General features: G+C 73.9%; 51 protein-coding genes and 1 riboswitch. Of the genes, 15 read left to right on the top strand and 36 right to left on the bottom strand.

Translation table 11 applies throughout. The annotated features are described in order from the left end of the window. Positions 1-356, bottom strand: a 356-nt coding sequence (locus tag L6E12_RS02555) for a Trp biosynthesis-associated membrane protein (RefSeq protein ID WP_236226238.1), incomplete at its 3' end; no start/stop codon positions are given. Further along, positions 353-1,903, bottom strand: coding sequence for an anthranilate synthase component I (locus tag L6E12_RS02550; RefSeq protein WP_236226237.1), 1,551 nt, complete (start codon positions 1,901-1,903; stop codon positions 353-355). The genes L6E12_RS02550 and L6E12_RS02555, both read right to left, overlap by 4 nt. Positions 1,904-1,998: 95 nt before the next feature. Here L6E12_RS02550 and L6E12_RS02545 point away from each other — a divergent pair, with 95 nt between their 5' ends. Next, the gene (locus L6E12_RS02545; protein WP_236226236.1) at positions 1,999-2,634 is read left to right on the top strand and encodes a TetR family transcriptional regulator; all 636 of its coding nucleotides are present in this window, start codon (positions 1,999-2,001) and stop codon (positions 2,632-2,634) included. Positions 2,635-3,078: 444 nt separating this feature from the next. Here L6E12_RS02545 and hisI read toward each other — a convergent pair whose 3' ends face one another. The 4 genes from hisI to L6E12_RS02525 form a co-directional block, all read right to left on the bottom strand. After that, complete coding sequence (gene hisI, locus L6E12_RS02540; RefSeq protein ID WP_236226235.1) at positions 3,079-3,435, bottom strand: phosphoribosyl-AMP cyclohydrolase; 357 nt, start codon at positions 3,433-3,435, stop codon at positions 3,079-3,081. Beyond that, positions 3,432-3,797 carry a hypothetical protein gene (locus L6E12_RS02535; protein ID WP_236226234.1) on the bottom strand — a complete coding sequence of 122 codons (366 nt, stop codon included), beginning with the start codon at positions 3,795-3,797 and terminating at the stop codon, positions 3,432-3,434. Before L6E12_RS02535 ends, hisI begins: the two co-directional genes overlap by 4 nt. Further along, positions 3,794-4,567: an imidazole glycerol phosphate synthase subunit HisF gene (gene hisF, locus L6E12_RS02530; RefSeq protein WP_236226233.1), complete on the bottom strand. Its 774-nt coding sequence runs from the start codon at positions 4,565-4,567 to the stop codon at positions 3,794-3,796. Before hisF ends, L6E12_RS02535 begins: the two co-directional genes overlap by 4 nt. Before the next feature lie 68 nt (positions 4,568-4,635). Then, the gene (locus tag L6E12_RS02525) at positions 4,636-5,166 is read right to left on the bottom strand and encodes a hypothetical protein (RefSeq protein WP_236226232.1); all 531 of its coding nucleotides are present in this window, start codon (positions 5,164-5,166) and stop codon (positions 4,636-4,638) included. A gap of 433 nt (positions 5,167-5,599) precedes the next feature. Here L6E12_RS02525 and L6E12_RS02520 point away from each other — a divergent pair, with 433 nt between their 5' ends. Then, positions 5,600-6,175, top strand: a complete 576-nt coding sequence (locus tag L6E12_RS02520) for a S1 family peptidase (RefSeq protein WP_236226231.1) — start codon at positions 5,600-5,602, stop codon at positions 6,173-6,175. 51 nt (positions 6,176-6,226) lie between these two features. On the opposite strand, the gene L6E12_RS02515 is transcribed toward L6E12_RS02520, so the two are convergent. After that, positions 6,227-7,864: an alkaline phosphatase gene (locus L6E12_RS02515; RefSeq protein ID WP_236226230.1), complete on the bottom strand. Its 1,638-nt coding sequence runs from the start codon at positions 7,862-7,864 to the stop codon at positions 6,227-6,229. A 133-nt stretch (positions 7,865-7,997) separates the two neighbouring features. Between L6E12_RS02515 and L6E12_RS02510 the strand changes: the two genes are divergently transcribed. Further along, positions 7,998-8,375 carry a PPOX class F420-dependent oxidoreductase gene (locus L6E12_RS02510; protein ID WP_236226229.1) on the top strand — a complete coding sequence of 126 codons (378 nt, stop codon included), beginning with the start codon at positions 7,998-8,000 and terminating at the stop codon, positions 8,373-8,375. 334 nt (positions 8,376-8,709) lie between these two features. Here the strand turns inward: L6E12_RS02510 and priA are convergent, their stop codons facing one another. Further along, the gene (priA, locus tag L6E12_RS02505) at positions 8,710-9,441 is read right to left on the bottom strand and encodes a bifunctional 1-(5-phosphoribosyl)-5-((5-phosphoribosylamino)methylideneamino)imidazole-4-carboxamide isomerase/phosphoribosylanthranilate isomerase PriA (protein WP_236226228.1); all 732 of its coding nucleotides are present in this window, start codon (positions 9,439-9,441) and stop codon (positions 8,710-8,712) included. Between the two features lie 44 nt (positions 9,442-9,485). Further along, entirely contained in the window at positions 9,486-10,118 is a 633-nt protein-coding gene (hisH, locus tag L6E12_RS02500; protein WP_236226227.1) for an imidazole glycerol phosphate synthase subunit HisH, read from the bottom strand. Positions 10,119-10,260: 142 nt separating this feature from the next. Here hisH and L6E12_RS02495 point away from each other — a divergent pair, with 142 nt between their 5' ends. Further along, positions 10,261-10,545, top strand: coding sequence for a hypothetical protein (locus tag L6E12_RS02495; protein WP_236226226.1), 285 nt, complete (start codon positions 10,261-10,263; stop codon positions 10,543-10,545). Positions 10,546-10,551: 6 nt separating this feature from the next. Here the strand turns inward: L6E12_RS02495 and L6E12_RS02490 are convergent, their stop codons facing one another. Both L6E12_RS02490 and L6E12_RS02485 read right to left on the bottom strand, forming a co-directional pair. Then, a complete protein-coding gene (locus tag L6E12_RS02490; RefSeq protein WP_374201826.1) occupies positions 10,552-11,469 on the bottom strand; it encodes a transketolase family protein in 918 nt (305 codons plus the stop codon). A 1-nt stretch (position 11,470) separates the two neighbouring features. Next, positions 11,471-12,130, bottom strand: coding sequence for a thiamine pyrophosphate-dependent enzyme (locus L6E12_RS02485; protein ID WP_236226225.1), 660 nt, complete (start codon positions 12,128-12,130; stop codon positions 11,471-11,473). Positions 12,131-12,212: 82 nt separating this feature from the next. Here L6E12_RS02485 and L6E12_RS02480 point away from each other — a divergent pair, with 82 nt between their 5' ends. Continuing rightward, positions 12,213-12,755: an RNA 2'-phosphotransferase gene (locus tag L6E12_RS02480; RefSeq protein ID WP_236226224.1), complete on the top strand. Its 543-nt coding sequence runs from the start codon at positions 12,213-12,215 to the stop codon at positions 12,753-12,755. A 10-nt stretch (positions 12,756-12,765) separates the two neighbouring features. Next, positions 12,766-13,230 (top strand): redox-sensitive transcriptional activator SoxR, encoded by a 465-nt coding sequence (soxR, locus tag L6E12_RS02475; protein ID WP_035283411.1) that lies wholly within the window; start codon positions 12,766-12,768, stop codon positions 13,228-13,230. 10 nt (positions 13,231-13,240) lie between these two features. On the opposite strand, the gene L6E12_RS02470 is transcribed toward soxR, so the two are convergent. The 6 genes from L6E12_RS02470 to L6E12_RS02445 form a co-directional block, all read right to left on the bottom strand. Then, a complete protein-coding gene (locus L6E12_RS02470) occupies positions 13,241-13,402 on the bottom strand; it encodes a hypothetical protein (protein WP_181400002.1) in 162 nt (53 codons plus the stop codon). A 450-nt stretch (positions 13,403-13,852) separates the two neighbouring features. Then, positions 13,853-14,455: an imidazoleglycerol-phosphate dehydratase HisB gene (gene hisB, locus L6E12_RS02465; RefSeq protein WP_236226223.1), complete on the bottom strand. Its 603-nt coding sequence runs from the start codon at positions 14,453-14,455 to the stop codon at positions 13,853-13,855. Beyond that, positions 14,455-15,555, bottom strand: a complete 1,101-nt coding sequence (locus L6E12_RS02460; protein ID WP_236226222.1) for a histidinol-phosphate transaminase — start codon at positions 15,553-15,555, stop codon at positions 14,455-14,457. The genes hisB and L6E12_RS02460 overlap by 1 nt, the downstream gene beginning before the upstream one ends. Further along, positions 15,552-16,874 (bottom strand): histidinol dehydrogenase, encoded by a 1,323-nt coding sequence (gene hisD, locus L6E12_RS02455; RefSeq protein WP_236226221.1) that lies wholly within the window; start codon positions 16,872-16,874, stop codon positions 15,552-15,554. Before hisD ends, L6E12_RS02460 begins: the two co-directional genes overlap by 4 nt. Positions 16,875-16,950: 76 nt before the next feature. Then, a complete protein-coding gene (locus L6E12_RS02450; RefSeq protein ID WP_236226220.1) occupies positions 16,951-18,174 on the bottom strand; it encodes an aminotransferase class V-fold PLP-dependent enzyme in 1,224 nt (407 codons plus the stop codon). Beyond that, a complete protein-coding gene (locus L6E12_RS02445) occupies positions 18,141-19,646 on the bottom strand; it encodes an ABC transporter substrate-binding protein (RefSeq protein ID WP_236226219.1) in 1,506 nt (501 codons plus the stop codon). The genes L6E12_RS02450 and L6E12_RS02445 overlap by 34 nt, the downstream gene beginning before the upstream one ends. A 44-nt stretch (positions 19,647-19,690) precedes the next feature. Here L6E12_RS02445 and L6E12_RS02440 point away from each other — a divergent pair, with 44 nt between their 5' ends. Both L6E12_RS02440 and L6E12_RS02435 read left to right on the top strand, forming a co-directional pair. After that, positions 19,691-20,470 carry a carbon-nitrogen hydrolase family protein gene (locus L6E12_RS02440; protein ID WP_236226218.1) on the top strand — a complete coding sequence of 260 codons (780 nt, stop codon included), beginning with the start codon at positions 19,691-19,693 and terminating at the stop codon, positions 20,468-20,470. A 40-nt stretch (positions 20,471-20,510) separates the two neighbouring features. Continuing rightward, entirely contained in the window at positions 20,511-22,442 is a 1,932-nt protein-coding gene (locus L6E12_RS02435) for an NACHT domain-containing NTPase (RefSeq protein WP_236226217.1), read from the top strand. On the opposite strand, the gene L6E12_RS02430 is transcribed toward L6E12_RS02435, so the two are convergent. Further along, positions 22,423-23,730, bottom strand: coding sequence for a cytochrome P450 (locus L6E12_RS02430; RefSeq protein ID WP_236226216.1), 1,308 nt, complete (start codon positions 23,728-23,730; stop codon positions 22,423-22,425). The genes L6E12_RS02435 and L6E12_RS02430 overlap by 20 nt on opposite strands. Positions 23,731-23,801: 71 nt before the next feature. Here L6E12_RS02430 and L6E12_RS02425 point away from each other — a divergent pair, with 71 nt between their 5' ends. Then, the gene (locus tag L6E12_RS02425) at positions 23,802-24,386 is read left to right on the top strand and encodes a TetR/AcrR family transcriptional regulator (protein ID WP_236226215.1); all 585 of its coding nucleotides are present in this window, start codon (positions 23,802-23,804) and stop codon (positions 24,384-24,386) included. 363 nt (positions 24,387-24,749) lie between these two features. Here L6E12_RS02425 and nadC read toward each other — a convergent pair whose 3' ends face one another. From nadC to nadA, 3 genes are read right to left on the bottom strand one after another with little or no spacing between them, the layout of a single operon-like run. Next, complete coding sequence (gene nadC / locus L6E12_RS02420; RefSeq protein ID WP_236226214.1) at positions 24,750-25,598, bottom strand: carboxylating nicotinate-nucleotide diphosphorylase; 849 nt, start codon at positions 25,596-25,598, stop codon at positions 24,750-24,752. Further along, complete coding sequence (locus L6E12_RS02415) at positions 25,595-27,223, bottom strand: L-aspartate oxidase (protein WP_236226213.1); 1,629 nt, start codon at positions 27,221-27,223, stop codon at positions 25,595-25,597. The genes nadC and L6E12_RS02415 overlap by 4 nt, the downstream gene beginning before the upstream one ends. Further along, on the bottom strand, positions 27,220-28,227 hold the full coding sequence (gene nadA / locus L6E12_RS02410; protein WP_236226212.1) for a quinolinate synthase NadA: 1,008 nt from the start codon (positions 28,225-28,227) through the stop codon (positions 27,220-27,222). Before nadA ends, L6E12_RS02415 begins: the two co-directional genes overlap by 4 nt. A gap of 59 nt (positions 28,228-28,286) precedes the next feature. Here nadA and L6E12_RS02405 point away from each other — a divergent pair, with 59 nt between their 5' ends. Continuing rightward, positions 28,287-28,988, top strand: a complete 702-nt coding sequence (locus L6E12_RS02405) for an NUDIX domain-containing protein (RefSeq protein ID WP_255683046.1) — start codon at positions 28,287-28,289, stop codon at positions 28,986-28,988. Between the two features lie 70 nt (positions 28,989-29,058). Beyond that, positions 29,059-29,739 carry an LON peptidase substrate-binding domain-containing protein gene (locus L6E12_RS02400; RefSeq protein WP_236226211.1) on the top strand — a complete coding sequence of 227 codons (681 nt, stop codon included), beginning with the start codon at positions 29,059-29,061 and terminating at the stop codon, positions 29,737-29,739. Between the two features lie 37 nt (positions 29,740-29,776). On the opposite strand, the gene L6E12_RS02395 is transcribed toward L6E12_RS02400, so the two are convergent. The 8 genes from L6E12_RS02395 to dnaE form a co-directional block, all read right to left on the bottom strand. Beyond that, positions 29,777-30,430, bottom strand: coding sequence for a DUF2567 domain-containing protein (locus L6E12_RS02395; RefSeq protein ID WP_236226210.1), 654 nt, complete (start codon positions 30,428-30,430; stop codon positions 29,777-29,779). Positions 30,431-30,499: 69 nt separating this feature from the next. Then, positions 30,500-30,703: a hypothetical protein gene (locus L6E12_RS02390; protein ID WP_035283385.1), complete on the bottom strand. Its 204-nt coding sequence runs from the start codon at positions 30,701-30,703 to the stop codon at positions 30,500-30,502. 25 nt (positions 30,704-30,728) lie between these two features. Beyond that, positions 30,729-31,769, bottom strand: coding sequence for a biotin synthase BioB (bioB, locus tag L6E12_RS02385; RefSeq protein ID WP_236226209.1), 1,041 nt, complete (start codon positions 31,767-31,769; stop codon positions 30,729-30,731). 99 nt (positions 31,770-31,868) lie between these two features. Further along, the gene (gene bioD, locus L6E12_RS02380; protein ID WP_236226208.1) at positions 31,869-32,609 is read right to left on the bottom strand and encodes a dethiobiotin synthase; all 741 of its coding nucleotides are present in this window, start codon (positions 32,607-32,609) and stop codon (positions 31,869-31,871) included. Between the two features lie 368 nt (positions 32,610-32,977). Then, positions 32,978-34,246: an adenosylmethionine--8-amino-7-oxononanoate transaminase gene (locus L6E12_RS02375; RefSeq protein ID WP_236226207.1), complete on the bottom strand. Its 1,269-nt coding sequence runs from the start codon at positions 34,244-34,246 to the stop codon at positions 32,978-32,980. Between the two features lie 49 nt (positions 34,247-34,295). After that, on the bottom strand, positions 34,296-35,003 hold the full coding sequence (locus L6E12_RS02370) for a hypothetical protein (RefSeq protein WP_236226206.1): 708 nt from the start codon (positions 35,001-35,003) through the stop codon (positions 34,296-34,298). A 155-nt stretch (positions 35,004-35,158) separates the two neighbouring features. Next, positions 35,159-36,373, bottom strand: coding sequence for a cytochrome P450 (locus L6E12_RS02365; RefSeq protein ID WP_236226205.1), 1,215 nt, complete (start codon positions 36,371-36,373; stop codon positions 35,159-35,161). A 99-nt stretch (positions 36,374-36,472) separates the two neighbouring features. Next, complete coding sequence (dnaE, locus tag L6E12_RS02360; RefSeq protein ID WP_308073980.1) at positions 36,473-40,006, bottom strand: DNA polymerase III subunit alpha; 3,534 nt, start codon at positions 40,004-40,006, stop codon at positions 36,473-36,475. A gap of 107 nt (positions 40,007-40,113) precedes the next feature. On the opposite strand from dnaE, the gene L6E12_RS02355 reads away from it, so the two are divergent. Next, positions 40,114-40,749 (top strand): uridine kinase, encoded by a 636-nt coding sequence (locus L6E12_RS02355; protein WP_236226204.1) that lies wholly within the window; start codon positions 40,114-40,116, stop codon positions 40,747-40,749. Between the two features lie 68 nt (positions 40,750-40,817). After that, positions 40,818-41,816, top strand: coding sequence for an AsnC family protein (locus L6E12_RS02350; protein WP_374201825.1), 999 nt, complete (start codon positions 40,818-40,820; stop codon positions 41,814-41,816). Here L6E12_RS02350 and L6E12_RS02345 read toward each other — a convergent pair. The 7 genes from L6E12_RS02345 to L6E12_RS02315 form a co-directional block, all read right to left on the bottom strand. Continuing rightward, the gene (locus L6E12_RS02345; protein WP_236226203.1) at positions 41,813-42,043 is read right to left on the bottom strand and encodes a hypothetical protein; all 231 of its coding nucleotides are present in this window, start codon (positions 42,041-42,043) and stop codon (positions 41,813-41,815) included. The two genes, L6E12_RS02350 and L6E12_RS02345, sit on opposite strands and share 4 nt — an antisense overlap. Before the next feature lie 96 nt (positions 42,044-42,139). After that, positions 42,140-43,024, bottom strand: a complete 885-nt coding sequence (locus tag L6E12_RS02340) for an RluA family pseudouridine synthase (RefSeq protein WP_236226240.1) — start codon at positions 43,022-43,024, stop codon at positions 42,140-42,142. 37 nt (positions 43,025-43,061) lie between these two features. Then, positions 43,062-43,631 (bottom strand): signal peptidase II, encoded by a 570-nt coding sequence (lspA, locus tag L6E12_RS02335; protein WP_236226202.1) that lies wholly within the window; start codon positions 43,629-43,631, stop codon positions 43,062-43,064. A 47-nt stretch (positions 43,632-43,678) separates the two neighbouring features. Further along, entirely contained in the window at positions 43,679-45,088 is a 1,410-nt protein-coding gene (locus L6E12_RS02330) for an aminotransferase class V-fold PLP-dependent enzyme (protein WP_236226201.1), read from the bottom strand. Between the two features lie 41 nt (positions 45,089-45,129). Beyond that, a riboswitch (SAM riboswitch) is annotated at positions 45,130-45,246 on the bottom strand. Between the two features lie 72 nt (positions 45,247-45,318). Then, on the bottom strand, positions 45,319-46,803 hold the full coding sequence (locus tag L6E12_RS02325; RefSeq protein ID WP_240012254.1) for a potassium/proton antiporter: 1,485 nt from the start codon (positions 46,801-46,803) through the stop codon (positions 45,319-45,321). Positions 46,804-46,897: 94 nt separating this feature from the next. Next, positions 46,898-47,170: a DUF167 domain-containing protein gene (locus L6E12_RS02320; protein WP_236226200.1), complete on the bottom strand. Its 273-nt coding sequence runs from the start codon at positions 47,168-47,170 to the stop codon at positions 46,898-46,900. Then, positions 47,170-47,730 (bottom strand): TetR/AcrR family transcriptional regulator, encoded by a 561-nt coding sequence (locus L6E12_RS02315; RefSeq protein ID WP_035280182.1) that lies wholly within the window; start codon positions 47,728-47,730, stop codon positions 47,170-47,172. Before L6E12_RS02315 ends, L6E12_RS02320 begins: the two co-directional genes overlap by 1 nt. Before the next feature lie 53 nt (positions 47,731-47,783). Between L6E12_RS02315 and L6E12_RS02310 the strand changes: the two genes are divergently transcribed. Together L6E12_RS02310 and L6E12_RS02305 are read left to right on the top strand one after the other, a co-directional pair. Then, entirely contained in the window at positions 47,784-48,260 is a 477-nt protein-coding gene (locus tag L6E12_RS02310; protein ID WP_236226199.1) for an SRPBCC family protein, read from the top strand. 403 nt (positions 48,261-48,663) lie between these two features. Further along, positions 48,664-49,942 (top strand): hypothetical protein (locus L6E12_RS02305; protein ID WP_236226198.1); only part of this gene is annotated, 1,279 nt, incomplete at its 3' end.

Here is a 49,942-nt window from a genome sequence, read left to right as displayed (position 1 = left end):
AGCCGCGCCGGGACCGCTCCCCCGGCTCCGGTGGCGGCCTGCCACACCGGCACCAGGCCCGCCGCGGCCAGCAGCGCGCCCGCGACCCGGCGCGGCACCGGGCCCAGCGCGAGCACGCCCGCGACCCCGGCCAGCGCCAGCACCGCCAGCGGCACGACCGGGGTCAGCGCCTCCGACACCGGCACGTCCGCGCTGGTGGCCGCCCCGGTGCCGGGGACCGTGCCGGTGCTCGTCGACCAGGTCAGGTACGACGAACCCCACAACCCGGCCGCGGACAGCACGAGCAGGCCCACCACCGTCCACAGCAGACGGCGGGGCGGCGGCCGGTCCCCCGCGGGCTCCTCCGGTTCGGTCATGTGTCCGCCGGGGCCCGCACGGTCTCCGCCGCGGCGATGGCGGCGAGCACCGCGCCCGCCTTGTTCACGCACTCGGTGTCCTCGGCGGCCGGGTCGGAGTCGGCCACCACACCCGCCCCGGCCTGCACATACGCCACGCCGTCGCGGATCAGGGCGGTGCGGATGGCGATCGCGGTGTCGCAGTCGCCCGCGAAGTCCAGGTAGCCGACGACACCGCCGTAGAGGCCGCGCCGGGTCGGCTCCAGCTCCTCGATCAGCTCCATCGCCCTCGGCTTCGGCGCCCCGGACAGCGTGCCCGCCGGGAAGCACGCGGCGACGGCGTCGAAGGCGGTCTTCCCCTCGGCCAGCTCACCGGTGACCGTGGAGACGATGTGCATGACGTGGCTGTAGCGCTCCACCCGGAAGAAGTCGACCACCTGCACGGTGCCCGGCGTGCACACCCGGCCCAGGTCGTTGCGGCCCAGGTCGACCAGCATGACGTGCTCGGCGCGCTCCTTGCGGTCGGCGAGCAGGTCCTTCTCCAGGACCACGTCCTCCTCCGGGTCCGCCCCGCGCCAGCGGGTGCCCGCGATGGGGTGCGTGGTCGCCCGGCCGTCGCGCACGGTGACCAGGGCCTCCGGGCTGGAGCCGACGATGCTGAACCCGTCGAGCCGCAGCAGGTACATGTACGGGCTGGGGTTGGACGTGCGCAGCATCCGGTAGACGTCGAGCGGGTCGGCGTCGGTGCTCATCTCGAACCGCTGCGACACCACCACCTGGAACGCCTCGCCCGCGCGGATGGCCTCCTTGGCCTTGCGCACCGCGGCCTGGTAGTCGGCGGGTTCACGCCTGCGCGCGTAGTCCGGGCGGGGCCGCTCGAACACCGCGGCGGTCGACGGCGCCGGGCTCCGCAGCGCCCGGGTCATCGCGTCCAGCCTGGCCACCGCGTCGTCGTAGGCGGCGTCGACCCGCTCGGGCGAGTCGTCCCAGTTCACCGCGTTGGCGATCAGGGTGATGGTGCCCTCGTGGTGGTCGACCGCGGCCAGGTCGGTGGCCAGCAGCATGACCAGCTCGGGCAGCTCCAGGTCGTCCTCGGCGAGGCTGGGCAGCTTCTCCAGCCTGCGCACCGCGTCGTAGCCGATGTAGCCGACCATGCCGCCGGTCAGCGGCGGCAGGTCCGGCAGCGGGTCGGTGTGCAGCAGCCGCACCGTCTCGCGCAGCGCCGCCAGCGGGTCGCCCCCGGTGGGCAGGCCGACCGGCGGGGTGCCGGTCCAGTGCGCCTCACCGCCGGTGGCGGTCAGCGCGGCCGGGCTGCGCACCCCGACGAACGACCAGCGCGACCAAGAGCGGCCGTTCTCCGCCGACTCCAGCAGGAACGTGCCGGGCCGGTCGCCCGCGAGCTTGCGGTACACCGAGACCGGTGTCTCCGCGTCGGCGAGGACCCGCCGCACCACCGGGATGACCCGCCGGTCGGCCGCCAGCGCGTGGAACTGCTCACGACCGGGGCTGACGGCCCCCATCCCCGCGTTCGTCGCGGGTCGGGAAGGGACGCCGATCACACTGACCATGCCGTCATTCTGCCGTGCCCCCGGCGCCACCCCCGGCACCGGGTCGAGGGCATCGGTGACCTGCGCCGACCCGGTTTCGGGCATGATGTCCGGTGATGACCACACCGACCGCCGGGCCACCTGGTCCGCCCGGCCCCGACACCGGGCGCAGGCGGGGCAGGCGCCCCGGCGGCGCCGACACCCGGGCCGCGCTGCTGGCCGCCGCCCGGGAGGTCTTCGCCGAGCAGGGCTACAGCGGGGCCACGGTGCGCGCCATCGCCCGCCGCGCCGGGGTGGACGCGGCCATGGTCAACCACTGGTTCGGCGGCAAGGAATCGCTGTTCGCCGAGGCCGTGCTGCGACTGCCGTTCGAGGTGGAACCGCTGGTCGCGCACCTGCGCAGCGGGCCTGCCGGGCAATTGGGGGCTCGGATGGCGCGGGCGTTCCTGACGAGCTGGGACGCCGAGGGGGGTACCCGGTTCACCGCTTTGGTGCGCAGCGTCGCCACGCACGCGGATGCGGGGAACTCGCTGCGGGACTTCTTCCTGGAGAACCTGTTCGGGCGGATCAGCGACCTGGTGGCCGAGGACGGGCGGGACCTGCGGGCGACGCTGGTGGCGTCGCAGGTGATGGGGCTGGGGATGGTGCGGTACGTGGTGCACTTCGAGCCGCTGGCTTCCGCTGGGGTGGATCGGTTGGTGGCGGCGGTGGGGCCGAACATCCAGCGGTATCTGACTGGGCGGTTGGACTAGGGCTGTTGACAGCGCCGAGATTTGTTTCTGGTGCTCGGGGGCGATCTGCTCAGCCGTGCCGTTGGTTTAAAGCCCGGTCGTTTGTTGTGGGTGCCCGGGTGGGTGAATCCGCTTGGGCGGGGCCCCTACAGCGATCATGTGCCCGGTGTGACCGAGTGGGGCGAAAAGAGTGCCCCACTGCCCAGGCAGGCTTGCACATGATCGCTTCCCCCACCCAAGCAGATCCACCCACCCGGGCTTCTGCGTAGCCGGGCCGCCGGTTGCGTGGGTGGTCGCCTGCTGCGCGCGGTGGGGTTGCGGGTGGCTGGCCGCCAGGCAGGCGGCTGGCGGGTGGTCGGCGGCTGCGCACGGCGGGGTTCCGCGTGGCTGGCCGCCAAGCCAGCGGTTGGCGCGGTGGGCGGCAGGTGTTGAAAACGGGTCCTTGCCGCCGCCCCGGCCCCTGTCTCAGTCGTGGTGGAGCAGGGAGGTGGCGTCGAAGCAGGTGCGGTCGCCGGTGTGGCAGGCGGCGCCCTCCTGCTCGACCAGGACCAGTACCGCGTCGCCGTCGCAGTCGAGGCGGACGTCGTGGACCTTCTGGGTGTGGCCGGAGGTGTCGCCCTTGACCCAGAGCTGTTGGCGGCTCCGGGAGAAGTAGGTGGCGCGGCCGGTGGTGAGGGTGCGGTGCAGGGCCTCGTCGTCCATCCAGGCGACCATCAGGACCTCGCGGGTGTCCCACTGCTGGGCCACCGCGCACACCAGGCCGTCGGCGTTGCGCTTGAGCCGGGCGGCGATCGCCGGGTCCAGGGTGGCGGGCTCGGTCACGGGGTGCTCCTCGCGAAGTGCTCGGTCGACGGGCGGGTCAGCAGCAGGACCACGGCGTAGGCGTGCGCGGCGGCCAGCGCACCGGAGGCGGCGCGCACCCACCCCGGCAGGTCGCCGAGGGCGATCAGCACGTGCACCAGGACGGCGACGGTGGCGTAGCCCAGGGCGACGGCGCGGGCGGCCCGCCACCGCAGCCACAGCGTGGCCACGACCAGGGCCCCGAGCACGCCCAGGATGATCGGGAACCGCACGGCCACCGGGTCCTCGCCGGTGCGGACCAGGGCGACGGCGACGAACAGGGCGGCGGCCCCGGCGAGGATGCCCACTGCCAGCCTGACCTCCAGCGGGCGAGCGGGCGTCACCGGACCACGACCCCCGCGCCGCGCAGGGTGTCCTTGACCTCGCCGATGCGCAGTTGGCCGAAGTGGAAGACGCTGGCGGCCAGCACCGCGTCGGCGCCGCGCTCGACCGCCGGGGCGAAGTGCTCCAGGGCGCCCGCGCCGCCGCTGGCGATGAGCGGGACGTCCACCCTGGCCCGGACCAGTTCGATCAGCGGCAGGTCGAACCCGGCCTTGGTGCCGTCGGCGTCCATGGAGTTGAGCAGGATCTCGCCGACGCCCAGTTCCTGGCCGCGCTCGGCCCACTCGACCGCGTCGATGCCGGTGCCCCGCCTGCCGCCGTGGGTGGTCACCTCGAAACCGGAGGCGGTCGGCTCCGCGCCGTCGGGGACGCGGCGGGCGTCCACGGACAGCACGATGCACTGGGCGCCGTAGCGGTGCGAGGCCTCGCGGAGGAAGTCGGGGCGGGCGATGGCGGCGGTGTTGATGCTCACCTTGTCCGCACCTGCGCGCAGCAGCCGGTCGATGTCGGCGACCTCGCGGACGCCGCCGCCCACGGTGAGCGGGATGAACACCTGCTCGGCGGTGCGGCGGACCACGTCGTAGGTGGTCTCGCGGTCACCGGAGGAGGCGGTGACGTCGAGGAAGGTCAGCTCGTCTGCGCCCTCGGCGTCGTAGGCGGCGGCCAGCGCCACCGGGTCCCCCGCGTCCACCAGGTCGGTGAAGTTGACGCCCTTGACCACCCGACCGGCGTCGACGTCGAGGCAGGGGATGACCCGGACAGCTACTGGCATGCCCGCGAGCCTACGGGGTTGGGGTCACCCGATCGCCGACGACCACGGGCCACGGGCGTGGCGCGGGGTCAGAAGCTGGAGCGGGCCAGGAAGCGGTCCAGGGCGTCGATCAGGGCGGTGGTCTGCTCCAGCAGCCCGCGCACCCGCACCCGCACGTCCTCCATCACCAGGTCGCGGTCCACCAGCGCGGTGGCCCGGTTGCCGGTGCCGCGCCAGCGGCTGCGCGAGCGGCGCTCCAGGGCGACGGCCTTGCGCAGCGCCCCCACCACCGTCCGGCTGCGCTCGACGAGGGCGTCGAGTTCCGGGGCGACGGTGAGCAGGAAGCGGTCCACCGGCAGCGGGACACCGTGCTCGAACACGTCGCGGGAGCGGGCGATCTCGGCGGCGAGTTCCCCGTCCGGGGTCAGCGCGCGCTCGACGGAGTCGATGAGCACGGCGGCGTCGGCGCCCGCGTCGAAGTCGGCGATGGCGGACTCCCACAGCGCGACGCCGCGGCGGAGGGTGCCGACGACCAGGACCGGTCCGCGCTCACCGCGCAGCGCCTGGCGGTCGCCTGCCAGGTCGGCGAGCAGTCGGGACAGCGGCTGAGCGGGCGGCATGGGACCTCCACCTTCTGCGGACGCCGCCACGCTAGCGACCCGCGTTGGTGCCCGACAGGTCCCGACGGGGGAAAACTCACCGGTAGGGGGGTCGGGCACCTGGCCGATCCCCCCGCTGTTGTCGCCTGCCTGGGGATCGTGCCCGGGGTCGGCGCGGGCGGTGGAACGTGACGTTCGTCATCCCGCGCGAATCGGTCATCGGTTTCCCCGGCCGGGCCGCGCCGAGCGAGGGTGTGCAGGTCAGTGCGGGTGCGACGACTGGGCACCACGCCGGTCCGCCGCCACCGAGCGGGCGCGGCGAACCGACCAGTCCTGTGTGGACATCAAGGGTGCCTCGGCGCTGCGCCGTCGGGCGGCCGGATCGGCGCCCGATCAGCCGCTGTCGTCGGGGGCTTTGTCCGCTTAACCTGGGCGAAGAGGGAAGGCGGACCCGATGCGGGTACTCATCGCGCTGCTGATGGTCGTCTTGGGCGCCCCGGTCGCGGCGGCGGCCCCCGCCGCCGCGATCGTCGGCGGCGACACGGTCCTGCTGAACGGCGTGCCCTGCCGGGTGGCGTTCAACGCCAAGACCCCCGCGAACGCGCACCGCGTCATCGTGCTGGGCGCCTGCACCGGGTCCGCGCAGCCGGTGACGGCCGCGGTCCCGCCGCCGGGCTCCACCCCGACCGCGCAGGTGCGCGTCGGCTCCCGCCTGGTCACGGTCACCGGCACGCGGTCGCCCGCCATCGGTTCGTCGGTGTGCGTCAGCAGCCCCACGAGCGGCTACCGCTGCGGCACCGTGCAGGCGGTCAACCAGACGGTGAACTTCCCCGGCGGTGTGATCACCGGCCTCACCCGCACGAACATCTGCTCCGCACCCGGCGACGCGGGCAGCCCGGTGCTCGCGGGAACGCTGGCCGTGGGCGTGCTGCTCGCGGGCTCGGGCAACTGCACCGTCGGCGGGACCTCCTACCACGTGCCGATCAACCAGGTGCTGTCGCAGAACGGGCTCACCCTCTACCTGGGCTGACCCGCGCGGCGGTGGCCCCGGTCCGCGGGCACACGGACCGGGGCCACCACGCTAGGAGACCGGGCCGGAGGCCGAGGTGACCTTCTGCGAACCGCTGACCGTGGCCAGGGACTTGGCGTGCCGCGCCGTGGCGGTCGGGCTGGTGCGGTCGGAGAGGTGGAACCAGTCCACCTGCACGCGCTGCGGGTCGACGTCGACCACCGAGTAGCCGTGGCTGTCGAGTTCGACGTACTTCAGGTGCGGGTTCCCGACGCGCAGCGCGGATTCGGCGAGCACCGAGACCGTGCGCGGGTCGACCTTGAGGATGTCGTCGATGTTGTCGCTGGTGACCGAGGTCGTGACGAACTCGACGGCCGCGCTGTTGCCGTTCCACCAGTAGCTCGACCGGTCGAGCGGCACGTCCGCGCCCCAGGAGGAGTGGATGTCACCGGTGAGGAAGACGGTGTTCTTGACCCGGTTGTCCCTGAGGTGGCCGAGCAGTTCCTGCCGGTCGGCGGTGTAGCCGTCCCAGGCGTCGGAGTTGGCCGCCACGCCGCCGACGGGCAGGCCGATGAGTTCGCCAACCGCCTCCAGGAAGCGGGCCTCCAGGTTGCCCACCGAGATCGGGGTGATCATCACCGAGTTGCCGACCAGCTTCCACTGGGCGTCGGTGCCCGACAGCCCGGACTTGAGCCAGGCCATCTGGGCGTCGCCGGTGATGGTGCGGTCGGGGGCGCCCGGGTCGCCGGAGGACGGGGTGGTCTGCTGCGAGCGGTGGCTGCGCAGGTCCAACATGGACAGTTCGGCCAGCCTGCCCCAGCGGAAGCGGCGGTAGATCTCCCCGCTGGGCCCCTGGCGGACCGGCATCCACTCGAAGTACGCCTGCCGGGCGGCGGCCTTGCGGGTGTTCCAGTCCCCCTCCTCCGGCTGGTGGTTCTCCGCGCCGCCGGACCAGGTGTCGTTGGCGTACTCGTGGTCGTCCCAGGTGATGAACCAGGGCTGGGCCAGGTGCAGCGCGCGCAGGTCGGGGTCGGTCTTGTACTGCGCGTGCCGCTGCCGGTAGTCGGCCAGGGTGGTGATCTCGTTCGCCGGGGAGTGCGGGCGGATGGTCACGCCGCGCGCGGTGTAGCTGCCCGCCCGGTACTCGTAGAGGTAGTCACCGGCGTGCAGGACGCCGTCGAGGTCGGCGCGGGCGGCGAGGTGGCGGTAGGCGGAGAAGTAACCGGCCTGCCAGTTCGAGCAGGACACCAGGCCAAGGCGCAGCTTCGACACGGCGGCGTCGGTCGCCGGGGCGGTGCGGGTGCGGCCCACCTCGGAGGTCGTGCCGTCGAGGGAGAAGCGGTAGAAGTACGCGGTCGCCGGGCTGAGCCCGCCGACGGCGACCTTCACCGTGTGGTCGGTGGCGGGCCCGGTGCGCGCGCTGCCCGAGCGCACCACGGACGCGAACGCGGCGTCGGTGGCCACCTCCCAGCGCACGTCCACCTCGGGCCCCGCCCCGGACCCGGGGGTCGCCTCGGGGGTCGGGGTGACCCGGGTCCAGAGCAGGACGTCGTCCGGGAGCGGGTCACCGGAGGCGACGCCGTGGGCGAACTGCGGCGGGGCGGCAGCGGCGGTGGCCGCCCCGGCCAGCGCGGCCGGGACGAGCAGCGCCCCACCGGCCACGGCGGAGGACTTGAGGAACGCGCGGCGGTCGAACGGCGTGGTGGTCACGCCCCCCAGGGTTACACCGCCAGGCGAGATGTCACACCCCCTGTTCGGCGGAATTCACGGTGAACGCTCCCGGCCGGTTGGTCCCGCCACGTGGCGGGGTCGGCGGTGCGGGACATGCTCTAAGGTCCGCTGCATGGAGCCCCTGGCGGAACTTGGCGACGGCAAGTACCTGCTCGTCCGCACCTTCAAGCGCGACGGCAGCGCGGTCGGCACCCCCGTCTGGGTCCTCCGCGACGGCGACCGGCTGGTCTTCTGGACCGCCGCGGTGGCGGGCAAGGTCAAGCGGATCCGGAACAACCCCCGGGTCGAGGTCGCCGCCTGCGACATCCGCGGCGTCCCGTCCGGTCCTGTGTATCCGGGGACCGCTCGGATTCTGCCTGCGGGTGAGGCTGGGGACAGCCTGGCGAAGATCCGCAAGAAGTACGGCCTGGTCGGGTGGATCACCATGATCGGCAGTCGGCTGCGTCGTGGGGCCGACGGCTCCGCCGCCATCGCTGTGACCCTGGACTAGGGCCGTGGCTGTGTTTTAAGAGCCCGGTCGTTTGTTGGTGGCGCCCGGGTGGGTGGATCTACTTGGGCGGGGCCCCTACGCCGATCATGCGCCCAGTGTGACCGAGTGGGGCTGAAGAGATGCCCCACAGCCCAAGCAGGCTTACACATGATCGGCACCCCCACCCAAGCACATCCACCCACCCGGGCCTCTGCTTAGCCGGGCCGGCGGTTGACGGGGTGGCTGGTTGGCGGCTGCGCGCGGTGGGTTCGGTGTGGCTGGGTTTCGCTGCGCCCGGCGGGTGCGGTGTGGCTGGGTGGCGGCTGTGCCGATGGGCGTTGGGGTGTGGGTGGGCCTAGCGGACTGCGGCGAGGGCCTCGGGCAGGGTGAAGTTGCCGTTGTAGAGGGCCTTGCCCACGATCGCGGCCTCGATGCCCTCGTCGGCGAGGGCGGACAGGGTGCGGAGGTCGTCGAGGCTGGAGACGCCGCCGGAGGCGACGACCGGGGACTTGGTGCGGGCGGCGAACTCGCGCAGCAGGGTGACGTTGGGGCCGGTGAGGGTGCCGTCCTTGCTGACGTCGGTGACGACGTAGCGGGTGCAGCCGTCGCGGTCGAGGCGGTCGAGGGTGTCCCAGAGGGAGCCGCCGTCGGTGGTCCAGCCGCGGGTGGCGACGCGGTACTCGCCGTCGGTGAGGCGGACGTCGAGGCCGATGGCGATGCGGTCGCCGTGCTCGGCGAGGACCCTGGCGCACCACTCGGGGTTCTCCAGGGCGGCGGTGCCGAGGTTGACCCTGGCGCAGCCGGTGGCCAGCGCCGCCGCCAGGGTGGCGTCGTCGCGGATGCCGCCGGAGAGTTCGACCTTGACGTCGAGGCTGCCGACGACCTCGGCGGTGAGGGCGCGGTTGTCGCCCCGGCCGAAGGCGGCGTCGAGGTCGACGAGGTGGATCCACTCGGCGCCGTCGGCCTGCCAGGCGTGGGCGGCGTCGCGCGGGGTGCCGTAGGCGGTTTCGGTGCCCGCCTCGCCCTGGGTCAGGCGGACGGCCTTGCCGTCCACGACGTCCACGGCCGGGAGGAGGTAGAAGCTCACCCGGGCAGCCTAGCCGGCCACCCCCACTCGGCCGCCCGCCCGGGTCACACCGAGGCGGTGAGCCAGTTCTCCAGGAGCTGGGCGCCCGCGTCACCGGACTTCTCCGGGTGGAACTGGGTGGCCGCCAGCGGGCCGTTCTCGGCGGCGGCCACGAACGGGCCGCCGTGGTCGGCCCAGGTGACCAGGGGCGGGATCATCGGGGGCTCGGGGTTCAGCTCCCAGGTGCGGGCGGCGTAGGAGTGCACGAAGTAGAAGCGGGTGTCGGGGTCGAGGCCCGCGAACAGGACCGACTTCTCCGGTGCCCGCACGGTGTTCCACCCCATGTGCGGCACGACCTCCGCCCGCAACCGGTCCACCGTGCCCGGCCACTCCGCGCAGCCGTCGGTCTCCACGCCGTGCTCGATGCCCCGGTCGAACAGGACCTGCATGCCCACGCAGATGCCCAGCACCGGGCGCCCACCGGCCAGCCTGCGGCCGATGATGCGGTCGCCGCGGACCGCGCGGAGACCCTCCATGCAGGCGGCGTACGCGCCGACGCCGGGGACGACCAGGGCGTCGCACTCGACCGCCGCGGTGAAGTCACCGGTGACCTCCACGTCGGCGCCGACGCGGCGCAGGGCGCGTTCGGCGGAGCGGAGGTTGCCTGATCCGTAGTCCAGTACGACGACTCGTGCCACTCCGCCAGCCTAGTCGCCCCTGCGGGTGGCCGCTCCAAACCCTCCGTTATCGAACTGTGATGCCCACCTCGATAAAAGTGCCGCTGACCTGGGTACTCACCCGAAAGCTGTCGGGGCTGGTCGTGTGATGGTGGAGGAAGACGTGCGGACTTCGCTGACCCGGACCCACGGTGGTGGGACCGCCCGCTGGATCATCGCCGCGGCGCTCGTGCTGGCCGCGGTCGTCAACGGTTACCTCGCCGCGAGCGAGGACGTGCTCTGGCCCGTTCCGCTGGCCCTGCTGTGGGTGGGCTTGGCGCTGGCGGTGCTCGCCGCGCAGGCCGGGGGCGACCCGGTGGACGAGCCGGAGCCGATGCCGACCACGGCGCGGGAGGCCTTGGCGCTCACCGCCGAGGAGCCCGCCCGCCGCCGGGTCCTGCACGTCTAGCCCGGCCTACACGCCCAGGAAGCCGCGCACGCTCGCGGCGATGCCCGCCGCGTCGAGGCCGTGGACCGCGTCGTGCTGCTCCGGTGTGCCGTAGGCGCGCAGCTCGCTGTCGCGGCGGGTGCCGAGGCCGAGTTGGCGGTGCGGGAGGTCGCGCAGGGTGGTGGCGACCTCGGCGGCGGAGGTGTCGCGGAGGTAGGGCTCCACCATGACCACGGCGGGTGCCGACGACTCGACTGCCGCGCGCAGACCGGCGCGGTCGAACGGGCGGATCGTGTTCGCGTAGAGCACCGTCACGTCCAGGCCCTCGGTGGCCGCGAGCACCTGGTCGAGGACCGGGCCGACCGCCACGACCACACCCAGGCCGCCGTGGCGCAGCGGGGTGAACCCCGGCGCCACCGGCACCGATGTGGTGTTCTGCCTGGTCGACAGGCGCAGGTAGACCTGGTCGTCGGTGGCGAGGGCGGCGGTCAGCAGCGGGGCGACCTCGTCGCCGTGGCCGGGGACGTGGATGGTCCAGCCGGGGAGGGCGTCGAGCAGGGCCACGTCGGCGGGGGCCTGGTGGGTGCGGCCGGTGGCGGGGTCGTCGTGGGAGGCGCCGATGCTGACCAGCACGGCCCCGACGCCCTGGTGGCCGAGGTCGAGCTTGATCTGCTCGTACGGGCGCTCGACGAGGAACGGCGCGTAGGAGTGGACCACGGGCCGGTGGCCGGTGAGGGCGAGCCCGGCCGCAACGCCGACCATCGCCTGTTCGCGGATGCCGACGTCGACGACCCGGTCCGGGTGGCGGCGCAACTGGTCGGTGAACCGGTCGGCGGAGATGGCGGCGAGGACGAGGGCCACCCGGTCGTCGCGGTCGACGGCGTCGGCGAGGGTGCGGACGAAGGCCTCGCGCATCCCGGTGGCCTGCTGGGTCTGGGCGGTCACGTCAGTTCTCCCTGATCTCGGCGACGACGGCCAGCGGCGCGTCGGGGTGGTCGGTGGTGAGCGCGCGCTCCAGCGCGTCGTGGTCGCGGCCGTCGGCGGTGGCGGTCACCCAGCCCTCGACGGCGAAGCGGGCGGCGATGCCGCCGGGCCAGCCGTGGGTGGCGCTGGCGTTGTCGACCACCACCGCGGTCAGGTTCGCCTGCCCGCGGCGGCCCGCCACCGCGATGGCCTCGTGGTTGCTGCCCTCGTCCAGCTCACCGTCGCCGAGCAGCACGAACACCCGCGGTCCGGACAGCCCGATCGCCTGGCCCAGGGCGATCGGCAGGCCGTGGCCGAGCGAGCCGGAGCCGATCTCCACGCCCGGGATCAGCGTGCGGTCGGGGTGGTAGCCCAGGATCGAGCCGAAGTCGAGCCAACTGTCCAGTGTGGAGGGATTGAGGAAGCCCTTGGCGGCGAGGACGGCGTAGTAGGCCATCGGGCCGTGCCCCTTGGACAGCAGGAAGCGGTCGCGGTCGGGGGCGTCGGGGCGGGCCGGGTCGACGCGCAGGACCCGGTCGTAGAGGACCCACAGCACGTCGAGGGTGGAAGTGGCGGCGAGGTGGTGCTTCTCGTCGCCGAGCAGGCGGTCGTAGAGGGCGGGCAGTTCCGCGTGGGTGGTCATGGGACGACTGTGCGACCTCCAGTGCGCTGGAGGTCAACTCGGTCGCGCGGAATGCCGCCGATGTGGTGCACTCGGCGCCGAGATGGACGACAAGCAGGTGATCCGGCGGTCCAAGCGGCTGTCGAAGGTGCTCCGGCACGACCCGGCGAGCGCCGGGCTGACCTTGGACGAGGCGGGCTGGGTCCCCGTCGCCGACGTGCTGGCCGCCCTGGGCCTGGACCGGGCGGCGCTGGAGGAGGTGGTGGCGCGCAACGACAAGCGCCGCTTCGCCTTCGACGGGACCGGCACCCGCATCCGCGCCAGCCAGGGCCACAGCGTCCCGGTCGACCTCGGCCTTCCCCCGCTCGACCCGCCCGCGGTGCTCTTCCACGGCACGGTCGCGGCGGCCCTGGGGTCGATCGCCGCCGAGGGGCTGCGGCCGATGGACCGGCGGCACGTGCACCTTTCGGCGACCGAGGACACGGCGCTGGCGGTCGGGGCGCGGCGCGGCAAGCCGGTGGTGCTGGTGGTGCGCGCCGCGGCGATGGCCGCCGACGGGCACGTTTTCCACCGCAGCGAGAACGGGGTGTGGCTCACCGCCGGGGTGCCGCCGCGGTACTTCGACCTACCTGGAGGTCGCGGGTAGGCTCGGTGGGGTGTCCAAGCTCCCCGACGTGCTGACCATCGGCGAGGTCGCCGACCGCAGTGGCGTACCGCACACCGCGCTGCGCTTCTACGAGGAACGCAGGCTGATCCACTCGGTGCGCACCGCGGGCAACCAGCGGCGCTACCCCCGCGCGGTCCTGCGGCGGCTGGCGTTCATCCGCACGGCGCAGCGGGTGGGCCTGAGCCTGGAGGAGATCCGCGACGCCCTGGCCACCCTCCCCGACCAGCGGACCCCGACCAAGTCGGACTGGCACCGGCTGTCGAAGACCTGGCGCGGCGAGCTGAACGCCCGGATCGATTCGCTGCAGCGGCTGCGCGACAACCTCGACACCTGCATCGGGTGCGGGTGCCTGTCGTTGAAGTCCTGCCTGCTGGCGAACACCGACGACCGGTTGGCGCAGTTCGGCCCCGGGGCGCCGAAGTTGAAGGCGCGCACCGAGGGCGGGATCGGCTGACCCGCCCGGGTCAGCCGGAGACGTACCAGGCGACGGCACCCCCCGCCGCGACCAAGGCGAGCAGGCCCAGGACGACGGCGGCGACCTTGGCGGTCTTGTACGTGGAGTAGACGCCGCCGACGAGGATGCCCGCGAGGGCGATCAGGGCGATGACCACGACTTCCTTGGGCACTGTGCGCGCTCCGCTCTCGATCGGGGGTGGCGCGTCGAACCCTAAAGCATGTCCTCAAAGCAGGCCGGCCACCCCAAACCCTCCGGCCCGGCGAGCCACCGCCAGGTGGGTGGGTGGATGCCAGCCCCCACAAACCGGCGGCCCGGCCACCAGCTACCCCGGAACCCCACCGGCGCAGCAACAACAACCGACCACCCCGAAAACCGGCGGCCCGGCGACCGACTGCCCGGGTGGGTGGATGTGTTTGGCCGGGGGTGGCGATCATGTGACAGCCTGCCTGGGCGGTGGGGCATCTTTTCAGCCCCACCCGGTCACACTGGGCCCATGATCGCCGTAGGGGCCCCGGCCAAACACATCCACCCAGCCGGGCGCACCCACAAAACCCGACTTTGCAGACCACAGGCACGGCCAAACACCCCAATGAAGATCCCGGGCTCGGCGGCACAGGCCCTAGAGCACGCCCTTGGTGGAGGGGATGCCGCCGACCCGGGGGTCCGGCTCGGTGGCGGCGCGCAGGGCCCTGGCGAAGGCCTTGTACTCGGCCTCGGTGATGTGGTGCGGGTCCCGGCCGTGCACGACGCGCAGGTGCAGGGCGACCTGGGCGTGGAAGGCGATGGACTCGAAGACGTGGCGGTTGAGGACCGTGGGGTAGTTGCCGCCGACCGTGAAGCCGACCATGACCTCCGGTTCGCCCGTGTGCACGCAGTAGGGCCTGCCGGAGACGTCGACGGCGGCGTGGGCGAGGGTCTCGTCCATCGGGATCCAGCAGTCGCCGAAGCGGCGGATGCCCTTCTTGTCGCCCAGGGCCTCGCGGAGGGCCTGGCCCAGGACGATCGCGGTGTCCTCGACCGTGTGGTGGGCGTCGATCTCGATGTCGCCGGTGGCGCGGACCGTCAGGTCGAAGGAGCCGTGGGTGCCGAAGGCGGTGAGCATGTGGTCGAAGAAGGGGACGCCGGTGCTGACCTCCACCTTGCCCGAGCCGTCGAGGTCGATCTCGACGAGCACCGAGGACTCGCGGGTGCTGCGCTCGACGCGGCCGACGCGGTTGGTCATCACACGATCTCCTTGCTGGCGGACAGGAAGGCGTCGTTCTCCTCCGGGGTGCCCACGGTGACCCGCAGGTGCCCGGGGATGCCGACGTCCCGGATCAGGACCCCGCGGTCCAAGTAGGACTGCCAGGCGGCGGCCGGGTCGTCGAAGTGTCCGAAGAGGATGAAGTTGGCGTCGCTGGGGACGACCTCGGCGCCGAGGCCGCGCAGGGCGTGCGCCACGCGGTCGCGTTCGGCGGCGAGCCGGTGCACCGAGGCCAGCGTGCCCTCGGCGTGCCGCAGCGCCGCGCGGGCGGCGGCCTGGGTCAGCGACGACAGGTGGTAGGGCAGGCGCACCAGCAGCAGGGCGTCGACCACGGCCGGGGCGGCGGCGAGGTAGCCCAGCCGCCCGCCCGCGAACGCGAACGCCTTGCTCATGGTGCGGCTGACGATCACCCGGGTGGGGAACTCCTCGATCAGGTGCACCGCGCTGTCCTGCGGGGAGAACTCCGCGTACGCCTCGTCGACCACGACGACGCCCGGGGCGGCCTCGACCAGCGCGCGCAGGTCGGGCAGCGGGATGGACTGGCCGGTGGGGTTGTTCGGGCTGGTCACGAAGACCACGTCCGGCGCGCGCTCGGCGAGCACTGCCACCGCGGCGGCCACGTCGAGGGAGAAGTCGGGGCGGCGCGGGGTGGGGGCCCACTCGGTGCGGGTGCCCGCGGCGATGATCGGGTGCATCGAGTACGACGGCTCGAAGCCCAGCGCCGAGCGCCCCGGGCCGCCGAAGGCCTGGAGGACCTGCTGGAGGATCTCATTGGACCCGTTGGCGGCCCACAGGTTCGCCGTGGACAGCCCGAGCCCGGTGGCCGAGGACAGGTAGGCGGCGAGGTCGGTGCGCAGGGCGACCGCGTCGCGGTCCGGGTAGCGGTGCAGGGTCGCGGCGACCTCGGCGGTGGCCGCGGTGATGTCGGCGACCAGCTCCGGCGGCGGCGGGTACGGGTTCTCGTTGGTGTTGAGCTGGTACGGCACGTCGAGCTGCGGGGCCCCGTACGGGGACCGGCCGCGCAGGTCCGCGCCCAGCGGCAGGTCGGACAGCTCCGCGCGGGAGCCCGGGGCGCTCACGCCCCGTCCCGGAAGCGGGCGGTGACGGCCTGGCCGTGCGCGGGCAGGTCCTCGGCCTCGGCGAGGGCGACGACGTGCCCGGACACCTCGCGCAGCGCGTCCTCGGTGTAGTCCACGACGTGGATGCCGCGCAGGAACGTCTGCACCGACAGCCCCGAGGAGTGCCGGGCGCAGCCACCGGTGGGCAGCACGTGGTTGGAGCCCGCGCAGTAGTCGCCCAGCGACACCGGGGACCAGGCGCCGACGAAGACCGCGCCCGCGTTGCGCACCCGGGCCGCGACGGCGCGCGCGTCGGCGGTCTGGATCTCCAGGTGCTCGGCGGCGTAGGCGTCGACGACCCGCAGCCCGTCCTCGACGGTGGCCACCAGCACGGTGCCGGACTGGGCCCCGGTCAGCGCGGTGGTGATCCGCTCGGCGTGCCGGGTGGCCTTGACCTGGCGCTCCAGCTCGGCGTCGACCTCGTCGGCCAGGGCGACCGAGGTGGTGACCAGGATGCTGGCGGCCAGCGGGTCGTGCTCGGCCTGGCTGATCAGGTCGGCGGCGACGTGCACCGGGTCGGCGGTCTCGTCGGCGAGGATGGCGATCTCGGTGGGGCCGGCCTCGGCGTCGATGCCGATCAGGCCGCGCAGCAGCCGCTTGGCCGCGGCGACGTAGATGTTGCCCGGCCCGGTGACCAGGTCGGCCGGGGCCAGCTCGGTGCCGTCGGTGTCGGTGCCGCCGTAGGCCAGCAGCGCCTGGGCCTGCGCACCGCCGACCGCCCACACCTCCTCGACGCCGAGCAGCGCGGCGGCGGCCAGGATCGTCGGGTGCGGCAGGCCGTCGAACGCGGCCTGCGGCGGCGAGCACACCACCAGCGACTCCACCCCCGCGGCCTGCGCCGGGACGACGTTCATGACCACGCTCGACGGGTACACCGCGAGCCCGCCGGGCACGTACAGCCCGACCCTGGAGACCGGCACCCAGCGCTCGGTGACGGTGCCGCCGGGCACGACCTGGGTGGTCTTGTCGACGCGCACCTGGTCGGCGTGCACCAGGCGGGCGCGGGAGATCGACTCCTCCAGCGCGGCCCGCACCGCCGGGTCCAGCCCGGCCAGCGCGGACGCCAGCGCCGCGGCGGGCACCCGGACGGTCTGCGGGCGCACGCCGTCGAAGCGCTCGGTCAGCTCCAGCGCCGCGTCGACCCCGCGGGCGCGCACGTCCTCGACGATGGGTCGCACCTGATGCAGTGCCGCGTCCACGTCGACCTCGGCCCGTGGCAGCGTGGTGCGCAGCTCGGCGGCGGACGGGACGGCGGAGCGCAGGTCGGTACGCGAGAGCATGGGGTCCTTCCGGAGTTCGGCGAACCCCACCAGGGTAAGGCGTCGGGCCGGGTGGCTCAGCGCGCGGTGCCCCAGCTCACCGGATGGTGCGCACCGCGGCCACCGCCGTGTCCAACTGCGACCGCGCGACGAAGTAGTGCGGCGAGGCCCGCACCACCTGCTCCAGCCCGCGCCGGGTCATGTCCAGCCGGGTGGAGGACCGGCCGCTGACCGTCACGGTGATGCCCTGCCCGCGCAGCGCGTCGCGCACGGCCTCCGCCGCGACCCCCTCGACGGTGAAGGTGACGATGCCGCAGCGCCGCGTGCCCTGGTCCCGCACCTCGACCCCGGGCAGCGCCGACAGCCCCGCCCGCAGGTGCTCGGCGCGGGCGCCCACGGCGGCGGCGACGGTGTCCAGCCCGAGGTCGAGGGCGTAGCGGGCGGCGGCGATCAGGCCGAGCCGGTCGGCGATCGAGCACTCCCACAGCTCGAACACCCGCGCGTCCCGGCGCAGCTCGATCTCCCCCGGCGCCACCCACGAGCCGCTGTGCAGGTCGACCAGGCGGGGGCTCAGCCGCTCCCGGACGTGCGCGGGGACGACGAGCACACCGGTGCCGCGCGGGCCGCGCAGCCACTTGCGCCCGGTGCCGCTGAGCAGGTCGACGCCCAGCGCGCCGACGTCCAGCGGGAGCTGGCCGAGGGACTGGCAGGCGTCGAGGAGGACCAGGGCGCCCACGGCGTGCGCGGCGTCGGCGACCTCGCGGACCGGGTTGACCAGGCCGCCGTTGGTGGGCACGTGGACCAGGGAGACCAGCTTGACCCGCTCGTCGAGCAGCCGGGTCAGCGCGTCGAGGTCCACGGCGCCGTCCGGGCCCGACGGCACCGGCTCGACGGTCGCACCCGCCTTCGCGGCGAGGTTGAGCAGCGGCACGGCGTTGCCCGCGTACTCGGCTTCGGTGACCAGGACCCGGTCGCCCGCGGCCAGCGGGATGGCGTCGACGGCGGCGAGCCAGGAGCGGGTGGCGCTGTCGGTGAACGCGATCTCGTCGGGTGCGCAGCCCAGGAGTTCGGCGAACACGGCGTAGCCCTCGGCCAGGTCGTCGGCGCGCTCGGCCGCGGCCCGGTAGCCGCCGACCTCGGCTTCGCGCCGCAGGTGCCCGACAACGGTGTCGAGTACCGGGGTCGGCGGCAGCGAGGAGCCCGCGCTGTCGAGGAACACCTGGTCGCGGGCGCCGGGCGTGTCGGCGAAGACCCGCGCGGCGTCCCAGTCCCCGGGGTCGAGCGTGGTCAGCGCGGTGTCCAGGTCGACAGGTTCCACCATGGCCCCCAGGTGTGGTCGGTGCCGGTCGTGTCGACGACCGGCCGGTAGCCGTTCCAGTTCTCGCGCAGCACGTAGGTGTGGTCGACCGCGGCGAGCACCACCATGGTCGGTGCGGCGGCGTAGCCGCGTTGCAGTGCGCGGAACGCGACCGCGCGCTGCGCCGGGTCGGTGGTGGCCCGCTCCGCGTCGAGGGCGGCGGCGACCGCGCCGCCACCGGGGTGCAGCAGCGGGTACAGCGCCCGGTCCGGGTCGAACGGGTCGCCGAAGGCGATCAGCCGCGGCGTGGCCGGGCCGGTGGTGGCGTCGGCGGGCTTGGGCGTGACCTTGACGCCGACGGCGGCGGCGGACTTGGCGAAGGCCGTGGCCAGGTCGCGCGAAACGAGGTCGGTCGCCGGGTAGGCCAGGTCGAACGCGGCCACCGCGCCGCCCCGGGTGCGCACCCCGTCGGCCCCGGGCACCCAGCCCGCCGCCAGCAGCACCTCGGCCGCCTTGGCGGTGTTGCGCTCGAAGGCAGCGGCGGGTTCGACGAACTCGGCGGCCACCTCGGGCACCGGCTGCGACGCGGCGGTCCCCTTGCCCGCCAGGGCGTCCCGGACGAGCGCGTCCCGGTCGACGGCGAGGTTGAGCGCGAGCAGGACGGCCGGGTCGGCGGCGGTCGAGCCCGCGGGGGCCGAGACGGCGCGCAGGTCGGCGCTGCTGTGCTCGACCACGGCCAGGCCGTCGGTCCTGGCGAACCCCCCGGCCAGCGACGGCGGCAGCGCGGCGCCGTCGAGCCTGCCCTCGCGCATCCGCCGGGCGCGGGTCTCGTCGTCGGGCAGGAACTCCAGGGTCACCCTGGTGATCTCCGGCGGCCCGGCGAAGTACGCCTGGTTCGCCTTCAGCTCCAGCGACACACCCCGGGTCCAGCTCACGACCTGGTAGGGCCCGGTGCCCACGGGCGGGTCGGACGGCGGCCCGTCGGACTTCACGCCCAGGGTCAGCAACTCCGGGAACTCCGCCCAGGGGGCGTTGAGGTCGAACCGCACCGAGGTCTTGTCGACCGCCTGCACCCCGGACAGCATCCAGAACCGCCCGCGCAGCGGGGCGTCGGCGGCCAGCACCGACCGGTAGGTCGCCACCACGTCCTCGGCGTCGAAGGCGCTGCCGTCGGTGAAGCTGACGTCGGTGCGCAGTGCCACGGTCCACGAGCGGCCGTCCGGGGCGGGGGTGGGCAGGCCGGTGGCCAGCGCGGGCCGCAGTGCGCCGCCGGGCGCGTGCTCCACCAGCCCGTCGAAGACCTGCGCGGAACCGAACGGCGCGTACCCGGCCACCGGGTCCAGCGTGGCGGGCTCGGCGGCGACCCCGAGCACCAGCGAACTGCCGTCCGGGTCCCCCGAGGCGGGCGGTGTGGGGTCGGCGGTGCAGGCGGGGACCAGGAGGACACTGGCGAACACCACCGCGACCGGACCGCGGCGGGAGGACAGGAACGGCACGGGACCCGAGGGTAGTCGGGTCCCCGGCGGCAGGAGGTTGCGGAGTGCGCGCGGCGCTGTGTCAGATCACCTCGACCCCGGACCCGGCGGCGAACCTGGCGGCGGTCCGCTCCGGGGTCGCCGCGGCGGCGCGGGCGGGGGCCTCGCTGGTGCTGTTCCCGGAGGCCACCCAGTGCTGCTTCGGCGTCCCGCTGGGCCCGGTCGCCGAACCCCTGGACGGGCCCTGGGCCTCTGCGGTGCGCGAGGTCGCCGACGAGCACGGCGTGGTGGTGGTCGCGGGCATGTTCACCCCGGCCGAGGACGGTCGGGTGTTCAACACCCTCCTGGTCACCGGCCGCGGCGAGCACCGCGGCTACGACAAGATCCACCTCTTCGACGCGTTCGGCTTCGCCGAGTCCCGCACGGTCGCCCCGGGTTCGGAGCTGGTCACGGTGACCGTCGACGACCTGACCTTCGGCCTCACCACCTGCTACGACGTCCGGTTCCCCGAGCTGTACCGGGCACTGGCCGCGGAGGGCGCGGCGGCGCTGCTGGTGGCGGCGTCGTGGGGGGCGGGCGAGGGCAAGCGGGAGCAGTGGGAACTCCTGGTCCGCGCCCGCGCCCTGGACGCCACGGCGTGGGTGCTGGCCTGCGGCCAGGCCGACCCCGGCGTCCCGAGCACGGCCCCGACCGGCATCGGCCACAGCCTGGTCGCGACCCCGACCGGCGCGGTCGCGGCCTCGCTGGGCCCGGACCCGGACCTGCTGGTGGTGGACATCGACCGGGAGGCGGTGACCAGGACCCGCGAGGCGATCCCGGTGCTCGCCAACCGCCGCTTGCCCTGATCCCCGGCGGCGGGCGGGGGCGACCGGGCACGATCACCCCATGTTCGGCGTGAATTTCCGGGACGAGGTCTGGTGGGGGGTCGCACTCCTCGTCATGGCACCGCTGGCGGTGCTCGCGGGCGACCTCGCCGACGATCCGGGGGCCGGTCTCGCGACCGCCCTGTCCGCCTTCGCCCTCGGCGTGGTCGACGTCGTCAGCGGTGTGGTCCGGGGGTCCAGGAGGGCGGCCCTGGTGCGCGCGCGAGCGGACCAGACCCCCGCACGGGCCGCCCGGTCACTGGTGCGGGCGAACCGCCTGCTGGCCGCCGTGGTGGCCGAGGAATCCCGTGCCCTGGACCGGCTCCTCGGCGAGCACGGGAACTTCCCCGAACCGGCGCTGCGCCGCGGGGACGGGGAACCGCTGCCCCTCTCGGAACTCGCCGGGTACTACGACTCCCTGCCGGGCGGCAGGCTCGTCGTCACGGGCGCGGCCGGGTCGGGGAAGACGGTCGCGGCGACGCGGCTGGTGCTCGACCTCGCCGCGATGGCGCCGGAGCGGGCCCGGTTCCAGGTCCCGGTGCGGCTGAGCCTGTCGTCCTTCACCGGCCGGGTGCGCGGCCACGGCGTCCTGGGGTGGATCGCCGAGCACCTGGCGAACGCGTACCGGGTGCCGGTCGCGGTCGGGCTGGAACTGCTCTGGCACGGCTGGGTCCTGCCGGTGCTGGACGGTCTGGACGAACTGGAGCCCGCCCGGGCGCGGCGGGTCGCGACCGTGCTCACCGGGGCCACCGGGCTGGGCGGTTCCCGGCTCGTGCTGGTCTGCCGGACGGCCGACCCTCTGGGTGACACCCCGACCGTCGAGGTGCTGCCGCTGGAGGTCGAGCAGGTCGCGGGCTGGCTCGAAGACCGCTTCCCCGACGCGGCGGTGCGGGAGCGCTGGGCGCCGGTGATCACCGGGATTCGCGCGGACCCGCGGGGGGAACTGGCGGAGGTGCTGACCTCACCGCTGCGGCTGCACCTCGCGGCCACCGTGCACGGGCTGCCGGAGCCCCCCGGGGCAACGGATTCCGGCACCCCGGAAGAACGGCTGCTGTCCGGGCTGGTGGCGGCGGTCGTCGCCGCGCACCCCGCCCGGGGCGGCAGGCGCCTGGATCCCGGGCGGGTCCGCCGCTGGCTGTCCACCCTGGGCCAGACCCCGACCATCGACTTGGTGGCGTTGCGACCGACCGCACCGGACCGGCTCGTCGCGGTGCTCGCCGCGCTGGCCGTCGGCGCAGCGGTGTTCGCCTCGACGGTCGTGGCCGGGCTGCTGGTGTCGGGTGGCCCCGCCGTCCCCTGGTCCGCCGCCGCGGTCGGGGTGGTGGGGGCGGCGGTGAACCTGGCGGCGGGGCGCCCCCGCCCGGTGCGGGTCTCGACGCTCGGTCAGCGCCGCGGCGGCGACTGGTGGGCGGCGGGGCTCGGTGCGGGGGTGGCGGTGTCGGCCTTTGTCCTCAGCCTCGCGAGCACCCCGTCCGGGTTCGGCGACCTGCTGGGCCGGGTGCTGCTGAGCGGCGCGGGCGGTGTCCTCGCGACCTGGGTCGTCTTCGGCACCGGGCAGCGCCGGGGGGTGGACCGGCCGAGCGCCGTGCTGCGCCGGGTCCTGGGCGACGACCTGTCCCGGTTCGCGGTGCCCGTGGTCCTGATCGGTTCGGCGGCGGCCTGCGTTGCCACCGGCGAGCCGGAACCGGTCGTCGGGCTGCTGCTCTCGCCCGTGGTCGGGCTGCTCCTCGGCGCTCCCCTCGGATTCCTGGTGGGGTTCGCGCCTTCGCCGCTGCCGCGGTACTGGGTGGCGGTCGGGCTGGCCCGGCGCGCGGACCGGCTGCCGCCGCGGCCGGGGCGGTTCCTGGACTGGGCGCAGGGGGCGGGACTGGTGCGGTTGACCGGGGACCGGGCCGAGTTCCGGCACGAACGGGTCCGCGCGCACCTGCTCCGGGTCAGCGCCGACGGGCGATGACGCGGGCGCCCTTCGACGGGATCAGCGTGATGTTGCGCGACTTGGGCGGCTCCGGCGGGCCCACCGGCTCCAGGTCGTAGCGGGTCAGGATCGCGCGCAGGACCACCACCGCCTCCTGCAGCGAGAACCCCGCGCCCAGGCAGCGGCGGACGCCACCGCCGAACGGGATCCACGTGCCCGATTCCGGGGAGGTGCCGAGGAACCGCTCGGGGCGGAACTCGTCCGGGTCGTCGAAGTGGTTCGGGTCGCGCTGCACCAGGCCGATGCTGGGCGAGACGATGGTGCCCCTCGGCAGGCGGTGGCCCGCGATCACCGTGGGCTCGGTGAGGCGGCGGGCGACGCTGTAGATGATGGGGCGCAGGCGCATGGCCTCCTTGGCCACCGCCTGGAGGTAGTCGTCGTCGCCGGTGTCGGCGGCCCGCTGGGCGGCGCGCAGGACCTCGGGGCGGCGGGAGAGTTCGTGCAGGGACCACGCCAGGGCGGTGGCGGTGGTCTCGTGGCCCGCGAGCAGCAGCGTCATCATGTGGTCGCGGAGTTCGACCGCGCGGGCGTCCGGGTCGGCGGCGAGCAGGCGGGAGAGCACGTCGTCGCGGGTGGCGAGGTCGGGGTGGCCCCTGCGCTCGGCGATCTCCTCGTAGAGCAGGGCGTCGACGGCGGCGATGTTCTCGGCGTTGCGCTTCCACGGCCACAGGCCGCCGAGCTTCGGGAAGGTCCAGCCGAGGACCGCGATCGGGCCGATGTCGGTCACCTTGTTGATCAGCGGGCGCAGCTTCGCCAGGCGCTCGCCCTCGGCCATGCCGAACACGACCCGGAGGATGATCTCCAGGGTCACCTCGTTCATGGTGCGGTGCGTGGCGAACGGCTTGCCCACCGGCCACTTCTCTGCCGCCGCCGTCGCCAGCCCCTCCATCATCCCGCCGTAGCCGCGCAGGGCGGCCCCGTTGAACGCGGGCATCAAGCGCTTGCGCGCGGACAGGTGCGCGGCCTCGTCGAGGATGAGGACCGACTCGTGCCCCATGACCGGTGCCAGGATCGCGTTGCCCTCCCCGGCGTGGAACACCGAGGGCGACCCGGCGAAGACCTCCCGGATGTCCTCCGGGCGGGTCACCGCGACCACGGTGCGCCCGGCGGCGAGGCGGACGGTGTAGGTGTGGCCGTAGCGCGCCTGCCAGCGCGGGGAGAAGCGGGCTCGGGAGCGCATGAACAGCACCGTCTGCACCACCCGTGGCAGCCGGGGGCCGTCCGGGAGGGTGTCGCTGACGTGGCTGTCGACTTCGGCCGAACTCATCGGACCTCCCGCTGGTCTGCTCCCCGGATTTATACATCCGTATAGATGGACGGGGCAACTACCCTGCACGGGTGGGACATCGGGAACTGCTGCTCGAAGCCGCCCGGCGGCTGCTGGAGGACAAGGGCTACGCGCACATCACCGCGCGCGACCTGGTGGCCGCCTCCGGCACCAACCTGGCCTCGATCGGCTACCACTTCGGCTCCAAGAACGGCCTGCTCAACGCCGCCCTCGGCGACGTGTTCGAGGAGTGGACCGACGCCCTCGCCGAGGTCGCCCTGGCCGACCCGCACGCCTCCCCGCTGCAACGCGCGCACCTCACCTGGGCGACGGTGCTGCGGCACCTGGCCGACAAGCGCGCACTGCTGCTGAGCTTCGTCGAGGCCCTCGCCCAGGCCGAACGCGACCCGGCCCTGCGCGAGCAACTCGCCGAGGTGCAGAACCGCACCCGCACCCGAGTGGCCGAGATCGTCGCCACCTCCTACGGCGACGCCGACGTCCACGCCGACGACCCCCGCTGCACAGCGGTGGCGGGCTTCATCCTCGCCGTCTGCGACGGGCTCGCGCTGCAGTGGCTGCTCGACCCCCAACGCTCCCCCCGCCCGGAGCACCTCCTGGCGGGCCTGAACGACCTGGTCGCCCGCTCCCAGAACTGACCCCCGACACCAGGCCCGCCCCCAGCCACCCCCCACCACCGCAGCCACCCCCCATCCGGAACCCCACCGGGCGCAGCCGCCGACCACCCGCCAGCCGCCTGCCTGGCGGCCAGCCACCCGCAACCCCACCGCGCGCAGCAGGCGACCACCCCGAAAACCGCCGGCCCGGCTACGGACATGCCCGGGTGGGTGGATCTGCTTGGGTGGGGGAAGCGATCATGTGCAAGCCTGCCTGGGCAGTGGGGCACTCTTTTCGCCCCACTCGGTCACACCGGGCACATGATCGCTGTAGGGGCCCCGCCCAAGCAGATCCACCCACCCGGGCACGCCCCGAAATCCCGGGCCCTTAACCAAAGACACGGCCTAACGCAGGTCCATGCCCAGGTCGAGCGCGGGCGAGGAGTGCGTCAGCGCCCCGACCGCCAGGTAGTCCACGCCGGTCTCGGCGTAGGCCCTGGCCACCTCAAGCGTCAGCCCACCGGAGGCCTCCAAACGCGTACCGGTGCCTGCCGCCCGGCGCACCGCCTCGGCGCAGTCGGCGACGGTGAAGTTGTCCAGCAGCACCAGTTCCGCGTTCTCCGCCAACGCCTCGTCGAGCTGGGCCAGCGTGTCCACCTCGACCTCACAGGGCAATTCCGGAGCGTGCGCACGAACCGCCGCGATCGCCTTCGCCACCGACCCGGCGGCCAACACGTGGTTGTCCTTGATCAGGACCGCGTCCCCCAGGGCCATCCGGTGGTTCACCCCACCGCCGCAGCGCACCGCGTACTTCTCCAACACGCGCAATCCCGGGAGGGTCTTGCGGGAGTCGCGCACGGCAGCGCCGGTGCCCTCCACCGCACGCACCCACTCGTGCGTGGCCGTGGCGATCCCCGAGAGGTGGCACAGGAAGTTGAGCGCGGTCCGCTCGGCCGTGAGCAGGGCGCGGGTGGCCCCCCGAACCGTCAACGCGGGCACCCCGACCTCGGCGGCAGACCCGTCGGCCAGCGCGCCCAAGACCTCCACCCCGGGCAGGACCTGCCGGAACACCTCCTCGGCGACCCCGACCCCGGCCAGCACACCGGATGCGCGCGGGGTCAGCTCCGCCACCGCGACCGCGTCGGCGGGCACGGTGGCCTCGGTCGTGGCGTCCGGCCCGTGGGCCAGGTCCTCGGCCAGGGCGATGGCGATGATGCCCGAGAAGGCTTCCACACCAAGGGGTTCGGTGCTCACGCGACACCTCGCAGCGCGATCGGGTGGACGGGGACCGGCTGGCCGGACGGCGTCAGCCGGATGGTGGTCGGGTGCGACCAGGCCGCGTCGTCGCGGGCCGGGAAGTCGGTGCGCACGTGGCAGCCGCGGGACTCGGTGCGGGTCGCGGCGGCGGCGATGAGGGCGCGGGCGACCAGGGTCAGCGCCGCGTCCTCGACCAGGGTCCGGGTGTCGAGCACCCGGTCCGCGGCGGTCACGTCCAGCACGGACCCGACGATCGCCAGGCCCTCGGCCTCGCGGCCGATCGCGGCGTAGCGGCTCATCACCCGTTGCAGCGCGTCCCGGTCGGCGACCGGGGCCACCGGCAGGTCGGGCACGACGGCCAGGCAGGTGTCGGCGAGCCGCCCGCCCGCCAGGTCGGCGGCGACCGCCTCGGCGGCGCGCTCCCCCACGACCAGGCCCTCCAGCAGGCTGTTGGAGGCGAGCCGGTTCGCGCCGTGCAGGCCGGTGCGCGCCACCTCGCCCGCCGCGTACAGACCGGGGACGGGGGTGCGGCCATCCACGTCGGTCAGCACGCCGCCGCAGGCGAAGTGCGCGGCGGGGGCCACCGGGATCGGCGAGACCGCCGGGTCGACGCCCGCGGCGAGGCAGGCGGCGCGCACGGTCGGGAAGCGGCGGCGGAACGTCGCGGCGTCGAGGTGGGTGGCGTCGAGGAAGACGTGGTCGTCGACCCCGCCGCGGCCCAGCGCCACGTGCCGGGTGATGGCGGCGGCCACCACGTCGCGCGGGGCCAGGTCGGCCAGCGGGTGCACCCCCTCCATGACCCGGGCGCCGGTGGCGTCGACCAGGACCGCGCCCTCGCCCCGGACCGCCTCGGTCACCAGCGGGCAGCGCCCGCGGGCGCCCGCGCCGGTGTAGAGGACGGTCGGGTGGAACTGCACGAACTCCACGTCGGCGACCGGGGCGCCCGCGCGCAGCGCCAGCGCCAGCCCGTCGCCGGTGGCGACCTCGGGGTTGGAGGTGGCCTGGTAGAGCTGGCCGAGCCCGCCGGTGGCCAGCAGCACCGCCGGGGCGCTGAGGATGCCGGGCACCCCGGCGTCGTCGAGCACGTGCAGGCCGACGACCGCCCCGGCGGGGGTGCGCAGCGCCTGCACGGCGACGTGCCCCTCCAGCACCGGCACCCGGCCGTCGCGCGCGGCGGCGACCAGGGCGCGCTCGACCTCGGCGCCGGTGGCGTCGCCGCCCGCGTGCACCACCCGGAACGCGGTGTGCCCGCCCTCCCTGGTCCGGGCCAGCTTCCCGTCGGGCCGCGCGTCGAACACCGCGCCGCGCTCGCGCAGCCGGGCGACGGCGGCGGGGCCGTCGGCGATGATCGCCCGGACCGCGTCCTCGTCGCACAGGCCCGCGCCCGCGACCAGGGTGTCGGCGACGTGCGCGCGCACCGAGTCGCCCTCGTCGTGCTCGCCGGGCAGCACGACGGCCACGCCGCCCTGCGCCCAGCGGGTGTTGCCGTCCTCGGCCGCGGCCTTGGTGACCACCAGGACCCGCAGCCCCAGTGACCGCGCCCGCAACGCCGCCGTCAACCCGGCGACACCTGTCCCGACGACCACCAGGTCGGCGCGGGCCTCCCAGGTCGGCGCGCTCACTCCCCGCCGCCCGACTGGCCGATCTCGATCATCCGCTGGACCGCGCCGCGGGCGCGGGCGGCGGTGTCGGGGTCGACGTGCACCTCGTCGCGGTTCTCCCGCAGCGACCGCAGCAGCGCCGCCGGGGTGATCATCTTCATGTACCGGCAGGACGCGCGGTCGTTGACGGCGTTGAACTCGATGTCCGGGGCGGCCTTGCGGAGCTGGTGCAGCATGCCGATCTCGGTGGCCACCAGGACCGACTTCGCCTTCGTGGCGCGGGCCTGGGTCACCATGTCGCCGGTGGAGAGGATCTTGACCTTCTCGCTGGGGACGATGCCCTCACCGGCGAGGTAGAGCGCGGAGGTCGCGCAGCCGCACTCGGGGTGGATGAACAGGTCCGCGTCCGGGTTCGCCGCCGCGCGCTCGGCCAGCTCGGGGCCGTTGATGCCCGCGTGCACGTGGCACTCCCCCGCCCAGATGTGCATGTTCTCCCGGCCGGTCTCGCGCTTGACGTGCGCGCCGAGGAACTGGTCCGGCAGGAACAGCACCTCGCGGTCGGCCGGGATCGAGGCGACCACGTCGACGGCGTTGGAGGAGGTGCAGCAGATGTCGGTCTCCGCCTTCACCTCGGCGGTGGTGTTCACGTAGGACACCACGACCGCGCCGGGGTGCTCGGCCTTCCAGGCGCGCAGTTGGGCGCCGGTGATGGAGTCCGCCAGCGAGCAGCCCGCGCGCTCGTCCGGGATCAGCACGGTCTTGTCCGGGCTGAGGATCTTCGCGGTCTCGGCCATGAAGTGCACGCCGCAGAAGATGATGGTGGACGCGTCGCTGGTGGCGGCGACGCGGCTCAGCGCCAGGGAGTCGCCGGTGTGGTCGGCGATGTCCTGGATCTCCGGGAGCTGGTAGTTGTGCGCGAGCAGCACCGCGTCGCGCTCGGCCACCAGCCGCCGCACCTCGTCCCGCCACGCGGCGTCCGCCTCCACCCCGCCGTAGGGGGTCAGGTCGATCATTTCCGCGGTCATGGGGCCCTCCTCAGATGTCCGATTTTCGCTCCCGAGGTTTTCGCCTTAGGATCGAAAACATGGCTGATGCTACCACCGCGACCGCGCCGATCCACCACGAAGTGCTCGCCGCGGTGCTGCAAGTGAGGCAGGGAACACTGCGGGTCCTGCTGTGGCAGCGGGCGATGGAACCGCACGCGCACAGGTGGTCACTGCCCGGTGGCCTGCTGGGCGTCGGCGAGGACGTGGAGACCTCGATCCGGCGCCAGCTCGCCGAGAAGGTCGACGTGCGGCAGGTGTCGCACGTCGAGCAGCTCGCCGTGTTCAGCGCCCCCGACCGCACCCCGGGCGCGCGGGTCATCGCCAGCGCCTTCCTCTGCCTGGTGCCCTCGCACCTGGACCCGGAGCTGCCCGCCGACACCGAGTGGCACCAGTTGGAGTCGCTGCCGGAGACCGCCTTCGACCACCGGGCGATCGCCGTGCGCGCCCGCGACCGGCTGCGGGCGAAGCTGTCCTACACGAACATCGGCTTCGCCCTCGCCCCGCCCGCGTTCACCATCTCCGCGCTGCGCGAGCTGTACTCCGCCGCCCTGGGCTACCGGGTGTCGGCGACCAACCTGCAACGCGTGCTGTCCCGCCGGGGCCTGCTGGAGCCCACCGGGCGCACCACCCGACCCGGCCGGGCGGGCGGGCGGCCCGCGGCGGAGTTCCGGTTCGCCGACTCCAGCATGGCCGTCACGGACGCCTTCGCGGTGCTCAAGCCCCCCGGGCAGCAGCGCTGAGAGCACCCGCCGGTACGCCGGACGCCGCAATCGGACAGCGGGGACGGTCGCCACGTCGTAGCGTGGTCGGGTGGCCGATTCGCTTCCGCTGTTCCCGCTCAGGGCGGTGCTGCTTCCCGGAGCGAACCTTCCCCTGCACATCTTCGAGCCCCGCTACCGCCAGCTGACGGTGGACCTGGTCAACGGCACCGTCCCGGACCGGCAGTTCGGTGTGATCGCCCTGCGCCCGTCGATGGAGCGAGAGGTGACCGACCTCGCCCAGCTCCGCACCATCGGCTGCTCGGCGGCGCTGCGCGAGGCGAAGCGGTTGCCGGACGGGCGGTTCGACATCATCACCACCGGGGAGCGGCGCTTCCGGCTGCTCGAACTGGACACCACCAGCGCCCCGTACCTGATGGGCCGGGTGGAGTGGGTGCCCGACGTCGAGCAGCCCACCGCTGCCGCCGACTCGGTGTCGCTGCTGGCGGAGTCCGCGCGCTCGGCGCACCGCCGCTACTGCACCGCGGCCTGGCAGCGCGAGGACTGGTCCGAACCGGACGCCGACACCGCGACCTGCGAGCTGGCGCACGCCCTGGCCGCGGACTGCCTGCTGAGCATGGAGGACCGGCAGGACCTGCTGGAGGAGACCCGCCCGCTGCACCGGCTGCGGATGGTGGGCAAGCTGCTCAACCGGGAGGCGGGTTTCCTGTCGGCCCTGCGCGCGGTCCCCGCTCCCCCGTCGGAGTTCAGCGAACCGATCTGCCTGAACTGACAGGGTCCGCACCGGGAGCGCCGCTCCCGGTGCGGGATCAGCCAAGCCTGCGCCCGAGGTCGTCCATCCCGTTCCAGGCCGCGGCCAGGCCGTAGGCGAGCGCGGTGCCGAACGGCCAGGCGACGAAGGCCCACGCGGACTCCAGCCGCGGCGCCAGGGTGAGCACGTCACCCAGGGCGGGTGCCGCGGGCACCGGGTAGTGCGCCTCGGCCCAGGAGACGCCGACCCGGGTGGCCAGCCAGGCGGCCAGCGCGGCGCCACCGGTGGCGGCGATCAGGTAGACCGGGCCGCGGCGCTCCCGCAGCGCCCAGACCGCGGCACCGGTGACCAGGCCCGCGCCCATGGCCATGAGCACGAACAGGACCAGGTCGTCGAAGCGGTGGTGGCTCTCCGAGCGCAACGGGATCAACCGGCCGCCGTCGACGATCTGCACCAGCTCCGCGGGCGCCAGCCGGGACCAGAGGAACCCCAGGGCCAGACCGCATAGCGCGATCACGCCGAACACACCCACGGCGGGCAGCAGGTCCCGCTTGACCACGACCGGCGCGGGTCGCCGCGCGGGCCACAGCTCGGAGAGGCCGTGGGGGTCGTCGTCCGGGTGCCACGGCCCGAACGCGGCGGGGCCGGGCCCGGGGTGGTCCGGGGTGGTCGGGGGAGCCGCGTCCCGTGCGCCGACCGCGTCCTCCGCCACGCCTGTCCTCCCGCTGCCGAACCGCTGGTGACCGGGCCGCCCGCGCGGAGCGGACCCGATCACCCGAGACTAGTCGGTCAGCCGGGACGCGCCCGCGCTGGTCAGCTCACCGTGTCGACTGCACCGGGCCGACCAGCCCACCGGGGTGACCTGGACGACCATCCGCCTGCCGCAGTCGGCGCAGAAGCGCGGCGGCTCCAACGCGGCCCGCCCGCCCCGGCAGGGCAGGTGCTCACCCTCCGCGGCGGGCTTGCCGCAGTGCACGCAGTACACGCTCGTCCTCCTACGGTCCCCGGTCTCAGAGGGTGTCGCTCAGCGCCTTGATCGGCATCTTGAGGTCGGTCAGCATGTCCAGGTCCTGCTGCGCCGGGCGGCCGAGGTTGGTCAGGTAGTTGCCGACGATGATCGCGTTGACCCCGCCCAGCATCCCCTTCTCCGCGCCCAGGTCGCCCAGGGTCAGCTCGCGGCCGCCCGCGAAGCGCAGCATGGTGCGCGGCAGCGCCAGCCGGAACGCGGCGACCAGGCGCAGCGCCTCGCGGCCGGAGATCGGCTCGTACTGCTCGTAGGGGGTGCCCGGCTGCGGGATGAGGAAGTTCATCGGCACCTCGTGCGGGTCCAGCTCGGCGAGCTGCACGGCGAACTCGGCGCGCTGCTCCACCGTCTCGCCCATGCCCAGGATGCCGCCGGAGCAGACCTCCATGCCCGCCTCGCGGACCATCCGCAGGGTGTCCCAGCGCTCCTCCCAGGAGTGCGTGGTGACGACCTCGGGGAAGTGCGAGCGGGCGGTCTCCAGGTTGTGGTTGTAGCGGTGCACGCCCATGGCGACCAGCTCGTCGACCTGCTCCTGGGTCAGCATCCCCAGCGAGCAGGCGATCTGGATGTCGTTGCCGGACTCGCGGATGGCCTTGATGCCCTCGCGGACCTGCGAGAGCAGCCGGGCGTCCGGGCCGCGCACGGCGGCGACGATGCAGAACTCGGTGGCACCGGTGGCCGCGGTCTGCCGGGCGGCCTCGACCAGGCCGGGGATGTCCAGCCAGGCGGAGCGGACCGGGCTGGGGAAGCGGCCGGACTGCGAGCAGAAGTGGCAGTCCTCCGGGCAGCCGCCGGTCTTGAGGCTGACGATGCCCTCGACCTCGACCTCCGGGCCGCACCACTTCATCCGGACCTCGTGCGCGAGCGCGAGCAGGTCGTCGAGCCGGTCGTCGCCGAGGTGCAGCACGGCGAGCACCTGCTCCTCGGACAGGCCGACCCCGCGCTCCAGGACCTGCTCACGGGCGACAGCGAGGACGTCCTGGGGAGCGGTCTCGGCGTCGTGGGTGCGCTCGGCGGCTGCCGTCACGGTGTTCCTCCTCGAACCGGTGTCCCGGCGCCACTGCGCGCCCCGACACCTGCGTGTACGTGTCCGAGGGGACAGTGTGCCGCATGGGGGTGACAGGTTTCAGCGAGGAATCTCACCCCGGACGGGGACGAACTCCCGCTCGGTGAACTCCTTCGCGTCGAAACCACCGCCCAGGCTGGGCGCGAGCCAGCGCCGGGCCCCCTCGGCGAACGCGGTGGGATCCGCACCACCCACCCCCGCCGGGACGACCCCGACCAGCGGGGCACCGGTCACCAGCGGCAGGTCCTCCAGGTTGCACCGGGCCGCCAGGTCGGGCTCGGCGGGCCAGGAACCGATGACGATCCCCGCGCAGGCGATCCCCCGGGTGCGCAGCGCCTCGGCGGTCAGCGCGGCGGTGTTGAGCGTGCCCAGGCCCGCGTGCGCCACCACCAGCACCGGGGCGCCCAGCGACCACGCCACGTCGGCCAGCGTGCCGCCGTCCGGGTCGAACCGGACCAGCAGCCCACCCGCGCCCTCGACCAGCACCAGGTCGTGGGTGCGGGCCAGCTCGGCGGTCGCGGCGGCCACCTCGGACGGGCGGACCGGGGGCATCCCCACCCGGCGGGCGGCGGTCTCCGGGGCGAGCGGGTCGGGGAAGCGGCGCAGTTCTGCGGTGGTCACCGCACCGGCCAAGGCGGTCACCGCGGCCAGGTCACCCGGCTCGCCGGGGGCCACGCCGGTCTGCGCGGGCTTGAGCACGGCGACCCGGCGGCCCGCGGCCCGGGCGAGCGCGGCGATCCCGGCGGTGACGACGGTCTTGCCGACGTCGGTGCCGGTCCCGCTGATCACGAGGACACTCACGGTGGGTCAGGTTAGCGCCGGGGTTCGTCGGGGACCCAGTGGAACCGGTGAACGTCACTGTCTGCTTGGCCGTGGCTGCGTTTTAAGAGCGCCGGGATTTTTTGGGGCGTGCCCGGGTGGGTGGATCTGCTTGGGCGGGGCCCCTACGCCGATCATGCGCCCAGTGTGACCGAGTGGGGCGAAAAGAGTGCCCCACTGCCCAGGCAGGCTTGCACATGATCGGCTCCCCCACCCAAGCACATCCACCCACCCGGGCATTGGCGTAACCGGGCCGCCGGTTGGCAGGGTGGTCGGCTTTCGCTGCGCTGCTGGCGGCTCGGGCGGGCGGCGGCTGCGCCCGGTGTTGTTCCGGGTGGTTGGGCGGTGGGTCAGCCCACTGATGCTGCGGCGGTGATTCCCGCGGTGATCCGGGCGATGTCCTCGGTCGTGCAGATGTAGGGGGGCATCGTGTAGATCAGGTCGCGGAAGGGGCGGAGCCAGACCCCCGCGGTGACGGCGGCGGTGGTGGCGGCGGCCATGTCGACCTCGTGGTCGAGTTGGACGACGCCGATCGCACCGAGGACCCGGACCTCCCGCACGCCCGGCAGGTCCAGGGCGGGGGCGAGGCCGGTGCGCAGCTCGGACTCGATGCGGCCGACCGTGCCGCGCCAGTCCCCGGCCAGGAGCAGGTCGATGGAGGCGGTGGCGACGGCGGCGGCGAGGGGGTTGCCCATGAACGTGGGGCCGTGGGCCAGGACGGGGACCTCGCCCCGGGAGATCCCGTCGGCGACGCGGGGGGTGCAGAGGGTGGCGGCCATGCTGAGGTAGCCGCCGGTCATCGCCTTGCCGACGCACATCACGTCCGGGCTGATGCCCGCGTGGTCGGCGGCGAACAGCTCGCCGGTGCGGCCGAAGCCGGTGGCGATCTCGTCGAAGACCAGCAGGACGTCGTGGGTCAGGCACAGTTCGCGCAGGACGTGCAGGTAGCGCGGGTCGTGGAAGCGCATCCCGCCCGCGCCCTGCACCACCGGTTCGACGATCACCGCCGCCAACTCGTCGGCGTGCGCCTCGACCAGGTCGGCGAGGTGGGCGACGTAGTCGTGGTCGAAGTCGGCGGGTGGGGCGTCGGCGAAGCGCTGGACCGGGAGGACACCTCGCCAGAGGCTGTGCATGCCGCCCTCGGGGTCGCAGACGCTCATCGGGTTGAACGTGTCGCCGTGGTAGCCGCCGCGCCAGGTGAGCAGCTTGGTCTTGCCGGGTTTGCCGGTGGAGCGCCAGTACTGCAGGCACATCTTGATGGCGACCTCGACGCCGACCGAGCCGGAGTCGCAGAGGAACACGTGGCGCAGGGGGGCCGGGGTGATGTCGACCAGGCGCTTGGCCAGGGCCACGGCGGGTTCGTGGGTGAGGCCGCCGAACATGACGTGGCTCATCCGGCCCGCCTGGGCGGTGAGCGCGGCGTCGAGCACCGGGTGGCGGTAGCCGTGGATGGCCGCCCACCACGACGACATGCCGTCGACCAGTTCGCGGCCGTCGGCCAGGGTCAGCCGGGCGCCCCGGGCGCTGTCGACCACCAGCGGGGTCTGCGTGCCCGGCATCGGGCCGTAGGGGTGCCACACGTGGGCGCGGTCCAGGGCGAGCAGTTCCTCCGGGGTCACGCGGGAGAGCGTATCGCCCCGAGGTCGGGAATCCACTGTGGACAGGCGGTCAGCCGTCGACGCCCGCGAGTTCCTTGCGCCGGGCGACGAGCCGGGCGATCTCGCGGCCGTGGTCGGTCGGGACGATCCACTGCCCCGGCGGGACGGTGATGCGCACGGCGGGCCCGGGGGTGACCGTGACCCGCAGCTCCCCCACGCCCGGGACCTCCAGCGTGGCCCGGCGGGCCACCAGGATCTGCTCCACGGCGCCGACCCCGCTGAGCGCCACCATCGGCCGCACCAGCCGGAACCGCCCGCGCGACCCGGCGAGGGTGATCCGGTCGTGGGCGACCAGCAGGTGCAGCCCGCGGTCGCCGCGCGCCTGCCAGGGCACCTCGACCCGGGAATCGGCCAGCTCCGGCGTGTACGGCTCCAGCACCCGCCTGCGCGCGTCGACCGCCAGGAAGTACCCGGCGACGCCGAGCGCGGCCCCGGTGACCGGCGACAGCGGCCACAGCGCCATGGCTCCCAGGTGCACACCGGCCAGCCCGCCGAGGACCGCCGCGGCCACCGGCCAGCGGCGCGGGCGCATCAGCCGGGAGCGGAAGTACCAGGCCCCGGCGAGGACGAGCACCAGCGGGACCACCAGGTAGGGCAGCGGGTTGCCGAGCAGCGTGGCCCCCGCCGCGAGCAGCGGTCCGACGAGGACGATCAACACCAGGTGCGGCCGGACAGCGCGCAGCCGCGCGTCGACCAGCCCGCGCTCCGCCGTACTCACCCGCCCCCGCACCCGGCCAACGTTATCCGACCGGAACCGGATTCACCGGGATTGCCCGGTACGCCACGCCCAACGCCGGGCCATCCGCAACCGGATTTCCGGTGGCGGTTGCCCGGGTCGGCCGCGGCCCCTGCGCTGTATGGCGTACGGCCCGGTCAGGTCAGCTTCACCGGGAGGGTTTCCAGGCCGCGGACCAGGGTGCTGTCGCGCCAGCGGAGTTCCCCCGGGTCAGCCGCCAGCGACAGCGCGGGGAAGCGGTCGAGCAGGCGGCCGATGGCGGTGGCGGCCTCCAGGCGGGCCAGCGGGGCGCCGACGCAGTAGTGGATGCCGTGGCCGAAGGCCAGGTGCGCGGACTGGGCGCGGGTGATGTCGAGGCGGTCGGGCTGCTCGGTGTGCGCCTCGTCGCGGTTGGCGGAGACGAGGGAGACCAGGACGAACTCGCCCTCCGGGACCTCGACGCCGCCGAGGGTGATCGGGGCGGTGGTGTAGCGCATGGTGGCGATGTTGATCGGGCCCTCGAAGCGCAGGAACTCCTCGACCGCGCCGGGCAGCAGCGCGGGGTCGGCGCGCAGGGCGGCGAGCTGCTCGGGGTTGCGCAGCAGGGCCAGCACGCCGTTGCCGATCAGGTTGACCGTGGTCTCGTGGCCCGCGATGAGCAGCAGCATGGCCATCGACACCAGTTCCGCTGAGCTGAGCCGGTCGCCGTCGTCGTGCGCCCCGACCAGGTCGGAGAGCAGGTCCTCGGCGGGTTCGCGGCGCTTGTGCTCGATCAGCTCGGCCAGGTAGCGGCCCATGGCGTCGCCCGCGGCCGTGGTCACCTCGCGCGGGCCGGTGGTGATCATGGTGGAGGTCCAGGAGCGGAAGTCGTCGCGGTCGGCCTCCGGGACGCCGAGCAGCTCGCTGATCACCGTGATCGGCAGCGGGAAGGCGTACTCGTCGAGGAGGTCGACGGTGTCGCGGCCCGCCATCGCGTCGAGCAGGCCGTCGGCGATGCCCTCGACCCGGTCGCGCAGCCTGCCGACGACCCGGCTGGTGAACGCCTTGGTGACCAGCTTGCGCAGCCGGGTGTGGTCGGGCGGGTCGGAGTTGAGCATGTGCGTGGCCAGCTCAAGCCGGAACGGCAGCGGGGTGGCGTCGGTCAGCCGGTGCCGGTCCATGACCGGGGCGAACCCGGCGACGGCCTTGCTGATCCGCGGGTCGGTCAGCGCGACCTTGGCGTCGTCGTAGGCGGTGACCAGCCAGCCCTTGAACCCGCGCGGGAAGATCGCCTCGCGCACCGGGGCGGCCCGGCGCAGCTCGGCGTGCAGCGCGTGCGGGTCCTGCATGTACTCGGGCGTATCCAGCCTGAGCACGGTGTCCGGCACCGACATGACCATCTCCTCGACCAGCGGTAAACCCCGTTCACCAACCACCTTACCGTGATCGGGCGGTGGCGGGGTGTCACCGGCGGTCGCCGTCCCGGGCAGGGGTCAGGACAGGCAGCCCGGTCCGAGCAGCGCCTTGAGGTCGCCCATCAGCGACGGCGACGGCTGCACCCGCAGCGCGTCGTCGAGCTTGAGCAGGGTCTGCCGCGGCCCGTTGATCAGCTTGAGGTGCACCTCGGTGGTGCCGGGGTGCCCGGCCAGCACGTCCTTGAGCTGGGCGACCAGCGGCGGGGTGCACTTGGTCGCGGCCATGCTCAGCCGGAACGGGGCACCCGCGGCGTTGGACAGGTCGGGCACGGCCAGGTCGTTGGCGATCAGCGAGGTGCGGTCGTCCCGCTTGGCCACCCGCGCCTTGACCAGCACGATCGCGTCCTCCAGCACCCCCATGCCGACCACGGCGTAGGTCTTGGGGAAGAACAGCACCTCGATGCCACCGGCGAGGTCCTCCAACTGCGCCGACGCCCACGGCTCGCCGTTGCGGTTCACCCGCCGGTTGACCGAGGCGAGGATGCCGCCGATGACGACCTGGGCGCCGTCGGAGAGGCCGCCCTCCAGGATCGCCGCGATGGAGGTGTCCGACTGCGAGGTGAGGATGTGCTCGACGCCGTTGAGCGGGTGCCCGGAGACGTAGAGGCCCAACATCTCCCGTTCCAGGGCGAGCTGGTGCTTGGACTCCCAAAACTCGTCGGGCACCCGCACGTCGAACACGCTGGAGACGTCCTCGTCCGCCCCGCCGCCCGCGCCGAAGAGGTCGAACTGGCCGACGGCCTCCGCCTTCTTCGTCTCCATGACGGCGTCGACGGCGTCGGTGTGGATGAGGAACAGGCCCTTGCGCGGGTGCTTGAGCGAGTCGAAGGCCCCCGACTTGATCAGGGATTCCACGACCTTCTTGTTGCACGCGGTGGTGTCGACCTTGCGCAGGTAGTCGGAGAAGTCGACGAAGTCGCCCTTCTCGGTGCGCGCCTTGATGATCGAGTCGACCACGTTGGCGCCGACGTTGCGGATCGCGCCGAGGCCGAAGCGGATGTCGTTGCCGACCGGGGCGAAGTCCTTCTCCGACTCGTTGACGTCCGGCGGCAGCACCGTGATGCCCATGCGGCGGCACTCGGACAGGTAGACCGCGGCCTTGTCCTTGTCGTCGCGGACGCTGGTGAGCAGCGCGGCCATGTACTCGGCCGGGTAGTTCGCCTTGAGGTAGGCCGTCCAGTAGGAGACCAGCCCGTACGCAGCGGAGTGCGCCTTGTTGAACGCGTAGTCGGCGAACGGGACGAGGATGTCCCACAGGGTCTTGATCGCGTCCTTGGGGTAGCCGTTCTTCTCCATGCCGCCGGAGAAGTTGACGAACTCCGCGTCCAGGACCTCCTTCTTCTTCTTGCCCATCGCCCGGCGCAGCAGGTCCGCCTGGCCGAGCGTGTAGCCCGCCAGCTTCTGCGCGATCGCCATGACCTGCTCCTGGTACACGATCAGGCCGTAGGTCGTGCCGAGGATGTCCTCCAGCGCCTCCGCCAGGGCGGGGTGGATGGGGGTGATCTCCTGCTGCTTGTTCTTGCGCAGCGCGTAGTTGGTGTGCGACTTGGCACCCATCGGGCCCGGCCGGTAGAGCGCGCCGACCGCGGAGATGTCCTCGAAGTTGTCGGGGCGCATCAGCCGCAGCAGGTCGCGCATCGGCCCGCCGTCGAGCTGGAACACGCCCAGGGTGTCACCGCGGGAGAGCAGCTCGTAGGTGGCCTTGTCGTCCAGGCCCAGGGTCTCCAGGTCGGGGACCGGCTTGCCGTTGGTCTCGATGTTGCGCAGCGCGTCGTCGATGACCGTGAGGTTGCGCAGCCCCAGGAAGTCCATCTTGAGCAGGCCCAGCGACTCGCAGGTCGGGTAGTCGAACTGGGTGATGATGGAGCCGTCCTGCGGCCGCTTCCACAGCGGGATGGTCTCCATCAGCGGCTCGGCGGAGAGGATGACCGCGCAGGCGTGCACACCGGCGTTGCGGATCAGGCCCTCCAGGCCGCGGCCGGTGTCGATGATCTCCTTGACCTGCGGGTCGCTGTTGTACAGCTCGCGGATCTCGGTGGCCTCGTTGTAGCGCTTGTGCTGCGGGTCGAACAGGCCGTTGAGCGGGATGTCCTTGGCCATGACCGCGGGCGGGTATGCCTTGGAGATGCGGTCGGCGATGGCGTAGCCGGGCTGGCCGAACAGCACCCGGGCCGAGTCCTTGATCGCCGCCTTGGCCTTGATGGTGCCGAAGGTGATCACCTGGGCGACCTTGTCCGCGCCCCACTTCTCGGTGGTGTAGCGGATGACGTCGCCGCGCCTGCGCTCGTCGAAGTCGATGTCGATGTCGGGCGGGCTGACCCGGTCGGGGTTGAGGAACCGCTCGAAGATCAGCCCGTGCGCCAGCGGGTCGAGGTCGGTGATGCCCATCGCGTAGGCGATCAGCGCGCCCGCGGCCGAGCCCCGGCCGGGGCCGACCCGGATGCCGTTGGACTTGGCCCAGCCGATGAGGTCGGCGACCACCAGGAAGTAGGCCGGGAAGCCCATCTGGGTGATGACGCCGATCTCGAACTCGACCTGGCGGGTGTGCTCCTCGTCGACGCCATCGGGGAAGCGGCGGCGCATCCCGGCCCACACCTGCTCGCGGAAGAACTCGTCCTCGGTCTTGCCGTCGGGGATCGGGAACTTCGGCATCAGGTTGCGGAACTCGAACATGCCGGTCGGGTCGACCTTCTCCGCCACCAGCAGGGTGTTGCGGCACCCCTCCTGCCAGGGGTCGGAGGCGTCGACCGCGCGCATCTCGTCCGGAGACTTGAGGTAGTAGCCGTCGCCGTCGAACTTGAACCGCGTCGGGTCCTGGAGGGTCTTGCCGGTCTGCACGCACAGCAGCGCGTCGTGCGACTCGCGCTCGCCCTTGAAGGTGTAGTGCGAGTCGTTGGTCACCACGAACGGGATGTCGAGCTTGCGGGCGATGTCGACCAGCCCGCCGCGGACCCGGCTCTCGATCTCGATGCCGTGGTCCATCAGCTCGACGAAGAAGTGCTCCTTGCCGTAGATGTCGCGCCAGTCGGCCGCGGCCTGCAGCGCCTCGTCGAAGTGGCCCAGCCGCAGCCGGGTCTGCACCTCGCCGGACGGGCAGCCGGTGGTGGCCATCAGCCCGTCGGCGTGCGCGGTGATCAGCTCGCGGTCCATCCGCGGCCACTTGCCGAGCTGGCCCTCCATCGAGGCCAGGCTGGACAGGCGCATCAGGTTGCCCAGGCCGGTCGCGTTGCGCGCCCAGATCGTCTGGTGCGTGTACGCGCCGCTGCCGGAGACGTCGTCGGACTTCTGGCCGGGGTCGCCCCAGCGGACCCGCTCCTTGGTGAACCGGGAGGCGGGCGCGACGTACGCCTCGACGCCCAGGATCGGCTTGATGCCCGCCTTGGTCGCCTGGGTGAAGAAGTCGTAGATGCCGTTGGTGTGCCCGTGGTCGGTGATCGCCACGGACTGCATGCCGAGCCGCTCGCACTCGGTGAACATGTCCTTGAGCTTGGCCGCTCCGTCGAGCATCGAGTACTCGGTGTGCACGTGAAGATGAGCGAAGGAGTCAGCCACGACGCCACCCTAGCGAGGGGGTATGACGGTCCGCGGCATTGGGGGCGCGCGTGTCGAACGGGTGGGCGAATCCCTTTCCATATCAAGAAAGCTGATACAACTACGCCATGCGCTTCCGCCCCGTGACACCCGAGGTGCTGGTCCGCGAACTCACCGACCGGGTGGTGGCCGGGGAGCGTACCGAGTGGACTCGGGTGATCTTGGACGGCGCCCCGCCCGCGCGGCCGGACGAGCTGGCCGAGGCGCTGGTGGAGCCGCTGCGGGTGCTCGGCAGGCCGGTCCTGCGGGTCGGCGCCGCCGACTTCCTGCGGCCCGCCTCGCTGCGGTTCGAGCGGGGCCGGGCGGACCCCGACGCCCGCTACGAGCTGTGGCTGGACGAGGGCGCGCTGCGCCGGGAGGTCCTCGACCCGCTCTCCCCCGGCGGCACCGGCCGGGTGCTGCCCGCGCTGTGGAACGCCGCCACCGACCGCGCCACCCGCGCCGACTACACCGAGTTGCCGCCAGGGGGCGTGCTGCTGCTCGACGGCGAGCTGCTCCTCGGCCGCGGCCTGCCGCACGAGCTGTCGGTGCACCTGTGGCTGTCCGCGCCCGCCCTGGCCCGGCGGCTGCCCGCCGACGAGCACTGGGCGCTGCCCGCCTTCGCCCGCTACGACGCCGAGGTGCGCCCCCTGCACACGGCCGACACCGGGGTGCGCGCCGACGACCCCCGCCACCCCGCGGTGCTCGACGACGCCCCGGTCTGATCGATCATGGCCGTGTCGGCCCCCGGCTTGCGGCGCGGCTGTCCTGACGACCGGGTAGCGTGCCAACCGTGGTCGATCCAGTAGACGTCCGCCTGCTCGGCGTGGTCGCCGAGATGGGCAGGGCCGCGGTGCACGAGGTGGCCGCGCGCCTGGGCATGGACCCGCGCGAGGTGGCCTCCCGGCTCGTCGCGCTGTCCGGCTCCGGGCTGCCGCTGCTCGTGGGCGTCGAGTGCGACCCCAACGGCCTGCGGCAGGCGCTGGCCCGGCAGAGCGCGCCGGTCGGCTACCCGATGCCGGGGCAGTACCAGCAACAGCAGCCCCAGCAGCAACCCGGCTACCCGCCGCAGTACCAGCAGCAGAACAACCACCCCGGCCAGCAGAGCGGGCCGTACCAGGTCAACCCGCAGAGCCAGCCGTTCCCGGCCCAGATGGGTCCGCCGAGCCAGCCCTTCCCGGCGCAGGCCCCGCCGCACCACAACCACAACGCCGGTCACGCCCCGCAGAGCCAGCCGTTCCCGGTGCCCAACGAGCCGATGAGCACCTGGGGCCCGCCGCAGGTGTCGACCTGGGCCCGCGGCGACCAGCCGCCCGCCCCGGCGGACCTGCCGGTCGAGCGCACCCAGCCGACCACCCGCACCGCGGCGAGCCGCACCGGGACCGTCGGCAACAGCCTGGAGACCACCGGCCTGGAGGGCGAGCGCCTCGCCGTGCGCCTGGTCGAGGTCGTGGACCCGGCCGACTACCTGTTCACCGCCGCGGGCTACCGCCTGCAACCGGGCGAGCGCTCGATCGTCGTGCACACCGAGCTGACCAACCGCGGGTCGGTCCACTTCTCCACGCTGCCGGACCTGTACCTGGTCCTGGTGACCCCGGAGGGCGAGACCGTCGGCAAGGCCCCGGTGTCGCTGTCCTCGCGCCCCCCGCACCGTATCGGCGTCGCACCGGGCGAGACGGCGGGCGGGCACACGGTGTACGTGGTGCCCGAGCAGATGGCGGTGACCTCGGTCCGCTGGAGCCCCCGGCCGGACGAGGAAGACCTCGCCCTGACCTGGGCCGTGGAGAACTAGCCCCGGTTGAACAACCGGGAGAAGAACCCCTTCTTGGCCTCCACCGTCCGCTGCGCCGGGATCGGCGAGGTGGGCGGGTCCCGGTCGTAGTCGGGCGCCGGGAGACCGCGGGCCGGGGTGTCGAGGTCCGCGGTGTCGAGATCCGCGACCTGGCCGGGGTCACCCCCGATCACGCCGTCCACGACCAGGTGGTCGTTGAGCTGCTCGGTGTCGCGTGGGCTGGTCATCGCGGCCTCCGGGGGTCGCCACCAGGGCGTCGGGCGGGGCCCCAACGTAACCGCTCGGACCCCGCCCGCGCACCCGGACACGCGAATCCGTTCCGGTCAGTAGTCGTCGGCCAGGGTTTCGAGGGCGGCGGCGAGGTCGGCGGGGTACTCGCTGGTGAACTCGACCCACCGGCCGTCGGCGGGGTGGTGGAAGCCGAGAGTGCGGGCGTGCAGCCACTGGCGGGTCAAGCCGAGGCGCTTGGCCAGGGTGGGGTCGGAGCCGTAGGTGAGGTCGCCGACGCAGGGGTGGCGCAGGGCGCTGAAGTGGACCCGGATCTGGTGGGTGCGGCCGGTCTCCAGCTTGACGTCGAGCAGCGACGCGGCGCGGAAGGCCTCGATGGTCTCGTAGTGGGTGATGCTCGGCTTGCCGCCCGCCACCACCGCCCACCGGTAGTCGTGGCGCGGGTGGCGGTCGATGGGGGCGTCGATCGTCCCGACGCTCGGGTCGGGGTGGCCCTGCACCAGCGCGTGGTAGCGCTTCTCGACGGTGCGCTCCTTGAACGCCCGCTTGAGCACCGTGTACGCGTGCTCGCTCTTGGCGACCACCATCACCCCGGTCGTCCCGACGTCCAGGCGGTGCACGACGCCCTGGCGCTCGGCGGCCCCCGAGGTGGAGATGCGCAGGCCCGCCGCGGCGAGGCCGCCGATGACCGTGGGGCCGGACCAGCCGGGGCTGGGGTGGGCGGCGACGCCGACCGGCTTGTCCACCACCACGACGTCGTCGTCCTGGTGGATGATCTCCAGGCCGGGGACCGCCACCGCCTTCAGCTCCACCGGGCGGTCCGGCTGCGGCAGGGTCACCTCCAGCCAGGCGCCCGCCAGCAGCCGGTCGGACTTGCCCGCGGGTCGACCGTCGACCAGCACGTCACCGGCTTCGGTGAGGGCCACGACGACGGTGCGGGAGATGCCCAGCAGCTTCGACAACCCGGCGTCGACGCGCATGCCGTCGAGGCCGTCGGGGATGGGCAGGGTCCGCGTGTCACTCACCGGTGGCCGCCTTCTTCTCGGACTTCGTGGTCAGGCTGCCGTCGTAGTCGCGGCCCAGCAGGGCCATCAGCACGATGAGCACGCCGCCGACGCTGATGCCGGAGTCGGCCACGTTGAACACCGGGAAGTACTCGCCGTTCGGGCCGAACACCGACACGAAGTCGACCACGTGCCCCTGGAACACCCCGGGGGCCCGGAACAGCCGGTCGGTCAGGTTGCCCAGCGCGCCCGCGAGCACCAGGCCCAGGCCCATCGCCCAGCCCGTCGAGCGCAGCTTGGGGATGATCCAGACGATGGCGACCACGACGCCGATGGCGACCAGGGTCAGCAGCCAGGTCATCCCGGTGGCCATGGAGAACGCGGCCCCGGGGTTGCGGATGAGGTCGAGGTAGACCAGCCCGCCGAGCAGCCGCACCGGCGGCTCGCCCTCCAGGTTGGCGGTGACCAGGATCTTCGTGACCAGGTCGAGCGCGTACACCACCACCGCCGTGCCGACCAGCAGCGCTGCCCTGCGCGGCGGCACCGGTGCCGCGCTCACCCCATCGCGTTCCTCACTGCTCACCACCCCATTGTCCACGGTCGGCCGACCCGCCCGGCCGTCGACCGGGCTCAGGGCAGCTCGCGCAGGAACGGCGGCAGCGGCCGGGGGTCCTCGACCGGCGCCCAGCGGCCGTCGACGAGGGCGTACTCGGCGGCCGGGCCGCCGTCGACGAGGGCGTGCAGCGCGGCGACGAGCCGGTCCACGTGCTCGGGCGTCGTGCCCAGGCCGATGCTGACCCGCAGCGCCCGCCGCTCATGGCTCCCGGCGCGGTCGAGCAGCCTGGCGGTGGCCACGTGCGCGCAGAACGCGCCGTCGCGCACGCCGATGCCGTGCTCGGCGGACAGGGCCGCCGCGGCCAGGCCGGAGTCGAGGCCGTCGACGGTGAAGCTGACGACGCCGACCCGGTCGTGCGCCGGGCCGAACAGGCCCAGCGGGCGCAGGCCGGGGACGGTGGCGAGCCCGGCGCGCAGCCGGTGCAGCAGGACCCGCTCGTGCTCGACCACGGCGTCCCAGCCGTGCCGGGTGATCGCCTCGCAGGCGGTGGCCAGGGCGTGCACGCCGACCACGTTCGGCGACCCGGCCTCGTGCCGCTCCGGCCCGGTCGACCAGGTCACCGCGAGCCGGTCGCCGCGGTCGGTGACCGAGGCGGTGGCGCCGCCGCCAACCAGGTGCGGCTCGGCGGCCTTGAGCCAGTCGGCGCGGCCGACGAGGGCGCCCGCGCCGAACGGGGCGTAGAGCTTGTGCCCGGACAGGGCGACCCAGTCGACGTCGAGGGCGCGGATGTCGACCGGCCGGTGCGGGGCGAGCTGCGCGGCGTCGAGGGCGACCCTGGCGCCGTGGCGACGGGCGACGGCGGACAGCTCGGCGATCGGCCAGACCTCGCCGGTGACGTTGGAGGCGGCGGTCAGCACCACCAGGCGCGGCCCGACGGCGCAGTCGGCCAGCGCCCGGTCCAGCGCCAGGACGGCGTCGCCCGCGCTCTCCGGGGTGCGCAGGCGGTGCACGCGCGGGCCGCGCCAGGGCAGCAGCGCCGCGTGGTGCTCGGTGTCGAACAGGACCACGGACGTGCCCCGGGGCAGCACCCCGGCCAGCAGGTTCAGGCTGTCGGTGGTGTTGCGGGTGAAGACGACCTCGTCGGTGCCGTGGGCGCCGACGAACCGGCGGAGCACGTCGCGGGCCTGGTCGTACACCCGGGTGCAGACCTGGGAGGCGAACCCGGCGCCGCGGTGCACGCTGGCGTACCAGGGCAGCAGCTCGTCCACGGCGTCGCGCACGGCCTCCAGGGCGGGGGTGCTGGCGGCGTGGTCGAGGTTGGCGTAGGTCACCCGGCGGCCGTCGACCAGCGGGACGGCCAGCCGCGCCCCCACCACGGGCGGCACGGCGGGGGTCCCGGCGGCGCCGTCGGTCCCGGGCTCGGTGGCACAGCCGGTGTCGCGGGCCGGTCCGGCGGTGCGGCGGCTGGGGATGGCGAGCGTCATGGCGTACCTCCAGGGTCGTGAGGACCCTGGCCGGTGAGGGGGGTCCGCGCTTGCCCGTCCCGCACCTCGCGGGAGGACCAGGTCCTCACCCGGGGCACCCCACCGCGGAGGAGGGTTGCCGGCCAGCAAACCGGGGCTTGACGCTGGCGCTCATGACCTTGCCGAAGACCATAGCCGACGCGGCGCCGCGGATCGAGACCCGATCCACCGAGTGGGATCGGCGTCACGGCTCAGGGTTTGCCGGTCTCGCCCTTCCAGCGGGCGAAGCGGCCCGCCCGGTCGACCGCGCGGATGCGGGTCTCGGCGGCGGCCCTGGCCTCCTGGGTGGTGACCACCAGGACCTGGTCCAGCTCCTGCAACCGGGTCGTGGTGGCCGGGGTGAACGCCCCCGCGCCGCGGGCGACGAGGCTGACCGAGGCGCCCGGCGGCAGCCGCAGCTCCGACAGGTAGACGCCGTGCAGCTTGGACCCGACGGGGATGGTGACCTGCAACAGCTCCGCGTTGAGCTCGTCGAGGGTCGCCACGTCGACGTCGACCTCCTTGGGCTGCGCGCCGGTGTCGAGCCGCAGCAGCTTCGCCAGCAGCCCGAGCGTGGTGCCCTGCACCAGGGTCAGCACGATCACCAGCACGAACACGGCGTCGACCAGTTGCTGCGCGCCGGGAACGCCTTGCGACAGCGGGATCATGGCCAGCACGATGGGCACGGCCCCGCGCAGCCCGGCCCAGGACAGGAAGACCTGTTCGCGCCAGGGCATCCGGAACGGCACCATCGACACCAGCACCGACAGCGGCCGGGCCAGCAGGGTCAGCAGGGCACCGGCGACCAGACCGGGGATGATCGCGTCGAGCAGCCTGCCCGGTGAGGCGAACAGTCCCAAGAGGACGAACAGGCCGATCTGGGCCAGCCAGCCGAGCCCCTCGGCGAAGGAGACCGTGTCGGAGCGGTGCGGCAGCTTGGAGTTGCCCAGCACCAGCCCGGCGACGTAGGCGGCGAGCAGTCCGGAGGCGTGCGCGGCCTGCCCGCCTGCGAAGGCGAGCACGCACACCGCGACCGTGGCCAGCGGGTACAGGCCGGTGGCGGGCAGCGCGGCGCGGCGCAGGGTGAGCGCGCCCAGCCAGCCCAGGCCGACGCCGAGGGCCAGACCGACCGCGAGTTCGTAGGCCAGGGTGAGCGGCAGCGACCAGGTGACCGGGTCGGTGGAGGCCAGCAGCACCACGGCGATGTAGCTGGGGGCGTCGTTCATGCCGCTCTCCAGCTCCAGCGACCCGACCAGCCGCCGGGTGACCGAGAGGTTGCGCAGCACGCTGAACACGGCGGCGGCGTCGGTGGAGGCCAGCACCGCGCCCCAGAGCAGGGCCAGCCGCCAGTCGAAGTCCAGGAGCAGGTGCAACCCGAGCGCGGTCACCCCGATGCTGACCCCGACGGCCACAGTGGACAGTGCCACTCCCGGCCAGAGCGCCGGTTTGACCTCGACCCAGCGGGTGGTGAGACCACCCTCGGCCAGGATCATGACCAGCGCGGCCAGACCGAGCGACTGGGTCAGGTCGGCGTTGGAGAACTCGATGCCCAGCCCGGCCTCGCCGAGCAGCACGCCGATTCCCAGGTAGAGCAACAGCGACGGCAGACCGAGCCGGACCGACACCCGCACGGCCAGCACCGCCAGCAGCAGCACCAACGCCCCGATGCCCAGTGCAACGGTCAGGTCGTCCACCATCACCTCCCGGGCAATCAGTTGTCGGGGCATTCTCCCCCGTGGAAGGCGGATTGTCGTAATCGACGTCCCGGTGGCGGCCCAGGTGAGGCAACCGTCACGGCCCGTTGTCCCGCAATCGGTCCAGTGTGGCCGGGGCGTCCGGTGGTGCCGGGTCGAGTTCGACGACCTTGTCCCGCGCGCGGTCACCGCTGATGATCAGCACGTTCCGGGGCCGCACGCCGAACGCCGCGGCGAGCGCGCGGCACACCGCCTCGTTGGCCTTGCCCGCCACCGCGGGTGCCGCGACGGCGACGACGAGCGCGTCGCCCCGGCGCCCGCCGACGGCCGCGCGGCGCGCGCCCGGCCGGACCCGGACCGCGAAGCGCATCAGCCCTCGGCGGGGGCGGTGAGCAGCACCCGCAGCACGTCGTCGACGAGCGCGCGGCGGTCCTCAGCCGAGTGCGGCAGGGTCTCCGGGGCGCCGTGCAGGAGCTGCACCTGCCCGAGGTAGGCGGAGTAGGTGATCACCGCGCGGCGGTGGGCCTGCTCGGCGGTGAACCCGAGCCCGGTGAACTGCTCGGCCAGGTACCCGACCCGCCGCCGCCCCACCCTGGCCACCGCGGCGGCGACCAGCGGGTCGGCCAGCGAGGCGTGCAGGGCCAGCTCGACGGCGGCCCCGGCGGGCAGAACCGCCTCGAACAACAGCCGCAGCCGCTCGGCGGGGTCGGCGCCACGGTCGGCGTGCGCGATCACGGCGGCGGTGTGCTCGGCCTCCCATCGGTCGAGGGTGGCCCGGAGCAGGGCGTCGCGGGTGGCGAAGTGCCAGTAGACGCTGCCCTTGGTCGAGCCGCCCCTGGCCGCCAGCGGTTCGACCGCGAGCGCGGCGACCCCACCCTCGGCGAGCACCTCCAGAGCCAGCGCCGTCCAGTCGTCCCTGCTCCTCCGCACATTCCGTACGCTAGCGTACGGCGGACCATACGGTTCCGTACGGAGGGTTCACCATGATCCACAACCGGCACGAACGCGTCCTGCCCGCCGACCCCGGGCCGCTGCTCGACGCGATCGCCGAGCCCGCGGGCCCGCTGTGGCCACACCACCGGTGGCCCGCACTGCGGCTCGACCGGCCCCTCGGACCGGGTGCCCGCGGCGGGCACGGCCCGGTCCGCTACACCTGCACGGCCCACGAGCCGGGGCGGGCGGTCGAGTTCACCTTCGACCCGGGCATCGGCCTGCGCGGCACGCACACCTTCACCGCCCGACCCGGCCGGGTGCTGCGCCACGACCTCCGCGCCCACCCCACCGGCGTGGGCCACCTGACCTGGCCGCTGGCCATCCGCTGGCTGCACGACGCCCTGATCGAAGACCTGCTCGACCGCGCGGCCACCGCGCTCGGCGACCCGCCCCCGCGCCCGGCACCCCACTCCCGCTACGTCCGCGTGCTGCGCGCCGTGGTGGGCGACGGGAAGCGGCGCGGCTGAGCCGTTCGGGGCAGCACCGCGGGCGATCGTCCTCACCCCCAACGGTGTCACCCGGTCGTGGCAACACCGGCCGCGTCACCGGATCGTGGCGCGGCCCGGCGGCCCACTCGTACAGAGCGGGCTGAAACCGGTCCCGGATGCCCGTCACCGGATTCCCCGATCGGCCCAGCGCACGCTGTCACGTCACCCGTCCGGCCGTGTTCGGCGCACGGAAAGTTGCAGTTCGCACGTGCGGTCGCACCTTCTACGATGGCCCGACCGCAGCGCGCAGCGGTGCCCCTGACCTCGAAGGACATCCCACGGAGCACCGGAGAAGGAGGTTCCGGCCCAGCCCCGGTCACCCGACCGGGGGCGCCGGGCGGGCACCACCATGACCTCACACCGCTGGAACGACGGCTCCGCCGTGCGCTTGACCCCACACACCTGGCGCTGGGCCGCCGACGAACGCACCCGGGCCGCCGAACGCCACCTGCTCACACTCGCCGCCGTGCTCGCGCTGGCCGCGCTCACCGCCGTGGTCCGCCTCGCCGCGGGGGGCTCCCCGGCGCAGGCGGGCGAGGCCGGGCACCTGGCCCACGTCTTCGCCGCCGACCGGCTCGACCTGCTCCTCGACAGCACCGCCGACGCCCCGCTGGCCTGGTTGCAGGCGGGCGCCTACACCGCGCTCACCGACGCCTTCACCCGCCACACGGCCGCCCTCGCGGGGGCCCGTGAGGGCATGGCCGCCGCCGCGGCGGTCACCGCCGTGCTGGTCTGGCTGCTCGCCCGCCGGATGGGGCTCAACCGGTGGACGGCCGCCGCGGCGATGGGCGTGGCCGCGCTGTCACCGCTGGTCGTCGAGGCGCAGCTGGGGCTGCGCCCGGAGAACGTGGCGACGCCCTGGGCGCTCGGCGCGCTGGTGCTGCTGTGGACCCCGCACCGGCACCGCAGGCTCGAACCGGACCTGTGGGCGGTGGTGCTGCTGGTCGTCGCCGTGATCACCGCCCCGATCACCCTGGTGCTCGCGGCCTCGGCGGGCTGGCTGGTGTGGCGGCGCGGACGCAAGCGCCTGGCGCAGGTCCTCGGCGTGGGCTTCGCGCTCGGCGTCGCCGTCGGGCTCGGCGCCTCGTCGGTGCTCAGCGGCCTGCACCTGGCGGGCCACGGGCCGACGCCCGCGCAGTGGGCGGCGGTGGACCCGGTGCTGGCGGTCGCGGTGGTGCTCGGCGCCGTGGGCGGGCTGTGCTCCGCCCGGCTGCGTCCGCTGGCGATCGGCGTGCTGGGGCTGCTCGCGGTGGCGCTGGTGCCCGGCGGCCCCGGCCCCGGGGCGCTCACCGTGGCCGCCGCGCCCGCCGTGCTGCTCGCCGCGGGGGCGGCCGAGCTGGCGCTGACCCACCGGTTCCGCGTCGGCAGGCACACCGAGACGCGGTTGCTGCTGGGACCGACCGCGGTCGGCCTCCTGGTCGCGGCGGTGCTGGTGGTGCCGGTGTGGCCGGGTGCGCTGGACGCGGCGGCGGCCCGGCGCACCGACCCCGGCCCGCTCGCCGGGGCGGCCGGGTGGCTGCGGGAGAACCTGCCCGCCACCCCGGTCGTGGTCGACGACGCCGCCTGGGTGGACCTGGTGCGCGCGGGCCGCGACCCCGCGCTGACCACCCGCGCCGCCGCGGGCGAACCGCCGCCCGACGCCTGGGTGCTGCTGACCCCGG

This window comes from Actinokineospora sp. PR83, assembly GCF_021056305.1.
Taxonomy (GTDB): domain Bacteria; phylum Actinomycetota; class Actinomycetes; order Mycobacteriales; family Pseudonocardiaceae; genus Actinokineospora; species Actinokineospora spheciospongiae.
Note: the sequence above shows the minus strand (reverse complement) of the source record. Positions and strands in the feature narration are given on the sequence as shown.

What these genes read in the sequence shown, in the direction of transcription:
- L6E12_RS02550 (WP_236226237.1), bottom strand. Translation starts at nt 1,903, where the DNA reads ATGGTCAGTGTGATCGGCGTCCCTTCCCGACCCGCGACGAACGCGGGG.
- L6E12_RS02545 (WP_236226236.1), top strand. Translation starts at nt 1,999, where the DNA reads ATGACCACACCGACCGCCGGGCCACCTGGTCCGCCCGGCCCCGACACC.
- hisF (WP_236226233.1), bottom strand. Translation starts at nt 4,567, where the DNA reads ATGCCAGTAGCTGTCCGGGTCATCCCCTGCCTCGACGTCGACGCCGGT.
- L6E12_RS02525 (WP_236226232.1), bottom strand. Translation starts at nt 5,166, where the DNA reads ATGCCGCCCGCTCAGCCGCTGTCCCGACTGCTCGCCGACCTGGCAGGC.
- L6E12_RS02520 (WP_236226231.1), top strand. Translation starts at nt 5,600, where the DNA reads ATGCGGGTACTCATCGCGCTGCTGATGGTCGTCTTGGGCGCCCCGGTC.
- L6E12_RS02510 (WP_236226229.1), top strand. Translation starts at nt 7,998, where the DNA reads ATGGAGCCCCTGGCGGAACTTGGCGACGGCAAGTACCTGCTCGTCCGC.
- L6E12_RS02485 (WP_236226225.1), bottom strand. Translation starts at nt 12,130, where the DNA reads ATGACCACCCACGCGGAACTGCCCGCCCTCTACGACCGCCTGCTCGGC.
- L6E12_RS02480 (WP_236226224.1), top strand. Translation starts at nt 12,213, where the DNA reads ATGGACGACAAGCAGGTGATCCGGCGGTCCAAGCGGCTGTCGAAGGTG.
- hisB (WP_236226223.1), bottom strand. Translation starts at nt 14,455, where the DNA reads ATGACCAACCGCGTCGGCCGCGTCGAGCGCAGCACCCGCGAGTCCTCG.
- hisD (WP_236226221.1), bottom strand. Translation starts at nt 16,874, where the DNA reads ATGCTCTCGCGTACCGACCTGCGCTCCGCCGTCCCGTCCGCCGCCGAG.
- L6E12_RS02450 (WP_236226220.1), bottom strand. Translation starts at nt 18,174, where the DNA reads ATGGTGGAACCTGTCGACCTGGACACCGCGCTGACCACGCTCGACCCC.
- L6E12_RS02435 (WP_236226217.1), top strand. Translation starts at nt 20,511, where the DNA reads ATGTTCGGCGTGAATTTCCGGGACGAGGTCTGGTGGGGGGTCGCACTC.
- L6E12_RS02430 (WP_236226216.1), bottom strand. Translation starts at nt 23,730, where the DNA reads ATGAGTTCGGCCGAAGTCGACAGCCACGTCAGCGACACCCTCCCGGAC.
- nadA (WP_236226212.1), bottom strand. Translation starts at nt 28,227, where the DNA reads ATGACCGCGGAAATGATCGACCTGACCCCCTACGGCGGGGTGGAGGCG.
- L6E12_RS02405 (WP_255683046.1), top strand. Translation starts at nt 28,287, where the DNA reads ATGGCTGATGCTACCACCGCGACCGCGCCGATCCACCACGAAGTGCTC.
- L6E12_RS02365 (WP_236226205.1), bottom strand. Translation starts at nt 36,373, where the DNA reads ATGTCGGTGCCGGACACCGTGCTCAGGCTGGATACGCCCGAGTACATG.
- L6E12_RS02355 (WP_236226204.1), top strand. Translation starts at nt 40,114, where the DNA reads ATGCGCTTCCGCCCCGTGACACCCGAGGTGCTGGTCCGCGAACTCACC.
- L6E12_RS02345 (WP_236226203.1), bottom strand. Translation starts at nt 42,043, where the DNA reads ATGACCAGCCCACGCGACACCGAGCAGCTCAACGACCACCTGGTCGTG.
- L6E12_RS02340 (WP_236226240.1), bottom strand. Translation starts at nt 43,024, where the DNA reads ATGCGCGTCGACGCCGGGTTGTCGAAGCTGCTGGGCATCTCCCGCACC.
- L6E12_RS02330 (WP_236226201.1), bottom strand. Translation starts at nt 45,088, where the DNA reads ATGACGCTCGCCATCCCCAGCCGCCGCACCGCCGGACCGGCCCGCGAC.
- L6E12_RS02325 (WP_240012254.1), bottom strand. Translation starts at nt 46,803, where the DNA reads ATGGTGGACGACCTGACCGTTGCACTGGGCATCGGGGCGTTGGTGCTG.
- L6E12_RS02320 (WP_236226200.1), bottom strand. Translation starts at nt 47,170, where the DNA reads ATGCGCTTCGCGGTCCGGGTCCGGCCGGGCGCGCGCCGCGCGGCCGTC.
- L6E12_RS02310 (WP_236226199.1), top strand. Translation starts at nt 47,784, where the DNA reads ATGATCCACAACCGGCACGAACGCGTCCTGCCCGCCGACCCCGGGCCG.